Consider the following 57,671-nt stretch of genomic DNA (forward strand, 5'->3'; position numbering starts at 1 on the left):
TTTCCGCCGGAAAAAACGTTCTGGCGATATAGGTGGCGTAAAATCCGAACAAGAAAAAATCAAACTGTTCAAGAAAATTGCCGCTTGTCACGCGCAGTATTGCGCCGAACGTGCCGGCGCGCGATGTTGCAGGTGTGTGTTGTGCCATAGGGTTTGCTCTCCACTGTCTTTATTGTTTTATGGGTAAGATGTTGCGGGTCAGTTGCCTGTATTCCCCGCATGTTTTCCGCGTCGCTTCTCAACTGCCCATTTGAGTAAGGCCGCGCAGCGGAAAAATCCGTGGGCGAATTTTCCGTAGGGAAGGGTGAGAAAGAGCGCCATCACCACGCCTAAATGGAGCGCCAGCAGTATGCCCATTCCGCTGGTGTCTCTGCCTGCCAGCAGCGCCAGCCCGGTAAGGCTGGTTAAGAACAGCAGCAGAATAAAGCCGCGATCCATGGGTTTCTGGCGCGCATCGCCATGTAACGGCGACCGCCGCAGATTGAGCCACAGTAGCCCGGCCGGGCCGATAAGCAGGCCGATACCGCCCAGCGTGCCGAGCATGACCGGCAGGCTAAAGAACGGGTAGGGCGCTTCCCAACCGGCGACGTAGTGATAGCCCGTCGCCACGACCGTGGCGGCAAAACAGAGCATAAAACCGTAGAAGGTAAAGTGATGAAAGCGACGGCGCAGCAGCGTGAACGCATCGTCCGCTTCGTTACAGCCTTTGCCGTGACCGCCGTCGAGATATTTCAGCGTTAACGCATTGTGCGACGCTTCCGCAATCTCCGCCGAACGCGGTACCCCCGGCGAGATCTCACGCCAGAAGCGGATTACGCCCGCCATAAGCAAACCGATTGCCAGCACAAAAACTGAGCCAAACATCCATGCCAGCAGGCTATGCGGAAAAATTTGATAGAAGTCACCGGCCAGCGGCGGATGAATCAGCGACCCTTTCAGCGCCATCGCCAGTAATAAAAAGAGCGTCAGACCGACTATCAGCGCCAGCGCGACGGTAATCCCCGCCCGACGGTATAACGCGCCAAAAGCGGCGGGCTGGGCATACTGTTGATATGTCTCCAGGCGGGCTTGCGCCATCGCTTTCGGCACGTTAATGGCAAATTCATGGGGCGGCGCATACTGGCACGCGTGCAGGCAGGCGCCGCAGTTATGACATAAATTCGCCAGATAATGAATATCGGCTTTACCGAATTCGAGCCGCTGGGTCATCGCCGGAAATACCGCGCAAAAACCTTCGCAGTAGCGACACGCGTTACACACTTGCATGACGCGTTCGACCTCGGCTTCCGGTTCGGTAAGCACGGTGGCCTCAATGATTAATTTTTCAAGCTGTTTCATGCTGCGCCTCCTTGTGCGCCGCGCGAGCGGCTTCTATTCCCGCAATGCGGCCAAAGGTTGTGCCGATAGACATGCCTACGCCTGCGGTATACCCCTTGCCCAGAACATTTCCTGCCATCATCTCGCCAGCAACAAATAGGTTGCGGCTTGGATGACCGGCAAAATGCACCGCGGCACGTTCATTGACTTTCAGGCCCAGGTAGGTAAACGTGATGCCGGGTCGCAGCGCATAACCGTAGTAGGGCGGCGCATCAAGCGGGCGCGCCCAGTGGGTTTTCGCCGGCGTCAGGTTTTTAGTAGCGCAGTCATCAAGCAAGGTATGATCAAAATGACCGGGTTGGCAGGCCTGGTTATACTGCGTGACGGTATGGGTAAATTTTTCCGCGTCCAGCCCCAACTGGCAGGCCAGTTCAGCCAGCGTATTGGCCTGCGCGCCAGGAAAAACCGGCGGCATAAAGTGGCCGATGGCTTTGCTGTCAATAATCGAATAGCCAATTTGTCCTGGCTGTTGAGCCACCAGCCGCCCCCAAATGGCGTAACGCTTCGGCCAGAAATCTTCGCCTTCATCATAAAAACGTTCGGCGTCGCGATTCACGACAATACCCAGCGATACGCAATCCACGCGAGTACAAATACCGCCGTCGTACAGCGGCGCCCTGGCATCAATCGCTACGCAGTGCGACTGGGACGGATCGCCAATGATATCCGCGCCGGCATCCATCATAAATTTGAGTAATACGCCCTGGTTAAAACGCGTGCCGCGAATCAGGAAATTATCCGCGGGCCATTCGCCGCGGGCGTTTTCTCCCCAGGCCTCCCGCAGCCATTCACGGTTTGATTCGAAACCGCCAGCCGCTAATACGCAGGCTTTGGCGGTAATACGTTCGCTACCCGCCAGCGCTGCCACGAATTCGCCGTCATGAAGTTCAAGCGCGTGAACCGGCGTGTTATAGCGAATCTGTACGCCCAGCCGTTCGGCGCTACGGTAATAGGCATTGACGAGCGCTTTCCCGCCGCCCATAAAAAACGCATTGGTGCGCGCAACGTGGAGCGCCCCAGATAGTGGCGGTTGAAAGTTAACGCCATGTTTGCGCATCCAGTCGCGGCATTGCGAAGAGGTGCGAATGACCAGCCGCGCCAGCGCCTCGTTGGTGTTGCCGTCGGTGACTCGCCACAGATCCTGCCAGAATTCCTCTTCAGGATAGCTTTCTACCAGCACATCCTGCGGCGCATCATGCATACAGCGCAGGTTTCGTGTGTGCTGAGAATTTCCGCCGCGCCATTCCCGCGGGGCAGCCTCCAGCAGCAGAACCGATGCGCCCGCTTCCCGTGCGGTCAGGGCGGCGCATAATGCGGCATTGCCTCCGCCTATCACCAGTACATCAACCATCTTATACTCCCGTACCATTTAACTATTTGTTAAATTTGTAATTGAAATGTATACGGATAAATAAGCGGCGCGCTATCAGGTAGCGCTAAACAGGGGTTTAGTAAGCGTAAAGGGTTGCGCCTGGCCATTCACCGGCGTCGACTAACTGACGCATAACTTTGGTAAGGACTACTCTGGCGGCAAGGCCAGCGGGCGTCAGTTCATCATCCGACAGGCTGACTAAAAAATTGGGGCGGCTGAGTACCGGATTATGGACGCCGATCACGCGTAGCGCGTCGTTATCCAGATGAGAAATCGCCGCGCCGGGCTGCAACGTGGCGCCAAGACCGTCGCGCACGGCGCGCATCAACAACGCCAGGCCGTCAATTTCCGCGACGATTTCAACGTTAAGCGCATGTTCCTGGCAGACAGCGTCCAGCCTGCCGCGCAGCCCATGTCCCTGGCTTGGCATAATGAGCGGAATGCCTGCCAGTTGTTCAGGTGTGATCGGGTTATCAGGAAGCGCCGCCAGCAGGGCATGGGAGCCAATCAGAAAAAGCTGTTCTTCAAGGATCGGTCTGGCGCTCCAGCGCAGGATTTTATCTTTTTGAAAGACAACGGCTAAATCAATCTGGCGGGTATTGATCATTCTTTCCAGATTACCGGACAAGCTTTCCACCACATGCAGTCGGACATCGGCATAGTTTTCCTGCATGGCATGGATAAACGGTATACCCAGTATGGAGGCGGTACTGGGAGCCATTCCTACGCTCACATGACCGGAAAGGCGCGCTTCTCTGGCGGCGAGAATTGCGTCGTCGGCATGACGCAGGGCGAGTTGCGCCTGTGAATAAAAGGCCAGCCCGGCGTTGGTTGGCGTTACGCCGCGCGAAGTGCGCTGCAGCAGACGGATGGCAAGCTCGTTTTCCAGACGGGACATCTGTTGACTTAATGCTGAAACGCCAATATCAAGATCCTGTGCGGCGCTGCCCATACTGCCGGTTTCAATAATACGCACGAAATAGCGTAACTGGCGAAGCTCCATTCCTGCTCTCCTGAGATGCGATAGCGTTTTTTACATTAAATCAACATCAAGCGGCAGGAAAGAGGAGGATATAAAAAAGCCAACCGGGCGGTTGGCTCTTCGAAAGATTTACACTTATTTAGTCGCGTCATCGTGCGCGTGCTCGTCTTCGCGGCAGTCGCCTTCAGCGCAGTGGCCGTAAAGATAGAGGCTGTGATTAGTTAAACGAATACCGTGTTTCGCCGCAATTTCACGCTGGCGCGCTTCAATAGAGTCATCACTAAATTCAATCACTTTTCCGCAGTCAAGGCAGATAAGATGGTCGTGATGATGCTGTTGCGTCAGTTCAAAAACGGATTTACCGCCTTCAAAATTATGGCGGGTCACGATACCGGCATCGTCAAACTGGTTCAGCACACGGTATACGGTTGCCAGACCGATTTCTTCACCCATGTCGATCAGGCGTTTGTATAAATCTTCCGCACTGACGTGATGGTTATCTGGTTCCTGAAGAACTTCCAGAATTTTTAAACGAGGAAGCGTTACTTTCAGGCCAGCCTTCTTTAATGCGGTATTGTTGTCAGTCATGCGGAATCTGTCCTGTTGCTAAACGATTCACTTCATTAGAGAAGTGACAGAAATTGCACTCAAGATAATGCGTATCATTATAGGACTGCCATGCCGAAATGAAAACCGCAAGTCTCTCGCAGATATTAATAAAACTGTGGTTTTGCCTGCAAATTTTGGCGCCACCTGATTACACCCGGACATTGTACAGGGATGGGTGCGAAAGTTACAAATTTGTAGCAATTATTTTGATTGGTCTTGTCTATTGATGCGGCGCAGATATAACGCTGCGCCGCATAAGATTAGGCGTTGAGGATGTCGTCGAGGTGCAATTCAGCCGAAACTTGCTTAACCCATTTTTCAACACGCTCGGCGGTCAGTTCAGGCTGACGGTCTTCGTCAATCGCCAGACCGACAAAATGATCGTCGTCAGCCAGACCTTTAGAGGCTTCAAAATGATAGCCTGCGGTTGGCCAGTGACCCACAATTGTGGCGCCGCGCGGCTCAATAATGTCGCGAATCGTGCCCAGCGCATCACAGAAGTATTCCGCGTAGTCTTCCTGATCGCCACAGCCAAACAGCGCCACCAGCTTACCGTTAAAGTCAATCTCTTCGAGAGTCGGGAAGAAGTCATCCCAGTCACATTGCGCTTCGCCATAGTACCAGGTTGGGATGCCCAGCAGCAGAATGTCATACCCTTCCAGGTCTTCTTTACTGCTTTTTGCAATGTCATGCACATCGGCAACGTCTTTACCAAGCTGTTTTTGAATCATTTTTGCGATATTTTCGGTATTACCGGTGTCGCTGCCGAAAAAGATGCCAGTGATTGCCATGAGTAAAATAACCTCTTGAAACTTATTGAAATGGTGGTGGCGAATTGCCCACGGATAAGGGCAATCATAGCAGAACAGGCAGATATGCGGAAACAGCAATCACGCGGGACTGCACGCTCTGCTACACGAAATATGAAACAAAACTTATTTTCAGACTAAACCCTGGCCGCGCAGCGCCATAAGCTGCTTCATTAATATTTCTTCAATGAGCTCGCTGCGGCTAATGTTGCGCGCTTCGGCCAGCTCATTCAGCGCGTCAACCGCTTGTGCGTTGAGTTTTAATTCGACACGCTTGAGGCCACGAACTTTGTCGCGTTTTAACTGGTTGCGCTTGTTGATGCGTAACTGTTCATCGCGCGAAAGCGGATTCGTTTTAGGTCGTCCCGGGCGACGCTCGTGCGCGAACAGATCTAATGTCGTACGGTCCGTTTGTTCTTTGGCCATGATTTTGGTGACTTCGGGGGAAACAATCAGCCAGGCTTATGCCCGGATGGATAGCGCGCCATCATACATCAGCGAGGAAGCGACGCCAACGCCCGCGCGCGTAATCGCGCACAGGCGATGAGTTTTTAATCAGTTAGCGTTTATCGTGCAGATAACGGCGGATGGCGCGCAGAACCGCCTCTGGTTTTTCAGCATGTACCCAGTGGCCCGCGCCGGCGATCACATGCGCGCGCGCCAGAGGGAATTGCGCCAGCAGCGCGTCGCGGTACGCTTCGGTCACGTACGGCGAGTTACCGCCTGGAATAAACAGCGCCGGATGTTCCCAGGGCGGAATGGTTTCCCAGCCGACGATATGCGGATACTGCTCCCATAATACCGGAACATTAAAACGCCATTCGCCTTCAGCCCAGGATTTTAACAGAAACTGGATCACGCCTTCTTCGTTGAGGTGTTGGCGCATAATCCCTGCCGCCTGTTGGCGGGATGTCGCGTCGGATTCGCTGACGGCATTAATGGCCGCGAAAATGCGATCGTGGCGGCGAACGTGATAATCCACGGGGGCGATATCAATCGCGACCAGACGATCGATGCGATCGGGCGCCAGCGCCGTCAGCGCCATTACCGCTTTTCCGCCCATGGAATGACCAATAAACGTCGCTTTTTCAATCTGCTGCGCGTCAAGCGTATCCAGAAGATCCTGGGCCATTGCCGGATAATCCATGACCGGATCGCGCGGCGATAAACCATGATTGCGCATATCGACCTGAATAATGTCGTGATCGGTCACCAGATCCCGCGCCAGTACGCCGAGGTTGTCCAGGCTGCCAAACAGACCATGAACGAGAACGATGGGGGAATTATTGTGCAGGTTTTGTGCAGATTGCGCTCGGATGTTTAATTTCATGGCAAAGTTCTTTTTTTCGCTCTGTCGGGTTAGGGTATTATGTTGACCATTCTGCCACTGGGCTGCAACCTCTAAGGTTTACTCCGAGTTTTTTTGTCAGCCGGGCTTAACGCTATCCGCTGTTGGGATTTGTTCCTATAATCCCAATGACTTGTATTCAGCAAAGACATCGCACTGGATTAAGATGAAAACGATTGAAGTTGATGATGAACTCTATAGCTATATTGCCAGCCACACCAAGCATATCGGCGAGAGCGCATCCGACATTTTACGGCGTATGTTGAAGTTTTCCGCCACGACACAGCCAACGGCTTCAGCGGTGAAGGGGACGCCTGCGGCGCAACCCGTTGCCGAAGCGAAACCGGTTAACCCGGTAAAAGACAAAGTTCGCGCGATGCGTGAGCTGTTGTTGTCTGACGAATATGCCGAGCAGAAAAAAGCGGTCAACCGCTTTATGCTGATTCTGACTACACTCTATTCACTGGATCACCACGCGTTTGCGGAGGCGACGGAGTCGTTGCATGGCCGCACGCGCGTCTATTTTGCGGCGGATGAACAAACGCTGCTGAAAAATGGGAATCAAACTAAACCTAAGCACGTTCCCGGCACGCCGTACTGGGTGATCACCAACACCAACACCGGCCGTAAATGCAGCATGATCGAACACATCATGCAGTCAATGCAATTCCCGGCGGAATTGATTGAAAAGGTTTGCGGAACAATTTAATCCTTGCATTAGAAGGACCAGGCAATGGCAATCCACAACCGCGCAGGACAACCCGCGCAACAGAGTGATTTGATTAACGTCGCCCAACTGACGGCGCAGTATTATGTACTGAAACCGGAGGCAGGGAATGCAGAACATGCCGTGAAATTTGGCACTTCCGGCCATCGCGGCAGCGCAGGTCGTCACAGTTTCAACGAACCGCATATTCTGGCGATCGCCCAGGCGATTGCTGAAGAGCGGGCGAAAAATGGCATTACCGGCCCCTGCTATGTAGGGAAAGACACCCATGCGCTCTCGGAACCGGCCTTCATTTCCGTGCTGGAAGTGCTGGCGGCAAACGGCGTAGACGTTATCGTGCAGGAAAATAATGGCTTTACGCCAACGCCTGCCGTGTCAAATGCTATCCTGGTCCATAACAAAAAAGGCGGCCCGCTGGCTGATGGTATTGTCATTACGCCGTCGCACAACCCGCCGGAAGATGGCGGTATTAAATATAATCCGCCCAATGGCGGCCCGGCGGATACCAACGTCACTAAAGTGGTAGAAGATCGCGCCAATGCGCTGCTGGCGGGCGGCCTGCAAGGCGTTAAGCGCATCTCTCTGGATGCGGCAATGGCCTCGGGCCACGTTAAAGCGGTAGATCTGGTGCAGCCATTTGTCGAAGGGCTGGCGGATATCGTTGATATGGCGGCGATTCAGAAAGCCGGTCTGACGCTGGGTGTCGATCCGCTGGGCGGCTCCGGTATTGAATACTGGAAACGTATCGCTGAGCATTACAAACTTAACCTGACGTTAGTTAACGATCAGGTTGATCAAACCTTCCGCTTTATGCACCTTGATAAAGATGGCGCGATCCGTATGGATTGCTCCTCCGAATGCGCGATGGCGGGTTTGCTGGCGCTGCGTGACAAGTTTGACCTGGCCTTCGCCAACGACCCGGACTACGACCGTCATGGCATCGTGACGCCTGCAGGGCTGATGAACCCGAACCATTATCTGGCGGTCGCCATTAACTATCTGTTCCAGCATCGTCCTCTGTGGGGCAAAGACGTGGCTGTCGGTAAAACGCTGGTCTCTTCCGCGATGATTGACCGCGTGGTGAATGATTTGGGACGCAAGCTGGTAGAAGTGCCGGTTGGCTTCAAATGGTTTGTTGACGGTTTGTTCGACGGCAGCTTTGGTTTCGGCGGGGAAGAGAGCGCGGGCGCTTCGTTCCTGCGTTTCGACGGTACGCCGTGGTCTACCGATAAAGACGGTATCATCATGTGCCTGCTGGCGGCGGAAATCACCGCCGTTACCGGGAAAAACCCGCAAGAGCATTACAATGAACTGGCAGCGCGTTTTGGCGCGCCGAGCTATAACCGTCTGCAGGCGAGCGCGACCTCCGCGCAGAAAGCGGCATTGTCTAAACTGTCTCCGGAAATGGTCAGCGCCAGCACGCTGGCAGGCGACCCGATCACCGCGCGTCTTACCGCAGCGCCGGGTAATGGCGCATCGATTGGCGGCCTGAAGGTAATGACCGATAACGGCTGGTTCGCCGCGCGTCCATCCGGTACGGAAGACGCTTACAAGATCTATTGCGAAAGCTTCCTGGGGGAAGAACATCGCAAGCAGATTGAGAAAGAAGCCGTTGAAATCGTTAGCGAAGTATTGAAAAACGCCTGATGGGCGATATGGAAGAAAAAGGAGCCTTACGGCTCCTTTTTTGTATTAACGGCGCTGCGCTTATCAGGCCTGTAAATCGCCTCCAGGCCGGATAAGGCGCTTGTGATATCTGACTTATTCGCTCTGAGTCGCCAGATGTCGGCGGCAGGTGAGGGCGTCGCATTCAATACGCACCACGCAAACCGCTTTCATCATATCTTCCCGATAACTGAAGGTTTTTCCCGGATCGGTCTGACGCATAATGACGTCCAGGCCGTAGCGCATCTCCTCGCGTGTTTGCAATATCGATGCCAGTCCGGTGGCGAAAACGCTGGTGTAGGCGTAGCTATAATCACAGGGGTCATCGGCACGTAGTAATGCATGGTCGCCGTCCATTTCAATGCATACTGCCGGGTTCTTACGTAACAGACGCATCTTTTTCCCGGTGCGTGCGCCGTGAAAATAAAATATCCAGCGTCCGTTCTGATACTCGTAGCCAAAATTTACGGGGACAACATACGGACAGAGATTGTCGTTAAACCCTATCCGACACACTTCGTGTTTACTGAGAATAGCCAGTATTTCTGCTATATCAGTGACTTCCCGTTCTGGATTACTCATTTCTATTATCTTATTCAAAGAGTGAAAATGCCCGGACTAGCGTTACCGCAGCCCGGGCGCGCCATCAGCCGTGTTTATTTTTCAATTCAAAACGCGGTGAGACCAGGCCGTATAACGTCCAGCCGAGGAAGGTCACAATTGAGCCGTACAGCATGGCTTCTTCACCGGAGGAATATAGCGCGTAGAAGCTATACATGGCGCCAACGAAGGCCACGAAGTTAGCGACTTTCGCTTTTGATGACGGCACATTCGCCATTTTCTGAATGATAACCAGCGCGGCCATCGACAGAATATACGGAATAATGTTCGTCACCACCGCCAGGTTAACCAGGACGTTAAACTGACTATTCAGCGACGGGCTAATGGTCATCAGCGACAGGCCAGTCTGAATAATCACAATAATCAACATCCCCTGAACCGGCGCGTCGACTTTCGTTACACGAGAGAAGACTTTCGGGAAATAGCCTTCGTCAGCGGAGGATTTAAAGACTTGAGCGATAGTGAACTGCCAGCCCAGCAGCGAGCCGCAGCAGGACATTACCATCAGCGCCATGATCACTTTACCTACCGCAGGCGTGAACATCTGTGCAAACGCCAGACCAAACGGTGCCGTGGAGTTCGCCAGATCCATGTTCGGCACAATCCCGGCAATCACGTTAGTCGAAACGATATAGATGACCGCCGCGCCCAGCGTACCGCCCAGTACCGCAATGGGGACGTTCTTTTCCGGATTCTCGACCACGTCTGCGTTGGCGCAGGCGGATTCCAGTCCAAGAAATGCCCACAACGTCATGGCGATGGAAGAACCGACCGCGCTAAAGAACGGAACATGGTGCGGGTTCCATGACGCTACGTACATGCTGGGGCTAAACCAGAACCAGCCAATGATGCACAGGCCGACAACCGGAATGATGACGCCCCAGACGGTAACGCTACTGATCTGTCCGGTAATACGCGCGCCGCCAAAGTTTGCGATAGTACAAACCCACAATACGGCGATAGTCGCCAGGCCGATCTGGAGCGGCGTCAGCGCGGCGCCGAACAGTTCGGTGCCATAGCCGACAGCAGAGATGGCGATAGCCACGTTGGCGATCAGCAGCGAGACGCCGTAGGTATAGTTCGCCATAAAGTTGCCGGATTTACCGAAGGCATATTCGGCGTAACCGCCCATGCCGCCGGATTTACGGCTAAACATACCGCATTTCGCAAACGCCCAGGCCAGCGCCATCGAGCCGACGGCGGTGACCAGCCAGGAGATAATGGATATCGTGCCGACTTCAGACAGTTTGGTCGGTAGCATGATGATCCCGGAGCCCATCATGTTGACCATAGTCAGAATTGTGAGCTGCACGACACCCATTTTATTGGATTTAGGTTTACTCATAATTTTTCCTCCTTCAGCAGGGAGCGCTGCGCGTCACGAGGTTTAATGACGTAGCACCAGACCTGCTTACGGCCGTCGTGTTCTTCGATATAAACGCCCTGCAGTTCAGGCGCAAAGCCCGGCAGCAGGTTGATCCCTTCTTCCAGGGCGCTGAAGTAACGCAGGACAGAACCGCCCCAGATTTCACCCGGGACTACACACAGCACTCCCGGCGGGTAAGGCAGAGCGCCTTCAGCCGCGATACGACCTTCCGCTTCCGGCAGGCGAACCAGTTCGACCTCGCCGCGCAGATAGGCATAGTTGGCCTCTTGCGGCTTCATACTGACTTTCGGGAAATGCGATTTACGGAACATCTCTTTTTGCAGCTGTTTCACGTTGTGCCGCGCATAGAGATCGTGCATCTCCTGGCAAAGCTGACGCAGGGTATAGCCGGCATAACGCGCTTCATGCTGTTTGTAGATGGACGGTAATACTTCCGCTAACGGCGCATCAGCTTCCAGCAGTTTTTCGAAACGAGCCAGCAGGGCGACAAGCTGTTGTAACTTCGCCATGTCTTCTGCCGGCGTCAGCAGGAACAGAATGGAGTTGAGGTCGCATTTTTCCGGCACAACGCCGTTCTCGCGCAGGAAGTTGGCGAGGATCGTGGCAGGAACGCCAAAGTCTTCATATTCGCCGCTCGCTGCATTAATGCCCGGTGTAGTGAGCAGCAGTTTGCAAGGGTCGACAAAGTACTGATGTTCGGCATAGCCTTCAAACGCATGCCAGTGTTCTCCCGGAACGAAGTGGAAGAAGCGCAGATCGCTGGCGATCTCTGATGTCGGGTATGACTGCCACGGCTTACCATCAATCAGTTCCGGTACGAACGGACGGATGTGATGACAGTTTTCGAGGATCAATTTACGTGCATCGATGCCGTTAACCACGCAATCCATCCACATATTGCGACCGCTGACGCCTTCGTGCATTTTGGCGTTAACGTCCAGCGCGGCGAACAGCGGATAGAACGGGCTAGTGGAGGCGTGCATCATAAAGGCGTTGTTCATGCGCTTATGCGGAACGTAGCGCGATTGCCCTTTGATATGGCTATCTTTTTTATGGATCTGCGAGGTCTGGGAGAAACCGGCTTGTTGTTTGTGAACGGACTGCGTCACCAGAATACCCGGATCGTTTTCGTTCAGTTCCAGCAGCAGCGGCGAACAATCGGCCATCATCGGAATAAATTGTTCATAGCCGACCCAGGCGGAGTCAAACAGGATGTAGTCGCACAGATGACCAATTTTATCGACGACCTGACGGGCGTTATAAATGGTACCGTCGTAGGTGCCTAACTGGATGACGGCCAGACGGAATGGACGTGCTTCGCGGGCACGCTGCGGCGCGACTTCGCTAATCAGCTCGCGCAGGTAATCTTCTTCGAAGCAGTGAGCGTCGATCCCGCCGATAAAACCATACGGGTTACGCGCGGTTTCCAGATAAACTGGCGTTGCGCCCGCCTGCAATAATGCGCCGTGGTGGTTAGATTTGTGGTTGTTACGGTCAAACAGTACCAGATCGCCCGGCGTTAACAGCGCGTTGAGTACGACTTTGTTAGAGGAGGAGGTCCCGTTCAGCACAAAGTAGGTCTTATCGGCGTTAAAGACTTTCGCCGCATGTTGCTGCGCAATGCAAGGCGCGCCTTCGTGAATCAGCAGATCGCCCATCGCCACGTCCGCGTTGCATAGGTCGGAGCGGAAGAGCGTTTCGCCAAAGTATTCCACGAACTGATTACCGGCAGGATGACGGCGGAAGAATTCGCCGCCCTGATGTCCCGGGCAGTCAAATGCGCTGTTGCCCTGGTTGACATAATCCACCAGCGCGCGGAAAAACGGCGGACGTAACTGCGTTTCGTAGTGGCTTGCTGCGGTTTCCAACTGGCGACCATAGAAGGCAGTACGGGATTCATTATATTCGAATACACCAGAGATACGCGGCAAATACTCAGGCGGTACGCGTCCTTCGTCATGAGTCGCGACAAACACGGGAATACCGTAACCCGTTGCGTCGATTTCATCGAGTTTTCCGTGTTCAATGTCGTCGATGGATAACACGATGGCAGCCACGTCGATGAAACGACTCTCATCAACATTTACAATATTACGGTGTGTAGAAAAACAATCCGGGCAATGACGGCTAACGGCAATTTTTAATTCTGACATTTTTCATCTCTTTATTTCAGGTAATAGCAGGCCCTCAATTTCTCGCATGAGAAACTGATTCTTCCGGAAAAAAATCAAAGCTATCCCGCTGATAAAAAAATCAGTAAATTAGCTTTATTTTAGATGTAATAAATCCCAACCCGTCCGGTTGCAGGAAATTCAGGATTTAAGGAGTTGAGTACTACGATATACAGGCAGAAACCGCGATAACTAAAATTGCGCTGAGTCGGAATTTCTTCTGTCAAACCACATAGTTAGCTGGCTGGGCGTAAAGGAATTACCGTACTGTCGCTTTTAACAATTCGAGTTATTTAGGCAATAGACCTGAATGACATAAGGGTCGGAAAGACCTGTATGCTGAAGTACCCGTAGCAGAAAAACTACCGGGCATTAAAGAAATGAAAGTCGAAACTATTACGGTGGGCAAACATCATAATATGCGTTGTCCGCCTTATATGGGGCATAAAACGATTATTATTTTCCATTTTGAGGTCCTTTCATTGATTTATTGAAAGCATGGATATTTTATCCAGGAAGCGCCAGCAATCTGTGAACCAGATCAACAAAAAACGATCATTTGAAAAATAATTAGTCGGCGATTATGCATATCGTGCTGTGAAATAACGGATTGTTTCTTAAATGTTAATTATATGTTTTTTATATTCTCCATAAAATATAATATCGCCGCGAAAATAATTATTCGCGACGCCGAAAATAAATGACATAAAAATTAGAAGTTATTTAAAAATAATGAATAGCTATTCACGGCATAAAGCGATAGCCAATTCCGGTTTCGGTAATAAAATGGCGTGGGCGGGTGGGATCTTGTTCCAGTTTCTGGCGTAAATGTCCCATATAGATGCGCAAATAGTGGCTATGCTCCACGGCGTTAGGGCCCCAGACCTGGTTTAATAACTGCCGTTGGGTTAATACCTTGCCGGCATTATTGAGTAATACCGCCAGCAGGCGGAACTCAATCGGCGTCAGATGGATTTCTTCGTCGCCACGGTGGATTAACCGTGCGGCGAGATCGACCGTCACGCCGGAAAAGCGGACGATCGGATCGGCGCAAGGGCTGGCGGCGTGCCGTCGCAGCGCGACACGCAAACGAGCCTGCAGCTCGCCAATGCCGAATGGCTTGCTCAGGTAATCATCAGCTCCGGCGTCAAGCGCGGCAATCTTATCGCTTTCTTCGCTGCGGGCGGAAAGGACAATCACCGGTATTGCGCTCCACTGACGCAGGTCGCGAATAAAATCGATTCCGTCGCCGTCCGGCAGGCCGAGATCGAGAATAATCAGATCGGGCTTTCGCGTGGCGGCTTCCAGTAAACCACGTTGTAATGTTTCAGCTTCATACACGCGCAGGCCGTCGCCTTCCAGCGCGGCGCGCAGAAAGCGGCGGATGGCCTGTTCATCTTCAACAATCAGAACGTTTGTCACATATCCTCATGAAAATCATCAAGTTCAGGTGGCTTTCCTTGCGGCAGCGTCACACGGAAACAGGCGCCACCCTGCGGTCGATTATAGGCGGTAAGCGTGCCGCCGTGTACCTCTACGATAGCATGGCAAATCGCCAGCCCCAGCCCCACGCCAGGGACGGCGGACTCTTTGTTGCCGCGGGCGAACTTATCGAAAATCTTCTGTTCTTGCCCCGCAGGAATACCCGGCCCGTTATCCCAGACATCCAGTTGTAAACGATCATCCTTAACCGCAGCATCAATGCCGATACTGGCCTGCGGCCCGGCGTACTTAACGGCGTTTTCCAGCAAGTTGATCAGGACGCGCTCAAATAAGGGGCCATCGACATGGATAAGCGTTAACTGTTGCGGCAGCGACAATGTAATCGGATGCAATAAACCCGGCTCTAACATCTGTAACGCGCTACCGACGACCTCTTCCAGCGTCAGCCACTCTTTTTTAAGATTAAACCCGCCGGACTGAATACGCGCCATATCCAGCAAATTATTCACCAGCCGGGTGGTGTTGAGAATATGCTGGCGGATTTCACTGGCCTGACGCGCGTGGGGCGATCCTGCGCTGGCTAAATCCAGCGTCAAAATTTCCGCCTGGCCGAACAATACCGTCAGCGGCGTGCGTAAATCATGCGACAGCGCCGCCAGCAGAGCGTTGCGAATACTTTCGCGCTCGCTGGCGAGACGCGCCTGTTCTTCGCTGGCGGTCAGCGTCAGTCGTTCCAGCGCGTTGGCGACAAGCAGAGTAAATGTTTCCAGCAGGCGTTGCTGCTCCGGCACCATTAACTGACGCAAATTACCCGGTTCGACGATAGCCAGACCGTATGTTTTATCGGCGCTTTTCAGCGGCAGGATTTGATAAGGCACGCCAGGGAGGGTATCGGTGCCTGCGCCGGCAGGCTGGCCTTTATCAAAACTCCAGCGCGCAATTGCGTCGTCCCACGGCGTCATGCCTTGCTGGTGGGTGAGAGGCAGCAACTTACCGTTAGTATCAGGTAATAAAATTTGGCTGCGCGCCTGAAACGTCGAGGCGATAAACCGCTCGCTGGTCGCGGCGATATCATGTTCGCTACGCCCGACGGCCAGCGCTTTAGACATTTCATATAAATGGCGGGTACGCTGTTCCCGATAACGGGCGACGCGCGCCTGATAGCGCACCCCGGCAGTAAGATTGCCAATCACCAGACCTACCGTCAGCATCACGGCAAAGGTCAGCAAATACTGCACGTCCGAAACGGCGAGCGTACCGCGTGGCGCGATAAAAAAGAGATCGAAACTCGCCACGTTAATCACCGTCGCCACCACCGACGGCCAGCGTCCGTAAAGCAGCGCAATCACCACTACGCCCAGCAAATAGAGCATCACCAGATTGGCGGCGTCGAAGGTGACAAGCCACTGCATAGCGATAAGCGTGGTGATGGCGCAAAGCGCCACGGCGACCAGACAGCCCTGAATCTGCCCACGCCATTTCTCTTTAAAAGGTCGGTTATCAGGCGTTTGCGCCAACGCGCGGGCAGGCGGCTCTTCCAGCGCGACGATCACCTGATCGAGATCCGGCGCGCGCCTGGCAAGACGGTCGGCGAAAGCGTCACGTCGCCACCAACGTCGCGACGCCGGGCGGCCCATGACGATTTTCCCCAGATTATGTTCGCGGGCATAGCGCACGACCGCTTTCTCTTCGGCGGGATCGGACAGGGTGGCGGTTTCCGCGCCAAGCTCCTGCGCCAGGCGCAGCGCGCTTAAAATGGCCCGCCGTTGTTTTTCCGGTAAGCGGTGTAACGTTGGCGTTTCGACATAGACGGCGTGCCAGACGCTGCCGAGCCGGGAGGCCAGACGCGCCGCGGTACGCACCAGTTTTTCGCTGCCGGTGTTATGCCCGATACACAGTAAAATCGCATCGCGGGTATGCCATACTTTTTCTTCGCCCGGATGCGCGCGCCAGGCGCGCATCTGATCGTCCACGCGATCGGCTGTCCGGCGTAGCGCCAGCTCGCGGAGGGCGATCAGATTGCCCTTGCGGAAAAAATGTTCAATAGCGCGTTCCGCCTGGCCGGCGATATACACTTTACCTTCGTTGAGCCGTTGGCGCAGATCGTCGGGCGGCAGATCGACCAGTACGACTTCATCAGCGGCATCAAAAAAGGGATCGGGGACGGTTTCGCGCACCTGAATCCCCGTGACGCCGCTCACCACATCGTTCAGACTTTCCAGATGTTGTACGTTCACGGTGGTGAAAACGTCGATTCCCGCTTCCAGCAGCTCTTCAATATCCTGCCAGCGTTTGGGATGGCGTGAGCCAGGCGCGTTACTGTGCGCCAGCTCATCCATTAAAATCAGCGCCGGACGCCGGGCGAGGGCGGCATCCAGGTCAAATTCGCGGATTTGCCGCCCCCGGTGCGAGTGACGTTTTGGCGGCAGAATGGTCAGCCCGTCAAGTAGCGCGGCGGTCTCTTTACGGCCATGCGTTTCTACCACGCCGATCACCACATCCAGCCCCTGCGCTCGCAGCCGCTGCGCTTGCGCCAGCATCGCCCAGGTTTTTCCGACGCCTGCGCAGGCGCCGAAGAAAATTTTCAACTTCCCCCGGTGGGGCGGGGGCGTTTGTTCCAACAAGCGATCCGGATCAGGACGCAAGGGTTCGTCGTTCATTTCGCTCTGTGTCCCTGTAGCGCATCCAGCGCCAGATTAAGCTCAACAATATTCACCACCGGTTGCCCAAGAAAGCGCGCCAGCGGCCTGTGCGTATATTCTGCAACCAGTTGCGCGACCTGTTCAACGGGAAGCTGGCGAGCCGCCGCCACGCGGGGGATTTGCCATGCCGCGGCGCCGGGTGTCAGATTATTATCCAGCCCGCTTGCCGACGCCGTCGCCAGCTCAACCGGAACCGCGGAACTCGCCTGGGGGTTAGCGGCGCGTAGCGCGGCGACGCGGGCCTGTATTTGCGCATCCAGTTCGGGATTGCTGGCGGCCAGGTTGCTTCCGCCCGACGCCAGTGGATTATAAGGCGTATCGGCGGTGGCGGAGGGCCGGCCATGAAAATAACCCGCGGCGGTAAACGATTGTCCGATAAGCGCTGAGCCGCGTATCACATTGTCTTTATGAATCAGCGAGCCATTAGCCTGCCAGGGAAACCACCACTGCCCCAACGCCGTGGTCAGAAGCGGATACACGCCGCCGGTCAATAACAGCAGAAATAACATTGTCGAAAAAGCAGGACGTAAACCGATCATCATACACCTCATGCCAGACCCAGCAGGGTCAGCAGCACATCAATCACTTTGATGCCAATAAACGGCACCACCAGACCACCCAGACCATAGATCCATAAATTACGGCGCAGCATGGCCGATGCGGAAAGCGGCTTATAACTCACGCCTTTTAATGCCAGCGGGATCAGAAAAATAATAATCAGGGCGTTAAAGATCACCGCGCTCAGAATGGCGGAGTTCGGCGAATGTAGCCCCATCACGTTGAGCGCGTTTAGCTGCGGATAGGTAGCGGCAAACGCGGCGGGAATAATGGCGAAATATTTCGCTACATCATTCGCGATACTGAAGGTGGTGAGCGAGCCGCGCGTCATCAGCATCTGCTTACCGATATGCACCACTTCAATCAACTTGGTCGGGTTAGAGTCCAGATCCACCATATTACCGGCTTCTTTTGCCGCCTGGGTGCCGGAGTTCATCGCCACCGCGACGTCAGCCTGCGCCAGCGCCGGGGCATCGTTAGTGCCGTCGCCGGTCATGGCGACCAGCCGTCCTTCCGCCTGATATTGACGGATCAGCGCCAGCTTGGCTTCCGGCGTGGCTTCGGCAAGAAAATCGTCCACACCGGCTTCGGCGGCAATCGCTGCCGCCGTCAGGCGGTTATCGCCAGTGATCATCACCGTTTTAATGCCCATCTTTCGTAGCTGGGCGAAACGTTCTTTAATGCCGCCTTTAACGATATCCTTGAGGGCGATAACACCCAGTACGCGCGCGCCTTCCACGACCACCAGCGGCGTCGCGCCCAGACGCGCCACGTTCTCGACGTTTTGCTCGACATCGGCGGGAAAATGGCCGCCATTGCTCTCGACATGACGCCGAATCGCGTCCACCGAGCCTTTACGGATCATCCGGTTATCGATATTAATTCCGCTCATGCGGCTTTGCGCGGTAAACGGAACAAAGGTGGCATGAAGCGACTGCACGTCGCGTTCACGCAGGTTAAAGCGCTGTTTGGCGAGGATCACAATGCTGCGGCCTTCCGGCGTTTCGTCGGCCAGCGAAGCGAGCTGCGCGGCGTCAGCCAGCGTGCGTTCGTCCACCCCTCGGGCGGGTATAAAATCGGACGCCTGGCGGTTGCCGAGCGTGATAGTGCCGGTTTTATCCAACAGTAACACGTCGACATCGCCCGCGGCTTCTACGGCGCGGCCGCTGGTGGCGATGACGTTCGCGCCCAACATTCGGCTCATTCCGGCTACGCCAATGGCGGAGAGTAGCCCGCCGATGGTAGTGGGGATCAGGCACACCAGCAACGCCACCAACACGGTGACGCTGACCGCGTTACCGCCCCAGGCGGAGAAGGGCCACAGGGTGGCGGTCGCCAGTAAAAAGACAATGGTCAGGGCAATGAGCAAAATCGTCAGGGCAATCTCGTTAGGCGTTTTCCGCCGCTGTGCGCCTTCCACCATCGCGATCATCCGGTCAAGAAAGGTTTCGCCAGGATTGACGCTACAGGCAATCACCAGCCAGTCGGAAAGAATTCGCGTGCCGCCGGTGACAGAGGCGAAATCGCCGCCGGACTCACGGATCACGGGCGCGGATTCGCCGGTAATCGCACTTTCATCCACCGAGGCGCCGCCTTCGATGACCTCGCCGTCGCAGGGAATAATATCGCCCGCTTTGACCAGGACAATGTCGCCTTTCCGCAGTTCAGCGGCGGGCACGTTATCGGCCTGCGCATCATGGCTAGGGGCGCGCAGGCGGCGAGCGAACGCGGTCTTTTTCACACCTTTCAGACTGTTTGCCTGGGCTTTGCTGCGGCCTTCCGCCAGCGCTTCGGCAAAATTGGCGAACAGTACGGTGAACCATAACCACAGACTGATCACCCCTGTAAACAAGGCGCTTCCCGCTATTTGTCCTGTTACCATAGCGAGCGTTAACAGAGTGGTTAGCACGCTGCCGGCCCAGACCACAAACATCACCGGGTTACGCCACTGGGCGCGTGGGCTTAATTTTTTTACGGCATCCGTTAGCGCCTGTACGAGTAAAACAGGTTCAAACAGCGCCAGTTGCTTGCGACTCATATCAATGTACTCCACATCGCTCAAGGTAAAGAGAAATGTTCCGCTACCGGGCCAAGCGCCAGGGCAGGAATAAACGTCAGCGCGCCGACCAGCAGTACCGTGCCGATGAGCAGTCCAATAAATAGCGCGCCGTGGGTCGCCAGCGTTCCCTGACTGGCCGGCTGTACTTTTTTACTGACCAGCGATCCGGCGATGGCCATGACAGGAATAATCACGCCGAAACGTCCGACGAACATGCAGAACGCCAGCAAACAGTTCCAGAAAGGCGAGTTAGCGCTCAGACCCGCAAAGGCGCTACCGTTATTGTTGGCGGCAGAGGAGACGGCATATAGCACTTCGCTAAAACCGTGCGGGCCAGGGTTCAGCATTGCGCTGCGTCCGGCATCCGTCATCATCGCCAGCGCCGAACCCAACAAGACCAGCATCGGCGTGACCAGAATCGCCAGCGCGGTCATTTTCATTTCGCGCACGTCGATTTTTTTCCCCAGATACTCCGGCGTGCGACCGATCATCAGCCCCGCGATAAACACCGCCAGCAGGACAAACAGCAACATGCCGTACAGGCCTGAACCGACGCCGCCAAAGACCACTTCGCCAATTTGCATCAGCCACATCGGCACCATACCGCCCAGAGCGGTAAACGAGTCGTGCATGGCATTTACCGCCCCGCAGGACGCCGCGGTCGTGACGACGGCAAACAGGCTGCTGGCCAGCACGCCAAAGCGTGTTTCTTTACCCTCCATGTTGACGCTACTGTCCGCGCCTGCCGCCAACAGATGTGGATTTCCCTGAACTTCCGCCCACATCACTACCGCTACGCAGACCACAAAAATGAATGACATTGCCCACAGTAGCGCGCGTCCCTGACGGCGATCGCCCGCCGCTTCGCCAAAGGCGAAACAGAGCGCGGCTGGAATCAAAAATATCGCCAGCATCTGCGCCAGATTAGTGAGCGCGGTGGGGTTTTCGAACGGATGCGAAGAGTTAGCGTTAAAGAAACCGCCTCCGTTGGTGCCAAGCATTTTGATCGCCTCCTGCGAAGCAACCGGCCCCATCGGCAAGAGTTGTTTAGCGCCTTCAAGAGTGGTGATGGGCTGATAAGCCGACAGGTTTTGCGGTACGCCCTGTTGGATAAAAAACAGCGCGATAATTAACGCGACAGGAAATAATATCCATAGCGTAATGCGTACCAGATCCTGCCAGGCATTACCCAGCGTGTGCACATTCTGGCGCGTAAAGGCGCGGATAAGCGCAAAAACCACCGCAATCCCGGTCGCCGCCGACAGGAAATTTTGCACCGTCAGCCCGGCCATCTGGCTAAAGTAGCTCAGCGTGCTTTCGCCGCTGTAAGCTTGCCAGTTGGTATTGGTGACGAAGCTGACGGCGGTATTCAACGCCAGATCCCAGGACAGCCCCGGTAGCCGCTGCGGATTTAAGGGCAACCACTCCTGCCAGAATAGCAGGCAAAACAGGATGCCCAGTCCCAGCAGATTGAGCGTCAGTAGCGCCAGTAAATACTGACGCCAGTTCATTTCGTGGTCGGTAATGCCAAGAGTCCGCCAGAGGATACGTTCAACGCCAGCCACGCCCGGCAACGGAACGGCGGCGATGAGCCTTGCCAGGCCCGAACCCAACGGTTTCGCCAGTACCAATAAAATCAGTAAAAAACTGGCGATCAGTAAAAATCCTTGCGCGGCCATCAGAACGCCTCCGCATTAATCAGGGCATAGACCAGATAACCTAAAAGTAAGAAAACCAGCACGATGCCGGTTATCACGCCTGCACTCACAGAGCACCTCCAGTGGCATTGTTTTACTCCTGAGAAAGGTAATTTTTTGGCTGCAAAGATTTCGCAAAAATTGGCGGGCGGAGTGTAAAAAAAGTATAAAAATGGCAAAGACCATTATTTAACTAATGATTAGTATTAATTTAACCTTTTCGTAACTAATTTACACTTTGAATGTAAATCTGCTGGAAAAGCGTGAAAATAGGTGGTCGGATGAGTAGTAAAATTACACCGAAAACGGTACTATTTTAATCAGGTAACGAGGTTCAATTTTTCGGTGCTATTCACCGATTCAATCTATACCGGGGCGGATAGCGTCGGTATAAAGGGGGGAAACGTATGGAACACTATAAAGACTATCCGGCGCATGTCATTTTTGCCCGTCGTGCTTTCGCGGTGACCGCAGGCGTGCTGGCGTTGCCGGTGATGCTCTTCTGGAAAGACCGCGCGCGTTTTTATAGTTATCTGCACCGTGTCTGGTCGAAAACCAGTGATAAACCGGTATGGATGGCGCAGGCTGAAAAAGCCACCTGCGACTTTTATTAATCGCGACCAGCCTGAAAAAACCGTCAGCCGCCACGCTGGCGGTTTTTTTATGCGCCAGGGTCTACACTGTTTAACGCTATTCGCCGTGACGTTTTATCTTTCAGGAGTTGTATGCCCACCCATTTAGTCTGGTTCAGGCGCGATCTGCGTTTACAGGATAACCTTGCGCTGGCCGCCGCCTGCCGCGATGCATCCGCGCGGGTGCTGGCGCTTTATATTTCCACCCCCGCGCAGTGGCAGGCCCATGATATGGCGCCGCGGCAGGCGGCATTCATCAGCGCGCAGCTCAATGCGCTACAGGCGGCCCTTGCAGAGAAAGGCATTCCGCTGCTGTTTCATGAAGTGGCGGATTTTAACGCCAGTATTGAAACGGTCAAAAACGTTTGCCGACAGCATGACGTCAGCCATCTGTTTTATAACTATCAGTATGAGTTTAACGAGCGTCAGCGTGATGCGGCGGTGGAAAAAACGCTGCCCTCTGTCATCTGCGAAGGCTTTGACGATAGCGTGATTCTGGCGCCCGGCGCGGTGATGACCGGCAATCATGAAATGTATAAAGTTTTTACGCCGTTTAAAAACGCCTGGTTGAAACGGCTAAAAGAGGATATTCCGCCATGCGTTCCGGCCCCGAAGATCCGGGTGAGCGGCGCGCTTTCTACACCCTTAACGCCAGTCTCGCTTAACTACCCGCAACAGGCGTTTGACGCCGCGCTTTTCCCGGTGGAAGAAAACGCGGTCATCGCGCAGCTACGTCAGTTTTGCGCGCAGGGCGCAGACGGGTATGAGTCACGGCGGGATTTCCCTGCGGTCGACGGCACCAGTCGGCTTTCCGCCAGCCTGGCGACGGGTGGCCTGTCGCCGCGACAGTGCCTGCACCGATTACTGGCGGAGCAGCCGCAGGCGCTGGACGGCGGACCGGGAAGCGTCTGGTTGAATGAGCTCATCTGGCGGGAATTTTACCGTCATTTAATGACCTGGTATCCGGCATTATGCAAACACCAGCCGTTTATCCGCTGGACAAAACGCGTCGCGTGGCAGGAGAACTCACACTATTTTCAGGCATGGCAGAAAGGCGAAACCGGTTATCCCATTGTCGATGCGGCGATGCGCCAGCTTAACGCGACGGGCTGGATGCATAACCGTTTACGCATGATTACCGCCAGCTTTCTGGTAAAAGATCTGCTGATTGACTGGCGGTTGGGGGAGCGCTATTTCATGTCGCAGCTTATTGACGGCGATCTTGCCGCCAATAATGGCGGCTGGCAGTGGGCCGCTTCAACCGGTACCGATGCCGCGCCTTATTTTCGTATTTTTAATCCCACGACTCAGGGAGAGAGGTTCGATCGCGACGGCGAATTTATCCGCCAGTGGCTACCGGCATTACGCGATATCCCTGGAAAAGCGATTCACGAGCCGTGGTGGTGGGCGGAAAAAGCGGGAGTCGTACTTGATTATCCTCGGCCCATTGTGGAACACAAACAGGCGAGAATCGCGACGCTTTCCGCCTATGAGGCGGCGAGAAAAGGGGCGTGATACAGGCCCGGTAGCGCAAACTACCGGGCCTTCTGCTATCAGGATTCGACGGCCAGCGCGCGGCTTTTGAATTTGAAGGACTGATACAGCCAAATCAGCAGGACAACCCCTACGCAGGCTAACGCGCCCCAGGTGATCTGTTCAAAAACATCCACATAGGCGTTGATGGCGTAATTAACCGCGCCGCTGGCGTCGAAGGCGCTTTGCGAGGTCTGGTCAGCGATGACGCCTGCCAGATAGTTAGCTATCGCGCCGGACAGCAGCATATAAATTCCGGTTAATACGCCGGTGACGCCGGGGATGTCAATGCGCGTAATTTGCGACATGGCGACCGGGTCGATAAACAGCTCGGCAAAGCCCATCACCGCCAGTCCCAGCACCATTAGCGGCATTGAAGAGTGTCCGTAAGCGGCGGACCAGCGTGCGCTCAGGGTCAGAATACAGAATCCGGCGCTCATCAGACCGAGACCCAGCGCGAATTTGCCCCAGATACGCACGGTGCGATTACCGCTTACGCTCTCTTTAACCAGCCAGGCCAGGACGACCCCACACAGCATCACGGCAAAGGCGTTCACCGACTGGAACATGGCGGTAGGAACGGAATAGCCCAGAATATTGCGGTTCACAAAGCGGTCGATATACAGGCTGATAGAGCTACCGCCCTGCTGGGCAAACGCCCAGAACAGCATACTGAACAGGGTCAGGGTGACAATCAGCCCCAGTTCTTTGCGTTGTTTTGTCGTTTGCGCCTGACGATAAATTTTTGCCAGCACGACCAGGCCGATCGCGGTCGCCACGATTAAGGCATAGACTGACCATTCTTTCCAGAACAGAACGGTAATCAGCAACGGCGCCGCTACCAGCAGAATTAACAGCCAGCCCCAGTTCGGCAGCAGGTAGTTTCTGGCGCACAACACGGCTTTATTCACGCCGGTAGTGTGGGTGAAATGACGATTTCCACACAGGAAGATCACTAACCCTGCCAGCATACCAATGGCGGCGAGCGCAAAGCCCATCGCCCAACTGTACTCCTCTTGCACATAGCCGCAGGCGATAGGCGCCACGATCGAACCAATATTACCCGCTGCGTAAAGCAGCGAGAACCCGCCGTCGCGGCGCGGATCTTCCGGCTGGTACAGTTCGCCCAGCAGGCAGCTAATATTCGATTTAAACAGGCCGTAGCCGCAGACAATGATCGCCAGCGACAGATAAAGGAATGTCGGCGCGATCTCACTGGCGCCCAGCACTAAATGACCTATAGCCATTAAAAATGCGCCCAGCATGACTGCCATTCGGTTGCCAAGCACCTTATCCGCCAGATAGCCGCCAAGAATTGGCGTTACGTAGACCAGCGAACAATAAGCGCTGAATAACTCATAGGCGTGGTTATCGTCGTATTTTAGCTGATTGGTGAGATAAAGAATCAGTAGGGCGCGCATACCATAAAAGCTGAAGTACTCCCAAATTTGCAGGGCGACAACGTAGTAAATAGCGCGGGGTTGAGATGCTTGTTTATTCATCGTATTTCCGGGATAGAGACGCTGCGGCAAGAACGCGGCATTCTCAGATAATGCCTTTCTTTGTGGGCTTATTAAGCCTGCCGTATCGCCGTGTTTCCTTAAAGTTACCAACATGATACAGAACTGATTTTTTCTGCAATATGCGTTCTGATTGCATAAATATACATGAAACCGATCGTGTTTTGCTAAGTAATTTGCGCCAAACCCGGGGGTGATTGTTTCTTGATGTGTCAAACAAATGTTTATCGACGAACGGCTAACGGGAGGCTATGTTAACGGAGACTGAACCCGTAACGGGAAAGTAGAACGTGGGTTAAAGGGAGCGATGATGAAAAACACCGAGCTGGAACAACTGATTAACGACAAGCTGAACAGTGCGGCAATAAGCGATTATGCGCCGAATGGTTTACAGGTCGAAGGAAAAGAGACGGTACAGAAAATCGTTACCGGCGTGACCGCAAGTCAGGCGCTGCTCGATGAGGCGGTGCGTTTGCAGGCCGATGCGGTCATTGTTCATCATGGTTACTTCTGGAAAGGCGAGTCTCCGGTTATTCGCGGCATGAAACGCCGTCGCTTAAAAACGTTACTGGCAAATGATATTAACCTTTACGGTTGGCATCTGCCGCTGGATGCGCACCCTGAGCTGGGCAACAATGCGCAGTTGGCGGCGCTATTGGGCATTACCGTGAAAGGAGAAATTGAGCCGCTGGTGCCGTGGGGAGAGCTCTCAATGCCGGTGCCAGGGCTGGAACTGGCCTCATGGATTGAAGCGCGTCTGGGGCGTAAACCGCTATGGTGCGGCGATACCGGGCCAGAGAATGTGCAGCGTGTCGCCTGGTGTACCGGCGGCGGGCAAAGTTTTATTGATAGCGCCGCCCGCTTCGGCGTGGATGCTTTTATTACCGGCGAGGTGTCCGAACAGACCATTCATTCCGCGCGCGAACAGGGGCTGCATTTTTATGCCGCCGGGCACCATGCCACTGAACGCGGCGGTATTCGCGCCCTGAGCGAATGGTTGAACGAAAACACGGCGTTGGATGTGACGTTTATTGATATCCCTAACCCGGCATAACTGAGAGGTAATAAAGTGCAGCGAGCGCGTTGTTATCTGTTAGGCGAAACGGCGGTCGTCCTGGAACTTGAACCGCCGATTACGCTGGCGAGCCAGAAACGCATCTGGCGTCTGACGCAGCGTCTGGTCGATATGCCGAACGTGGTGGAAGCCATTCCCGGGATGAACAATATCACCGTGATCTTGCGGGAACCGCAAACCCTGGCGCTGGATGCGATTGAGCGTCTGCAGCGCTGGTGGGAAGAGAGCGAGGCGCTGGAGCCGGACTCGCGTTCGGTTGAGATCCCGGTGATCTATGGCGGCGCAGGCGGGCCGGATCTGGCGGCGGTGGCACGGCACAGCGGTTTGAGTGAAAAGCAGGTCGTGGAGCTACATGCCTCCGTTGAGTATGTCGTCTGGTTTTTAGGCTTTCAGCCTGGCTTTCCCTATCTTGGGAATTTACCAGAACCGCTCCATATGCCCAGACGTGCGGAGCCGCGCCTGCAGGTTCCGGCCGGTTCTGTCGGCATCGGCGGCGCGCAGACGGGTATTTATCCATTATCCACGCCGGGCGGCTGGCAGCTGATCGGCCTCACGCCGTTGAAGTTATTCGATCCGATGCGGGAGCCTCCGGTTCTGCTACGCCCTGGCGATAGCGTACGCTTTGTGCCGCAAAAGGAGGGAATATGCTGAATATTATTCGCGCGGGGATTTATACCTCCGTGCAGGATAGCGGGCGTCACGGCTTTCGTCAGTCGGGGCTGAGTCACTGCGGTGCGCTGGATAAACCCGCCTTTCAGACCGCTAATCTCCTGGTCGGGAACGATGCGAATGCCCCAGCGCTGGAAATCACTCTCGGTCAACTGGTTGTCGAATTTGAAAATGAGACCTGGTTCGCTCTTACCGGCGCAGGCTGCGAAGCGCAGTTGGATGATCAACCGGTCTGGACAGGCTGGCGATTGCCGGTAAAAGCGGGTCAACGTCTTACGCTGCATCGACCGCTTCACGGGATGCGTAGCTATCTGGCGGTGGCTGGCGGTATTGCTGTGCCGGAGGTGATGGGATCGTGTAGTACCGATCTGAAGTCCGGTATCGGTGGGCTGGAAGGACGGCTGCTAAAAGATGGCGATCGGTTGGCGACGGGTAAACCATCGCGACAGTTTAGCGGGCCGCAGGGCGTGAAGCAGTTACTGTGGGGGAATCGCATCCGTGCGCTGCCGGGGCCGGAATACCGTGAATTCGATCGCGCCTCGCAAGAAGCGTTCTGGCGTTCGCCATGGCAGCTCAGTCCGCAAAGTAATCGCATGGGCTATCGTTTGCAGGGACAATCGTTAACGCGGACAACGGATCGCGAACTGCTGTCGCACGGTTTGCTGCCCGGTGTCGTGCAGGTGCCTTACAACGGCCAACCTATTGTGCTAATGAATGATGCCCAGACAACTGGCGGCTATCCGCGCATTGCCTGCATCATCGAGGCAGATATGTACCATCTGGCGCAGATCCCGCTAGGGCAACCGATCCATTTTGTGCAATGTTCGCTGGAAGAGGCGCTCAACGCGCGCCGCGAGCGTCAGCGCTATCTGGAACAGCTTACCTGGCGACTTCAGCATGAACATTGATTTAAATGCGGATTTGGGCGAAGGTTGCGCCAGCGACAGCGAATTATTAACGCTGGTCTCCTCCGCCAATATCGCCTGTGGTTTTCACGCCGGTGATGCGCAAACCATGCTGACCTGTGTGCGCGAGGCGCTGAAAAACGGCGTGGCGATCGGCGCGCATCCCAGCTTTCCGGATCGGGATAATTTTGGGCGGACGGCGATGGTTTTGCCGCCGGAAACGGTATACGCCCAGACGCTGTACCAAATCGGCGCGCTGGGGGCGATTGTCCAGGCGCAAGGCGGCGTGATGCGCCATGTCAAACCGCACGGTATGCTCTATAACCAGGCGGCGAAAGATCCTCATCTGGCACAGGCGATTGCGAAAGCGGTACACGACTATGATCCGTCACTGATACTGGTTGGACTGGCGGGAAGTGAGCTGATCCGGGCCGGTGAGCGCCATCGCCTGGTGACGCGGCAGGAGGTGTTTGCCGATCGCGGCTATCAGGCCGACGGTAGCCTGGTGCCGCGCATGCAACCTGGCGCGCTGATTCACGACGAAGAGCAGGCGCTGGCGCAAACGCTGGATATGGTACAAGCCGGGAGAGTGAAAAGCGTTACTGGCGTGTGGACGACTGTCACGGCGCAAACGGTGTGCATTCATGGCGACGGCGAGTATGCGCTTGCATTCGCACGCAGGCTACGCGCCGCGTTCAATGCGCGTAATATACACGTTATAGCCTGAGAGCCAGACGATTGAAGCTATTATATTACGGCTGCTAAAAATTATCGTGTTCTGTTCTCTTAATGTCAGGAAGAGGGATTTATTCAATACTATATAAATCCCCTTATAATATATTATTTTAAAAATAACCAAGTGATGCTGTAATAGCCAGTATGATGAGCTTATTGCTGTTAGCAGCAGAGTTTTTGAAAATCATTATGATATTGTTAGCTATCGCCATCTAATCAAACCTCCGGGGCGGGTAAACTACCTGACTCTTTATTACCCCTTTCTGATTGATTTACCTCACGATAGCCTCATTTTTAGCATTTATATTCCTCATCATGACGACTTATCAGGAGATTGAAGCCAGATTGATTCGCTGTTTCACTATCACGTCATGGATAGCGTGCCAGATTGCCAGCTATATGGATTTTAAGCTGTTTACGCATAGCAACTTTTTTAGCGAAAATTAAACTCATCTGATCAGTGATTTTTTAGTATATTACTCATTTTGTTATGATGGATTTGTTTTGTGAAAAGAAAATATCTTACGCAAGAAGAGATTGAAAAACTGCTGTCAGCGACCGACAGAATGCCCTTCCCGGAAAGAAACCGCTGCTTAATCCTGATGGCGTTTATTCACGGCTTCCGGGCCAGTGAGCTGCTGGGGCTGCGCTTGTCGGATATTGATCTTGCAGGAAGACAGCTTTATATCCGGCGCCTCAAAAATGGCTTTTCAACGTGTCACCCCCTCCTTCCCGATGAGTATAACGTACTGAAAAGCTGGCTCAGGGCCAGGAAGTATCTTGAGAAAGGGGCTGACGGAGACTGGCTGTTCCTGTCGCTACGACGGCATCCGCTCAGCAGGCAACAATTTTTTTACATACTTCGTGAGGCAGGGCGGTTGGCCGAATTAACGATAGCGCCACATCCTCATATGCTGCGACATGCCTGCGGCTACGCCCTTGCTGATAAAGGGATTGATACACGACTCATACAGGACTATCTGGGGCACAGGAATATCCAGCACACCGTAAGATACACCGCAAGTAACGCCGGGCGTTTTCATGGAATATGGCGAAAAAAACGTCGAGTATAACCGTACGTTCTGATTCAAAAAGTTAAGTCCGCTTCGCGCTTTCATCATCCTCTCAGATTTACCCCTTCCACACAAGAGTCATGCAATCGTAATCTCTTGCTTATTAAGGAGTTATCCATATAACAATAAAAAAACTAAGGGAAAATTCACCTGGTCCAACCAGCACTATGCTGTATCCATTTTTGTCCTGCCTGCACAAAATGTTAATTTTAAGTGTTAAAAAAACGTATTAAATAATATTTAATGCTGATTAATTATCATATCAAAGAATTAAATCCTTTATTTTACTTTTTGAATCATATTGTTAAATCACAGAGAAATCTGTTCAGGGAAAGCTGATTTACATAATCAACATATAAATCAATAGATTACTGTGTTTTCTATTTGTCATTTTGTACTCCGCACAGGGCAGAATTACCCTGCGGCAGGAGCATTTACTACCAGGGGGACTGACGGCCTGTGCAGCCGAAAAGCAGAACCGGACAGGGTGTCAGAGTGCTGTGTTTAGATAGGGCCAGACGTCATTTTTCATACAGACATGGAATGGCTCCCGGTCCACGAAAGGGTGCGGACATGTTGTTTCCACAACACGAAGCTGCCGTTGCTGGCGCAGTGCCGGGTCGGCAATGGCCAGAGGAGAACAATCTGATGACGCAAGAATATGCGGAAATATCCACCGGAAGGGGGGGCACCAGTAAGTACCGGTACAGTATGGGGGCGAAAATATTTTTGCTCCTGCTGGCGGTCTCCACCGTCGCAGCGTTGTTCAGCCTGTATCAGGTTCTGACGTACTGATATGCAGACGTTAACCAGAGTACTGCCGCCTCTCCGGCTGATTATGTTTTGTCAGTCAGGCGAAAATCCTGCGCAGTTTCCGGATACCGGTGGCCTTTGCGTGGAGGACTGCGTTCGTCTCAGGACACCAGAAGGGCTGCTGGATCGGTTGCGTCGGTGGCCCGGCGCGATGGTGATATCCGCCGGACGGCCATCAACCCAGCTTCTGCTGTGGCAACAGGTTTTTCAGCGTTATCCGCGGACAGTGGTTTTTTGCAGCAGTAACGCGTTTTTACCGGTTGACGTCAGCGTGGAAGGTTACTTCCGCCATCTGAGGCTGATTAAACGCGCCATGTCGGTAAGGGTTCTGGCCAGAATGGCTGAGCTTGCCATATGGTCATCACTACAGACATCGCCTTACGAGGAGGAGATGAAAAGCGCGTTGAGCGTGCCGGAGCTGGTGATGGAGATAAACAGCCGCACGCTGGTCAGGTTACTGTCAGAGCGTCTGCCAAAACAGGGACGGCGGGTGCTGGGATTACTGTTGTCAGGCTGTAGCCCGGAAATGACGGCCCGTATGCTGGGAACCGGCGTGAGGCAGGTCTGGCTCGCGGAGCAGACGCTGAAACAACGCTGGGATATCCCGACAGGAGTACCGCTATCTGATGCGGTAAGAATAAGGATACCGGACGTCGGCCCGGACATCAGTCAACAGAGTGGGTTGGTAAAAACTGGGGCCGGTAACGCACCGGATTTATGCTGACAGCATATTTACATCATGCCGCGCGGTATTCAGACCCATAATGTTGCGTTCTGAATGAGTTATCTTCACAAAATAAATATGGCAATCATCGTTGTCCGGAAATACCGCATAACGTGTGACATTAATGAATCTGTAATCAGTGCGAGGGTTTACGCGCTGTGGCGGTAGCGTGGAATTATCTGGATGCGTTGAGTAAATTTCACTTTACCCTTCTGATATAAATGAAAATGGTTCTGGATAAACTATCTAATATTATCTGTGTCTGCGAACAGAGTGACGAAAATAATGCAACGTAAAAAGATACTAATTGTAGGTGCGGGCCTTTCAGGCGCAGTAATAGCACGCCAGTTAGCCGAGCAGGGACATGTAGTCAATATTATTGATCAACGTTCGCATATCGGTGGTAACGCTTATGATGCCCGAGATGAGCACACGGGTATTATGGTGCACGTTTATGGTCCTCATATTTTTCATACTGATAATGAAACTGTATGGAATTATGTAAATAAATACGCTGAGATGATGCCTTATATCAATAAGGTTAAGGCCACAGTAAATGGTCAGGTATTTTCTCTACCTATCAATCTTCATACCATCAATCAATTTTTTGGTGTCGCCTGCTCACCTGATGACGCCAGGAAATTACTGCTTCAAAAATGTGATAGCACCATTCTGGAACCACAAAATTTTGAGCAACAGGCCTTGCGTTTCATTGGCGAAGATTTATATGAAGCCTTTTTTAAAGGTTATACCATTAAACAATGGGGGCTTCATCCTTCCGCGTTACCCGCTTCTGTATTGAAACGTATCCCTGTTCGCTTTAATTATGATGATAACTATTTCAATCATAAGTTTCAGGGAATACCAAAATTTGGTTATACACAAATGGTCAAGTCCATTGTCGAACACGAACATATCGCTGTTGAACTATGTCGCTCCTTCACTCAGGAAATGCGGACAGATTATGATCATGTTTTTTTCAGTGGCGCGCTGGATGCCTTTTACTCCTGTCAATATGGCCGACTGGAATATCGTACATTAGACTTTAAAAAAATAATTTGCCAGAGTGATTATCAAGGATGCGCAGTAATGAATTATTGTTCAATAGATACTCCTTATACTCGGATTACTGAGCACAAATATTTTTCTCCGTGGGAGAGACATGAAGCTTCAATATGTTATCAAGAATATAGTCGGGAATGTGAAGCTGGTGATATACCCTACTATCCTGTTCGCAGGGCAGATAAAATGGATTTACTGAATAAATATCTGTCGCGGGCTAAAAAAGAAAAAAATATTACTTTCATTGGTCGTCTTGGCACTTATCGTTATCTCGATATGGACATCACGATAGCTGAAGCATTACAGACGGCGGACGTGTACTTAACGTCGCTATATGAACAAAAAGAAATGCCAGCTTTTACAGTTACCGTTTGATGAAGTGTACAGCGCTAATCGTAACTTTTAACCGTCTTGAGAAATTAAAAAAAAGTGTGCGAGAGACTGTTAAGGCGGGTTTTTCCTCTATTGTTATCGTTAATAATGGCTCAAGCGACGGTACCAGGGAATGGCTTTCTTCATTAAGTGAACCTGGCATCACGATACTTAATCTTAAAGATAATCTTGGTGGTGCTGGCGGATTTAAAGTAGGTAGTCAATATATATGCTCATATAGTAATGCCGATTGGGTATTTTTCTATGATGATGATGCTTACCCGGAAATTAATATTTTAAAGCATTTCTCGTTATTAGATACCTCAAGATACCGTATATTTGCGTCGCGAGTTCAGGACACCTATGGACGGTCTTGTCGGATGAATTTGCCTTTCATCAGGGTTCCATCTACGGTGTTTGAGACTATTTATTATGTCATACGCCCAGAGAGGTTTTCTCCAGTAAGAACTCAGGTTACTGATGTTCAAACTGTGTCATTCGTTGGTATGATTATTGATCGAAAGGTATTGAATAACCATCTTAACGATATCCATGATGAACTTTTCCTTTATTATGATGATTTTTTCTTTGGTTATAAGCTAGTATTGTCCGGGCAGAAAATTCGTTACTCCCCAGAAATTAAATTTATTCATGATATCTCTATTCATGGAAGGTGTATCTGCCCCGAATGGAAAGTATATTATCTTTGTAGAAATTTGTTGCTGCTGAGAAAACTTTTACCCGTTCCCAGGATATTCAGTGTTCTTTCTATAGTATTACGCCTCTCTAAATATCTCGCCATATTACCATGGCAGCGTAAGAAATTTCGTTATCTATATTTTATCTGGCAGGGAATACTTCATGGACTTAAAGGTATTAGTGGGAAATATCATTAGCAGGACGAAGAGATGAAAAGGTTATGTTATTTTGTAAATTCAGACTGGTACTTTGATTTACATTGGACAGAACGTGCGATAGCGGCAAGGGATGCGGGTTATGAAATTCATATCATAAGTCATTTTATTGGTGAAGAGATTATAAAAAAATTCAAAACGCTTGGTTTTATTTGTCACAATGTGTCTCTTGTTGCTCAGTCATTTAATATGTTTGTTTTTTTTAGAGCATTCCTTAACGCTCGGAAAATTATTAAAGAGATTAATCCTGACTTATTGCATTGTATTACGCTCAAACCTTGCCTGATTGGTGGGGTTAGCGCCAGGAGAAGTAATAGTCCAGTTGTTATCAGCTTTGTCGGACTTGGTCGAATCTTTTTATATAATACCGTGCCAATGAGAATATTGCGTGCGTTAACCGTTTTGGTTTACAAATATATTGCCGGTAATAAGCGTGGTGTTTTTATTTTTGAACATGATAAAGATCGACGAAAAATATCGCGTTTAGTAGGTGTTGATTATCATAAAACTATCGTTATCGAAGGTGCTGGAATTAACCCGGATATTTATAAATTCTCTATAGAGAAAAAACATGAGATACCGATAGTCCTTTTTGCAAGCCGAATGTTATGGAGTAAAGGTCTTGGCGATCTCATTGAAGCAAAAAAGATCCTCAGACAAAAAAATATTCATTTTGTTTTAAATGTTGCAGGTATATTGGCCGAGGACGATAAAGATGCTATCCCTTTGGAGCTCATTCATCACTGGCATAATGAAGGGCTAATTAACTGGCTGGGACGCTCTTCGAATGTATATGAGCTTATTCAGAAATCGAATATCGTTGCATTACCATCTATTTATCCGGAAGGAGTACCACGGCTTTTATTAGAGGCATCATCTGTAGGACGTGCATGTATTGCTTATGATACCGGCGGATGTGATAGCTTAATTATTCATAACTATAATGGGTTGATCGTGAAAAGTAATTCAGCTCAGGAGTTAGCGGTAGAATTAGAGTATTTGTTAAAAAATCCACAGATTCGCTTAGAGATGGGGGCGAATGGAAGAAAACGTGTAAAGGAATTGTTTTCCAGCATATTAGTCATTAATAAGACATTGCAAATTTATAAAGACACTATTGGTTGCTAACACCATAAAGTGCTTATGAAGTAGGTCAGTGTTTAGATAAATAGTATATAAATATTATAGAAAATAAATAAGTTATATTTTCATATCGTTAAAGAATAAGTTCTTCAGGTAAAGGTGACACGGAAACAATGAATGATTTGAAAGAAGCTCTGGCCAGGCACCAACTTTGGATTTCGCTAGGTTGGAATGATGTCCTGGGACGATACCGGCGATCGGTGTTAGGGCCTTTTTGGATAACGATTTCGATGGGGGTCACCATATCAGCGATGGGACCTCTTTACGGTTCGCTGTTCAGTTCTGGTTCCGAAAATTTTATCATGCATCTTACTTTAGGTATGATCTTTTGGGCCTTTCTATCAGCAACTATTAATGAGTCATGCGGAATATTTAATGAGTCCGCATCAATTATTAAACAATCTGACCTTCCGCTATATTTATATATATTACGTGTTTTCTATCGGCAGTTTATGATTATGTTGCATAATTTTATCATTATACCTTTCGTGATTTTTTTTACCAATACATCGGTAAATCTTGATATTCTCCTTTTTATACCTGCAATTGTAATAACATCCATCTCATTAATTTCTACAGGTATGATTCTCGCCATTTTTTGCACAAGATATCGTGATATGGGACCGGTTGTTCAAAGTGTGGTAACGTTGTGTTTTTTTATAACTCCCATCATTTGGACATCGGAACAATTACCAAAGGGAAGAAAGGAATTTGTTGATTATAATATTTTTTATTACTTTATGGAGATGCTCAGGAAACCATTAATGGGAACTGTACCAGATGTAACTATATGGTTTTACACAATAATAACCTCTATTATTATGTTGATGGTCTCAACCTTAGTGTTGACTAAATATCGCTCAAGAATCGTATACTGGTTATAATTAATGAAAATCTCTTGCAAAAACGTTGGCGTAATACTCCCTATATTTAACTCCAGCCACCGTTCATTTAAAAAAACATTTCTACAGGCTGCTTCAGGTGGACGAATTGGCTCATCGAATACCGGGATTATTGAAGTAGAGGCATTAAAAAAAATTGATTTTACGCTTACCGAAGGTAACCGTCTTGCGCTTATCGGACACAATGGTTCGGGCAAAACCACTCTTCTGAGAGTACTTGCAGGGGCCTATAAACCAACTTCAGGGAAGTATGAATGTATCGGTCGAGTCACCAGCCTCATTGATCCCATGATGGGAATGGATGGTGAGCTTACAGGCCTGGAAAATATAAAACTGAGGGGACTATTTCTCGGTCTGTCAAAAAATGAAATAAAAAATATTACAGAAGATGTCATCGAGTTCAGCGAGTTAGGTGATTTTATTAAAATCCCCGTTAGAACGTATTCTAGTGGTATGGTTCTGAGGCTTGGTTTTTCTATTTCTACTGCAATTAATCCTGAAATTTTACTGATGGATGAATGGATGAGCGTGGGTGATAGTGATTTTAAAAGAAAAGCAGAGATGAGATTAAATAGCTTTATCTCTAAAGCGGGCATTATGGTAATGGCCACTCACGATGATGAACTGGCTAAATCTGTATGTAATAAGTTCATCAGGCTTGAGCACGGTGAGATAGTTAGCAAAGGCGGATTTTAATATTCTTATTGCAGTATTTATATCACTACGCGGTGAGTAATTTACTATTTTATAATAGCGTTACCCCAGATAATATAAATTTATAGGTTCGTTATGTATTTTTTACTTCAAAAAGTAATTTTACCAAACATTGATCTATGCACGGAAGAGCAGCTTTATTTCAGAACTCAGGGCGGGAAGTATAACTATACCTCACGTAACTTACTTGTTCCGCGTCATAAGGTTGCATATTTTGATACTTTTTTTAATGCATTCTCAATTAAGAAATGGAAAAAATATACAACCTTAACATCACTTTTTTTGCGGGTTAATATAATTGGTCGCGGAACTATAACTGTAAGGCATAAAGAGAATGGTGTCATTAGAGTATTAAAGCAAATTGATTTTAACTCGTCATGTAATATTAGTGATGAGATTGAAATTGATATATCAAAAATAAATTTTGGATATATCTATGTGGAGTGGCAATCAGACGAAGACTCTGTTTTAAATGGATTTGAATTTCTGACTAAAGATCATGTTAGTAAATCATCTATGGCTTTAGTTATAACAACTTATAATAGAAAAGAAGCTGTTACTAAAACAATCAATAGAATTAATAAAACACTCTTAACCCAGAGCGAATTTAAAGATCGTTTTAAATTGATTGTCGTTAATAATGGTGAGGCGATTAATCACCCGTCAGGAAACGGCATTATGGTTATCAATAATGAAAACCTCGGTGGGTCAGGCGGGTTTATGAGAGGTTTGATAGAGGCAGGGAAAATCAACGATATCAAACATGTCATATTTATGGATGACGACGGCTCATGTGAAATTGAATCGATTTGTCGAACTCATGCTTTTTTACTGATGGCTAAAGACAAAAATACAGTTGTTACTGGCTGTATGCTTTTTGAAGATAACCCGGCAATCATACATGAATCTGGTGCCATATGGCATAGAGATTTTTTACATTACCCGGATAAACATTATCTGGATGCTCGGGAAATAGATTCTTTAGATACTTTTGATAATGAAAGAAAAATAGGCTACGGTGGATGGTGGTTTTTTGCCTTTAATATTAACGCTATTGAATATTACTCATTTCCTTTCTTTGTTCGTGGTGATGACCTGCTATTTGGATATATGCATAAAAAACATAATATTGTCACACTTAATGGTGTGGCTTCGTGGCAAATGGATTTTGAAAGAAAAATATCGGTTCTAAATAGCTATTTGAACTTCAGGACTGTTGCTGTACCTGCATTAATTAGTAAAAGAAAGTTTGCTGCACTACTGTTAAGTATTTTCTTTGTGCGGGAAGTCTTTCTTGCGAGTTTTTCATGCCGCTATGAACTTGCCAGAGCAATGATTATGTCATATAACGATTGTCTTTCTGGACGGGAGTTTTGGGAAGATAATGTAGATCTTCTGGAGATAAGAAAAAGAATTAATGCAATAACTCATAATGAAAAATTCAATGTAGAAGGTATTGATATTGTTAATGGTTGTGTTGATTACCCATGTTCTGGTAAAGAAAAAGCCATCTACAAATTTTTTAGATGCATAACCCTTAATGGACACTTAATTCCAGCTTTCTTTTTAATTAAAAAACCAATCGTGGTTGATTATCGTCATTATCACCCTACTAAGTTTTCATTCCGGAGAATTACTATCTATCATTTAAATATAGAAAATGGCAAATTATTAAAACTTACTCACTCAAAAATGGAGTTTTTTAAAGTTATTATTAATGGTTTGTTTACGGCAGTCAAAAATTTTTATCGGTTTAAATCTGCAAAAAAAGAGATGAAAAATAGTTTGCCCTATCTTACCTCAAAGCTCTTTTGGTATAAAAAATTCAATAAAAAATCTGAAGATAAATATTAAACATGATGTAAGTGGTGTTGATGAGAATTATACCGATTTTTTAATTATATGACTATGATAATCTTAGGTATGGTTCTGTTGCTACACCTTATCTGGTGTCAGTCTAATAAAACATTATAATCCTTACCCAATGTCAGCATTCATTCATAGGGTGTTAATTTTTATATATACCGTAAAACACGAAATCAGAATATGGAAAAGAGTCTTTTAGTTATTGTCCGACATAAACCTGGGCGTACTCGTCTATTAATGCGGGCCTTGCAATCCATTAATGACCAGACGTTCAAAAAAATAAATATCATCATTTTCTGCATGGAGGAAGAATTGAAATGTCACAATGTGGATGATTTTTATCTGAAAGAACTGTCAAATATATATAGTGTTATCTACGACGAAAACTGTATCTTTAATGCTATTAAGATGTCTGAATCTAATTATTTATGCTTTATGGATGATGACGATTCCTGGGCCCCTGAATATGTGTCAAGGCTACTCAGTGTTTTGGCGAATATACAGTCAACGTATTCATCTGTAAATGCAATAGCATGCCATACAAATAAAGTTGCTGAGATTGCGGAAAATAATAGAATAATTATAAATTCAACGCAACCATGGAACCACTATTTAAATGCTGGCCCTGTTAGTTTTGATGTTATTTATTACAGGAATTCTATTCCACTTTCCTCGTGTTTATTCGATAAAAATTCTGTTATCGATGTGATTGAAAGTCATAAATTATCCTCTCCTGCATTTTTCTGGCCTTTTTTTATTCATTACCTGGCAGAAAATGATGTTTGGATCTTACCTGAAGCACTGGCATTTTATCATTTCAGAGAAAATGATGACTTTGAATTTGGCAATTATACCGTAATTAACAATGAGTTATTTGATATAGAATGCAAAATTGCAGAAAATAAAATGATGAGAAGTATTGATGACTCATCATTGCTCAATGTGTTACTTTCAAATATTGCTAACAATAGTCTTTTTCATAAAATTTCTTATATTGAAAATAAGATTAAATAAAATATGGATATGAACTTTAAAAAATACAAGACCGTAAGCTTTGATATCTTTGATACATTGGTTAGCCGGAGGATTTACCGTCCCAGAGATTTGTTTTCATTAATGCAATCAACTTTAGCAACTGAGAACTTTTTTATATCAGCGTACGACATTGGTATTGTTGATAATTTCCCAGAGATAAGAGTTCAGGCGGAAGTAAGTGCCAGAGAGAATAGGGTCAGGCGTTTTGGCGGCGAGCCGGAAATACTCATATCTGAAATATACGATGAAATTTTAAAAAAGCATCCGCAGCTTTCACCAGCGACAGTAAAAAAGATAATCGATCTGGAAATACAAATGGAGAAGATTGTTTTATATAAAAATGCGCGTGGAAGCTGTTTGTTTGAAAAGGCTATTAGTGATGGTTGCAAAGTCATTTTAATTAGTGATATGTACCTTCCATCAGCAATATTAAAGGAGTTGTTAACATCATGTGGCTATGATATCAGTAACATTCCAGTTTATTCATCTGGCGAAGAGCGGTACTCTAAAAATAGTGGTAAATTATTTTCAATAGTCAAGAAAAATGAAAATGTAGATATTGCATCGTGGATACATGTTGGCGACAATGTTCATGCTGATATTCTGAATGCTAAAAAACTCGGCATAAATACTCTCCATGCTGATTGGTCAGAGTATAATCATGGGATATCTAATCATTGGAAAGCTAAAGATATTATTGGTGAATCTATTTGTAAGACTTTATTACTTAAACAAGTTTCTGCTTTCCATCAAAATGATCCTTTAAACGAGATAGGATTTAAAGTATTTGGTCCGTTATTATTAGGTTATGTATCCTGGTTAGCGAATCAGTTAAAGATTCATAAAATTGATAAAGCGCTTTTTTTAGCACGCGATGCTCACTTAATCTATAAAATTTATAATGAATACTTTTCAGAAGAACATGTAAAATGTGAATATTTATATATATCCCGCGCATCAGCTTATATGGTGGGGATGACTGATTGGCCGATGCACAGGATTTGGCATCTTTTTGGTGGTAAGAATAAGAAAAGTATTAAAAAGATACTTGCTATCGCGGGGTTAGATGCGAGTGAGCATATTTCAGATATACATCATGTTGGTTTTCCTGACGAGGAGTATATTCCTGTTTCAGGAGAGGAACATAAGGTTCACTGGCTTATAAATAAATTATTTCCATATATTTTATTAAAAAATACTCAGCACAGGGAAGTTTACGCTGATTACTTTAAAACGGCCTGTGAAGGTTATAAAAATATAGCACTTATCGATGTAGGATGGATGGGTAATATTCAATCAGTATTTGCTCGTTCTTTAGGTGCGCAATGGGCAGAAAAACAAATACATGGGTTTTATTTGGCAACTTTTGCTGGCGCCAATGATAACCGATCTATTTATAATAAGATGTTTGGTTGGCTAACCAACTATGGCCATCCCCACGATAAGTGTGATCTTTTCTTATCAGGAGGGGTGGAAATAATGGAGTTCGCTATGGCTGACAATACTGGGTCAACAATTGGCTATAAAAAAACGGATAATGGAATAATTCCTGTACGTGAAGATAGCAGTGGTTCTGAAATTGAGTATTTAAAAAAAGCAGCAAGTTTGCAATCAGGGATTATTTCTTTTTTTGAGTACGTCAAACCGCTCATACAAAAAGGAAATTATGCAGCACTTAGTAGTGTTGTATTGTCAGAACCTTTTTTTGAATTGATAGCCAGACCCTCAAGCGCTCAACTGGACGCCTTATCTTCCCTCACACATTCAGAGTCCGCGGGATCTAACGCAGAAAGAATCGTGCTAGCCAAGAAACTGCCTTTAAAGGATAAACTTTTTCCCGGAGAAAATTATATCAAAGAGTTGAATGCCAGTTATTGGAAAGAAGGCTTTAAAAGGATCAACAGAAAAAAATTTTGGGCAAAATATAACTAAGCGTCATTTAATTCCGGTAGGCAGACAATCATTATTGGGCGCTCGCCCGACAAGGGCTGAGTCGATTATGCCCTGGCGCGATCATGTTAACCCTGACGGGGAAGTGGTCTCGTGCTGCGATAATGTTATTATCACTGGATACCACCGCCTGTTTGTCCATCCGCTGTGGATGTTCATTATGGCGTTCGATGTGCATTCCAGATAGTCAGAGGCGGTGTAGTCCATTAATCAACTGTTAACAAAGGATATTATCATGCCTGAAGGCCCGGAAATTCGTCGTGCGGCGGATAATCTGGAGGCGGCAATCAAAGGCAAACCCTTAACCGATGTCTGGTTTGCCTTTGCACAGTTAAAACCGTATGAATCGCAGCTTACCGGTCAACTTGTTACCCGGATAGAGACGCGGGGAAAAGCGTTATTGACCCACTTTTCAAATGGCCTGACGCTCTACAGCCACAACCAACTCTATGGCGTATGGCGGGTGATCGATACTGGTGAAATACCGCAGACCACGCGTATATTGCGCGTCAGGCTACAAACGGCGGATAAAACTATTCTGCTTTATAGCGCGTCTGATATCGAAATGCTGACAGCAGAGCAGCTCACGACGCACCCCTTTTTACAGCGAGTCGGTCCGGATGTGCTGGACGCGCGTCTCACTCCGGAAGAGGTTAAAGCTCGATTGCTGTCGCCGCGTTTTCGCAACCGACAATTTTCTGGGCTGTTGCTGGATCAGGCCTTTCTGGCGGGATTGGGGAATTATCTGCGCGTTGAAATCCTCTGGCAGGTAGGGTTAACCGGACAGCATAAAGCGAAAGATCTCAACGAGGCGCAACTGAATGCGCTTTCTCACGCGCTGTTGGATATTCCGCGCCTGTCCTACACGACTCGCGGTCAGGCGGATGAAAACAAGCATCATGGCGCACTGTTTCGCTTTAAGGTTTTCCATCGTGACGGCGAAGCGTGCGAGCGGTGTGGCGGCATTATTGAAAAGACAACACTGTCCTCACGCCCGTTTTACTGGTGCCCGCATTGCCAGAAATAGCCGGAACCGCCATCGGCGAGCGGCTATTGCCTGATGGCGCGACGCTTATCAGTCCTACAAAGGTTGTCTGGGCGCATAGGTTGATATAAAACGGGCCACTGCTGGCCCAGTTAACAGAATGCTGAACAGCCGTAGGGTTTGCATTGCCATGATGAGCGCCATATCGGCACTGCTTCCTGCCGCGATCGCGGCAACCGTATCCAGACCACCGGGACTGGTGGCGAGGTAAGCCGTCATAAAATCAATCTGCATGTAGTAAGCCATTCCCCACGCCATCGCGGCGCAAATCGCCATCAGCGCGAAAATTGACAATAAGATTTGCGGCAATGGCCGCAGCGCCATAAAAAACACCTGTCTGTCAAAGCCCAGCCCAATACGCCAGCCTATCGCCATATACGCCACGGCCAGCAGCCATTCGGGTAATTCAATTTCAATGATGCCTTGCGAATGGAGAAGCGCGCCTGCCAACATGGGGAGCAGCATCGTGCCGGAAGGGATACGCAACAGGCGACCGGCAATGCCCGCCACGATCGCTAATAACAGCGTCGTCAATAAATTACCGCTAAGCGGCGGAAACCAGACCACCTGTTGGCTGACCGTTGCCGCGCTGTCGCCGAGTATCAGGCGTGTCACCAGCACCGCCGCGCCAGCCACAAACAGTACCCGCAGATACTGCATAAACGCCACCAGGCGGATATCCGCCCCGTAATCTTGCGCCATCGCTACCATTGCCGCCGCACCGCCCGGCGAAGACCCCCATGCGCCGGTATTGCCGGGCAGCGAGCTGTAACGTACCAGCAGCCAGCCGACTACCGCGCTGGAAAGCAGCGTCACCAGCAACACTAAAAGCACGACCGGCCAGTAGAGGGCGAGGGTGGTCAATATCGAACCGGTTAGATTTTGGGCGATCATACAGCCGAGAATTGCCTGCGCGGCGAGAAAAATACCGCGCGGAAGTTGTAGCGTACTACCTCGCAAACTCAACACGATACCCGCAATCATTGGACCGAGCAGCATTGCCGCCGGAAGGTGCAGATAGAGAAAAATAAGGGAAATGAGCAGCGATAACAGGAACAACAAAAACCACTGCAGAATCGGCATTCCATGCTCCCTGAATGATATTTAGCGAAACCTTAATTAATCATAGAGAGTAACGGGGTAAGAATAAAATAATGAGGATAAGAAAAAAGGGAAAATGTACCGGATGGCGAGGGTTGCATCGCCATCCGGTTGTCAATTAACGCTTCAGCGCCGATTTAAAGTCGCGTTTATCGTAGCCGGTATACAGCTGACGAGGACGGGCGATTTTCATGCCGTCAGTGTGCATTTCATTCCAGTGTGCAATCCAGCCAACGGTACGCGCCATGGCGAAGATCACGGTGAACATCGAAGATGGAATGCCCATCGCTTTCAGAATGATGCCGGAGTAGAAGTCTACGTTCGGGTACAGTTTCTTCTCGATGAAGTACGGATCGTTGAGCGCAATGTGCTCAAGCTCCATCGCCACTTCCAGCAGATCGTCTTTGGTGCCCAGCTCTTTCAGCACTTCATGGCAGGTTTCACGCATCACGGTGGCGCGCGGATCGTAGTTTTTGTAAACACGGTGACCGAAGCCCATCAGGCGGAAAGAATCATTCTTGTCTTTCGCACGGCGAACAAATTCCGGAATGTGTTTAACAGAGCTGATTTCTTCCAGCATTTTCAGCGCGGCTTCGTTGGCGCCGCCGTGCGCGGGTCCCCACAGGGAGGCGATCCCGGCGGCAATGCAGGCGAACGGGTTGGCACCGCTTGAACCTGCGGTACGTACCGTTGACGTAGAGGCGTTCTGCTCATGGTCAGCGTGCAGGATCAGAATACGGTCCATCGCGCGCTCCAGTACCGGATTCACTTCATAGGTTTCACACGGCGTGGAGAACATCATGTTCAGGAAGTTACCGGCGTAGGAAAGGTCGTTGCGCGGATAAACAAACGGCTGACCGATGGAATATTTGTAACACATCGCCGCCATGGTCGGCATTTTGGACAGCAGGCGGAACGCCGCGATTTCACGGTGGCGCGGATTGTTCACATCCAGCGAGTCGTGGTAGAACGCTGCCAGCGCGCCAGTGATCCCGCACATTACCGCCATCGGATGTGAGTCGCGACGGAAAGCATGGAACAGGCGAGTGATTTGCTCATGGATCATCGTATGGCGGGTGACTGTCGTTCTGAACTCGTCATACTCTTCCTGCGTCGGTTTTTCGCCGTACAGCAGGATGTAACAGACTTCCAGATAGTTGGAATCGGTAGCAAGCTGGTCAATCGGGAAACCGCGATGCAACAAAATGCCTTCGTCGCCGTCGATGAAGGTGATTTTAGATTCGCAGGATGCGGTAGAGGTGAAACCAGGGTCAAAAGTAAAAACTCCTTTTGAACCGAGACTACGAATATCAATAACATCTTGACCGAGTGTACCTTTTAGCACATCCAGTTCAATAGCAGTGTCACCAGTAAGGGTGATTTTTGCCTTTGTATCAGCCATTTACGGTCTCCTTAGCGCCTTATTGCTTAAGACTGCCGGAACTCAGACTTGCCTTCTCCACGTCATCTTCCTCGTCGTTAGTGCAGGGAAGATTCTGTGTATGCATCAATCAACCGTTACCAGTTTGTTATTTGGCTCGCCGCTCTGTGAAAGAGGGGATGACCTGGGTACAGAGCAATGGGCGCTTGCAGGTAACGGCTTGATTAATTTCGAATTAGCAGCAAATCAGGAACGTAGCAATCCGAGTAATGTAACCTGTCTATCACTAATAACTGTCCTGAAAGAATGGGTCAATATCATTGTACTGTTGCATAACTTATTAACAGGTGAAAGAGTGACCCCATAACTTTTACGCATTATATGCTTTTTCTGGTGTCGTTTGTAACAATTTTGTTTAATGTTTGTCAAATCAGATGATTGAAAATTAAAAAAATGTTGTTATCGTGACCTGTGTCACTGTTCAGGATAAAACCCGACAAACTATATGTAGGTTAATTGTAATGATTTTGTGAACGTCCTATACTGCCGCCAGGTCTCCGGAATACCCTGCAATCCCGAGCCACCCAGCGTTGTAACGTGTCGTTTTAGCTACTGGAAGCAGTGTTTTACATGACGCGCAGTTATAGAAAGGACGCTGTCTGACCCGCACGCAGACCGGAGGAAGGAAATCCCGTCGTCTTTCTGGCTACAGGTAGATTCACCTCTGTAACCGAAGTCTTAAGGGAATAATAAGAACAGCATGTGGGCGTTATTCATGATAAGAAATGTGAAAAAACAAAGACCTGTCAATCTGGATCTGCAAACGATTCGGTTCCCCATCACAGCGATAGCGTCCATTCTCCATCGCGTATCCGGTGTGATTACTTTCATCGCCGTCGGCATACTACTGTGGCTACTGGGCACCAGCCTCTCTTCTCCGGAAGGATTCCAGCAGGCCGCCGATATCATGGACGGCTTCATCGTTAAATTTATCATGTGGGGCATCCTTACCGCGCTGGCGTATCACGTCATCGTGGGAATTCGTCACATGTTAATGGATTTTGGCTATCTGGAAGAAACATTCGAAGCGGGTCAACGCTCTGCCAAAATCTCTTTTGTTATCACTGTCGTGCTTTCACTTCTCGCAGGAGTCCTCGTATGGTAAGCAACGCCTCCGCATTAGGACGCAATGGCGTACATGACTTCATCCTGGTCCGTGCTACCGCTATCGTTCTGACGTTATACATCATCTACATGGTGGGTTTTTTCGCCACGAGCGGCGAACTGACCTTTGAAGCCTGGACCGGTTTCTTCTCATCGGCCTTCACCAAAGTCTTCACCCTGCTGGCGCTTTTTTCCATCTTGATTCATGCCTGGATCGGCATGTGGCAGGTGTTAACCGACTACGTTAAACCACTGGCAGTGCGTCTGATACTGCAACTCGTTATTGTTGTTGCGCTGGTGGTTTACGTCATCTATGGATTTGTTGTGGTGTGGGGTGTGTAATGAAACTGCCAGTCAGAGAATTTGATGCTGTTGTGATTGGTGCCGGTGGCGCAGGTATGCGCGCGGCGCTGCAAATTTCCCAGAGCGGCCAAACCTGTGCGCTGCTCTCGAAAGTCTTCCCGACCCGTTCCCATACCGTTTCCGCGCAGGGCGGTATCACCGTGGCGCTCGGCAATACCCATGAAGATAACTGGGAATGGCACATGTACGACACCGTTAAGGGGTCGGACTACATTGGTGACCAGGATGCCATCGAATATATGTGTAAGACCGGACCGGAAGCGATTCTGGAACTGGAGCACATGGGGCTACCGTTCTCCCGTCTTGATGATGGACGTATCTATCAGCGCCCGTTCGGTGGCCAGTCGAAAAACTTTGGCGGCGAGCAGGCGGCACGTACCGCGGCGGCGGCTGACCGTACCGGTCACGCCTTGCTGCACACGCTGTATCAACAGAATTTGAAAAACCACACCACGATTTTCTCCGAATGGTATGCGCTGGATCTGGTGAAAAACCAGGATGGCGCGGTGGTGGGGTGTACCGCACTGTGCATCGAAACCGGTGAAGTGGTGTACTTCAAAGCCCGCGCGACGGTGCTGGCGACCGGCGGCGCAGGCCGTATCTACCAGTCCACCACCAACGCTCACATCAACACCGGTGATGGTGTCGGTATGGCGCTGCGTGCCGGTGTCCCGGTGCAGGACATGGAAATGTGGCAGTTCCACCCGACCGGCATCGCCGGGGCGGGCGTGCTGGTGACAGAAGGCTGCCGCGGCGAAGGTGGTTACCTGCTGAACAAACACGGCGAGCGCTTTATGGAGCGTTATGCGCCGAACGCCAAAGACCTGGCGGGTCGTGACGTGGTGGCGCGTTCCATCATGATCGAAATCCGTGAAGGCCGCGGCTGCGACGGTCCGTGGGGGCCGCACGCTAAACTGAAACTGGATCACCTGGGTAAAGAGGTGCTGGAATCTCGCCTGCCGGGTATCCTGGAGCTGTCCCGCACTTTCGCTCACGTCGATCCGGTGAAAGAGCCGATTCCGGTTATCCCGACCTGCCACTACATGATGGGCGGTATTCCGACTAAAGTGACCGGTCAGGCGCTGACCGTGAACGAGCAGGGCGAAGATGTGGTGATTCCGGGGCTGTTTGCGGTAGGCGAAATCGCCTGTGTATCGGTTCACGGCGCCAACCGTCTGGGCGGTAACTCACTGCTGGATCTGGTGGTCTTTGGCCGCGCGGCGGGGCTGCATTTACAGGAATCCATCGCCGAGCAGGGCGTGCTGCGCGACGCCAGCGAGTCTGACGTTGAAGGTTCTTTGGAGCGCCTGAATCGCTGGAACAATAACCGCAATGGCGAAGATCCGGTGGCTATCCGCAAAGCGTTGCAGGAGTGTATGCAGCATAACTTCTCCGTATTCCGTGAAGGCGACGCGATGGCGAAAGGGCTTGAGCAGTTGAAAGTGATCCGCGAGCGTCTGAAAAACGCCCGTCTGGATGACACATCCAGCGAGTTTAATACCCAGCGTGTTGAGTGTCTGGAGCTGGATAACCTGATGGAAACTGCCTACGCCACTGCCGTATCAGCCAACTTCCGGACGGAAAGCCGCGGCGCGCATAGCCGCTTCGATTTCCCGGAGCGTGATGATGCCAACTGGTTGTGTCATACCCTGTATCAGCCGCAAACGGAATCCATGACGCGCCGAAGCGTCAATATGGAACCGAAACTGCGTCCGGCGTTCCCGCCGAAGATTCGTACTTATTAATTGCGGAGACAGGATGATGAAACTCGAATTTTCGATTTATCGTTATAACCCGGATGTCGATAACGCTCCGCGTATGCAGGATTACACCCTGGAAGGCGAAGAAGGGCGCGACATGATGCTGCTGGATGCGTTAATCCAGCTTAAAGAAAAAGATCCCAGCCTTTCTTTCCGCCGTTCCTGCCGCGAAGGTGTGTGTGGTTCTGATGGTTTGAATATGAACGGTAAGAATGGTCTGGCCTGTATTACCCCTATTTCGGCGCTGAACCAGCCGGGTAAGAAGATTGTGATTCGCCCGCTACCCGGTTTGCCGGTGATCCGCGATTTGGTGGTAGACATGGGGCAATTCTACGCACAATATGAGAAGATTAAGCCTTACTTATTGAATAATGGGCAAAATCCACCGGCTCGTGAGCATCTGCAGATGCCAGAGCAGCGTGAAAAACTCGATGGGCTGTATGAATGTATTCTTTGCGCCTGTTGCTCAACATCCTGTCCGTCATTCTGGTGGAACCCGGATAAGTTTATCGGTCCGGCGGGGCTGCTCGCGGCGTATCGATTCCTGATCGATAGTCGTGATACCGAGACCGACAGTCGTCTGGAAGGGATGAGCGATGCATTCAGCGTATTCCGCTGTCACAGCATTATGAACTGCGTCAGTGTATGTCCTAAGGGACTGAACCCGACGCGCGCTATCGGCCATATTAAGTCGATGCTGTTGCAGCGTAGCGCGTAAGTAGTTGTAGTGGTTGCCGGATGGCAACGTACCGTCTTATCCGGCCTACAGGCGCAATCCCGTAGGCCTGATAAGCCAGGCGCCATCGGGCAATAGAAGTGCAGGAAACCTCTAAAAACTGCCATATGATTAGTAATAATCGAGATGTTCAGAGCGAGACAAGGCGCGGTCTGAACGAATCTTCGGGAGCATAGTTAACTATGTGACCGGAGTGAGCGAAGGCCGCAACGCAGTCGTAGCCTGAACAGCGAAGATTATTAGACAGTTTTTAAAGGTTCCTTAGCGGACGCAGATGACACGACAGTCCGCAACAAGTGAACCCCGGCACGCATACGGCGTATGCGTGGTTAGTATCCACGGCGAAATACTCGTCATAGTTCACGTTGCATGTGCGTTGGCTGCACTTGCTCACCCCGGTCACTTACTGGATGTAAGCTCCCAGGGATTCGCAAGCTTGCCGCCTTCCTGAAACGTGACCTATTTAGAGTATTAAATAAGCAGAAAAGATGCTTAAGGGATCACGATGCAGAACAGCGCTTTGAAAGCCTGGTTGGACTCTTCTTACCTCTCTGGTTCGAATCAGAGCTGGATAGAACAGCTCTATGAAGACTTCTTAACCGATCCTGACTCGGTAGACGCTAACTGGCGTTTGACGTTCCAGCAGTTACCTGGTACCGGAGTCAAACCGGATCAACTCCATTCAAAAACACGTGAATATTTCCGGCGGCAGGCGTTGGCTGGCTCACGTCACTCTTCTACGATTTCCGACCCTGACACCAATGTGAAGCAGGTTAAAGTCCTGCAGCTTATCAACGCTTATCGTTTCCGTGGCCATCAGCATGCAAACCTCGATCCGCTGGGACTGTGGAAGCAAGAACGCGTGGCGGATCTGGATCCTTCTTTCCATGATTTGACCGAGGCCGATTTCCAGGAAACCTTCAATGTCGGCTCCTTTGCCAGCGGCAAAGAGACGATGAAGCTGGGCGAGCTGCTCGACGCGCTCAAACAGACCTACTGCGGCCCGATTGGCGCTGAGTATATGCACATCACCAGCACCGAAGAGAAACGCTGGATCCAACAGCGCATCGAATCCGGTCGTGCGGCCTTTAGCGCTGACGAGAAAAAACGCTTCCTGAACGAACTGACCGCCGCTGAAGGGCTGGAACGTTATCTGGGCGCCAAATTCCCGGGTGCGAAACGTTTCTCGCTCGAGGGGGGAGATGCGCTGATACCCATGCTGAAAGAGATGGTTCGCCATGCGGGTAACAGCGGCACTCGCGAAGTGGTGCTGGGGATGGCGCACCGCGGTCGCCTGAACGTGCTGATCAACGTACTGGGTAAAAAACCGCAGGATCTGTTCGACGAATTTGCCGGTAAGCATAAAGAACATCTGGGTACCGGCGACGTGAAGTATCACATGGGCTTCTCGTCAGATATCGAAACCGAAGGCGGTCTGGTTCACCTGGCGCTGGCGTTTAACCCATCGCATCTGGAAATTGTGAGCCCGGTGGTGATGGGCTCCGTGCGCGCCCGTCTGGACAGACTGGACGAACCGAGCAGCAACAAAGTGTTGCCGATCACTATTCACGGCGACGCCGCGGTGACCGGCCAGGGCGTGGTTCAGGAAACCCTGAACATGTCGAAAGCGCGCGGTTACGAAGTGGGCGGTACGGTACGTATCGTTATCAACAACCAGGTGGGCTTCACCACCTCTAACCCACTGGATGCGCGTTCAACGCCTTACTGCACCGATATCGGTAAAATGGTCCAGGCACCGATTTTCCACGTCAATGCGGACGATCCGGAAGCCGTCGCTTTTGTGACCCGTCTGGCGCTGGACTTCCGTAATACCTTTAAACGCGATGTGTTCATCGATCTGGTGTGCTACCGCCGTCACGGCCACAACGAAGCCGACGAGCCAAGCGCAACTCAGCCGCTGATGTACCAGAAAATTAAAAAGCATCCGACGCCGCGTAAAATCTACGCCGACAAGCTGGAAGCTGATAAGGTCGCAACGCTGGAAGATGCCACTGAAATGGTCAACCTCTATCGCGATGCGCTGGATGCAGGCGAATGCGTGGTGAAAGAGTGGCGTCCGATGAATATGCACTCGTTCACCTGGTCGCCGTATCTAAACCACGAATGGGATGAAGCATACCCGAACAAGGTAGAAATGAAGCGTCTGCAGGAGCTGGCAAAACGTATCAGCACCGTGCCGGAAGCCATTGAAATGCAGTCTCGCGTGGCGAAAATTTATGGCGACCGTCAGGCAATGGCGGCAGGCGAGAAATTGTTTGACTGGGGCGGCGCGGAAAATCTGGCTTACGCCACGCTGGTCGATGAAGGCATTCCGGTGCGCCTGTCCGGGGAAGACTCCGGTCGCGGCACCTTCTTCCATCGTCATGCGGTGATCCACAACCAGACGAACGGCTCAACGTATACGCCGTTGCAGCATATTCACAGCGGTCAGGGACAGTTTAAAGTCTGGGACTCCGTGCTGTCTGAAGAAGCGGTGCTGGCTTTTGAATACGGTTATGCCACGGCGGAACCACGTACCCTGACTATCTGGGAAGCGCAGTTTGGCGATTTTGCCAACGGCGCGCAGGTAGTGATTGACCAGTTCATCTCCTCCGGCGAGCAGAAATGGGGCCGGATGTGCGGTCTGGTGATGCTGTTGCCGCACGGCTATGAAGGGCAGGGGCCGGAGCACTCCTCCGCGCGTCTGGAACGTTATCTGCAACTTTGCGCCGAGCAGAATATGCAGGTTTGCGTGCCGTCCACCCCGGCGCAGGTCTACCATATGCTGCGCCGTCAGGCGCTGCGCGGGATGCGTCGTCCGCTGGTGGTGATGTCGCCGAAATCGTTGCTGCGTCACCCGCTGGCGGTTTCCACGCTTGATGAACTGGCGAACGGTTCCTTCCAGCCGGCCATTGGCGAAATTGACGAGCTGGACCCTAAAGCCGTAAAACGCGTGGTAATGTGTTCTGGTAAGGTTTATTACGACCTGCTGGAACAACGTCGCAAAAACGACCAGAAAGATGTCGCTATCGTGCGCATCGAACAGCTCTATCCGTTCCCGCATAAAGCGGTGCAGGAAGCGCTGCAACCATACGCTCACGTCCATGATTTTGTCTGGTGCCAGGAAGAGCCGCTCAACCAGGGCGCATGGTACTGCAGTCAGCATCATTTCCGTGAAGTGATTCCGTTTGGGGCCGCTCTGCGTTATGCAGGTCGCCCGGCCTCCGCCTCTCCGGCGGTAGGGTATATGTCCGTTCACCAGAAACAGCAACAAGATCTGGTTAATGACGCGCTGAACGTCGATTAAATAAAGGATAAATAATGAGTAGCGTAGATATTCTTGTTCCCGACCTGCCTGAGTCCGTAGCGGACGCGACCGTCGCCACCTGGCATAAAAAACCGGGTGATGCGGTTGTTCGTGACGAAGTGCTGGTAGAAATCGAAACTGACAAAGTGGTACTGGAAGTACCGGCATCAGCGGACGGCATTCTGGATGCGGTTCTGGAAGAGGAGGGGACGACTGTCACCTCTCGCCAGCTCCTGGGTCGCCTGCGTGAAGGCAACAGCGCGGGTAAAGAGACCAGCGCCAAATCTGAAGAGAAAGCGTCTACGCCGGCACAGCGCCAGCAGGCGTCGCTGGAAGAACAAAACAACGATGCGCTCAGCCCGGCGATCCGTCGCCTGCTGGCTGAACACAACCTCGATGCCAGCGCCATTAAAGGCACTGGTGTGGGTGGGCGTCTGACCCGTGAAGATGTGGAAAAACATCTGGCGAAAGGCGAGTCTAAAGCACCCGCTGTTGAACCTGCAGCACAACCCGCTCTGGGCGCGCGCGGCGAAAAACGCGTGCCAATGACCCGCCTGCGTAAGCGCGTGGCCGAGCGTCTGCTGGAAGCGAAAAATTCCACCGCCATGCTGACGACCTTCAATGAAGTCAACATGAAGCCGATTATGGATTTGCGTAAGCAGTATGGCGAAGTGTTTGAAAAACGTCATGGTATCCGCCTGGGCTTTATGTCCTTCTACGTGAAAGCGGTAGTAGAAGCGCTGAAGCGTTATCCGGAAGTGAACGCCTCTATCGACGGCGATGACGTGGTGTACCACAACTACTTTGATGTGAGCATGGCGGTGTCTACGCCGCGCGGCCTGGTCACGCCGGTCCTGCGTGACGTGGATACGCTGGGCATGGCTGACATCGAGAAAAAAATTAAAGAACTGGCTGTCAAAGGCCGCGACGGCAAGCTGACCGTAGAAGACCTGACCGGCGGTAACTTTACCATTACCAACGGCGGCGTATTCGGTTCGCTGATGTCTACCCCGATCATCAACCCGCCGCAGAGCGCGATTCTGGGAATGCATGCTATTAAAGACAGGCCGATGGCGGTGGATGGCAAGGTGGAAATCCTGCCGATGATGTACCTGGCGCTCTCTTACGATCATCGCCTGATCGATGGTCGTGAATCCGTGGGCTTCCTGGTCACCATCAAAGAGTTGCTGGAAGATCCGACCCGTCTGCTGTTGGACGTGTAGTCAGCAAGAGCATCACCTGCTACCTGTAGGCCGGATAAGGCGTTCACGCCGCCATCCGGCGATGGTGTAATGCCTGATGGCGCGCAGCTTTCAGGCCTACAGGTCTAAAGATAACGATTACCTGAAGGATGGACAGAACACATGAACTTACATGAATATCAGGCAAAACAACTTTTTGCCCGCTATGGCTTACCGGCGCCGGTGGGTTATGCCTGTACTACTCCGCGTGAAGCCGAAGAAGCCGCGTCTAAAATCGGTGCCGGCCCGTGGGTAGTGAAATGTCAGGTTCACGCTGGCGGCCGCGGCAAAGCGGGCGGTGTGAAGGTAGTAAAAAGCAAAGAAGAGATTCGCGCCTTCGCGGAAAACTGGCTGGGCAAACGTCTGGTGACCTATCAAACAGACGCTAATGGCCAACCGGTAAACCAGATTCTGGTTGAAGCGGCGACCGACATCGGCAAAGAACTGTACCTCGGCGCGGTGGTTGACCGTAGTTCTCGTCGCGTGGTCTTTATGGCGTCTACCGAAGGTGGCGTAGAGATCGAAAAAGTTGCGGAGGAAACCCCGCATCTGATCCATAAAGTCGCGCTCGATCCGCTGACCGGCCCGATGCCGTATCAGGGACGGGAACTGGCGTTCAAATTGGGTCTGGAAGGTAAACTGGTGCAGCAGTTCACCAAAATCTTTATGGGCCTGGCAACCATTTTCCTTGAGCGCGACCTGGCGCTAATCGAAATTAATCCGCTGGTGATCACTAAGCAGGGCGATCTGATTTGCCTCGACGGCAAGCTGGGCGCTGACGGCAACGCGCTGTTCCGCCAGCCGGATCTGCGTGAAATGCGTGACCAGTCTCAGGAAGACCCGCGTGAAGCGCAGGCGGCGCAGTGGGAACTGAACTACGTCGCGCTGGACGGCAACATTGGTTGCATGGTGAACGGCGCGGGCCTGGCGATGGGCACCATGGACATCGTTAAGCTGCATGGCGGCGAACCGGCTAACTTCCTTGACGTAGGCGGCGGCGCAACCAAAGAGCGCGTCACCGAAGCGTTTAAAATTATCCTCTCGGATGACAACGTGAAAGCGGTTCTGGTTAACATCTTCGGCGGTATCGTCCGTTGTGACCTGATTGCCGACGGTATCATCGGCGCGGTGGAAGAAGTGGGCGTTAACGTTCCGGTGGTGGTGCGTCTGGAAGGCAACAACGCCGAACTCGGCGCGAAGAAACTGGCTGACAGTGGCCTGAATATTATTGCAGCGAAAAGTCTGACGGATGCAGCTCAGCAGGTTGTTGCCGCAGTGGAGGGGAAATAATGTCCGTTTTAATTAATAAAGATACCAAGGTTATCTGCCAGGGCTTCACCGGTAGCCAGGGGACTTTCCACTCCGAACAGGCGATTGCTTACGGTACGCAAATGGTCGGCGGCGTAACGCCGGGCAAAGGCGGCACCACGCATCTGGGTCTGCCGGTGTTCAACACCGTGCGCGAAGCGGTAGAAGCTACCGGTGCGACCGCATCCGTTATCTACGTCCCGGCGCCGTTCTGCAAAGACTCCATTCTGGAAGCGATCGACGCAGGCATCAAACTGATTATCACCATCACCGAAGGTATTCCGACGCTGGATATGCTGACCGTGAAAGTGAAGCTGGACGAAGCGGGCGTACGCATGATCGGCCCGAACTGCCCAGGTGTGATCACCCCGGGCGAATGCAAAATCGGCATCATGCCGGGTCACATTCATAAGCCGGGTAAAGTGGGTATCGTTTCCCGTTCCGGCACGCTGACCTATGAAGCGGTTAAGCAGACCACCGACTACGGTTTCGGCCAGTCCACCTGCGTGGGTATCGGCGGCGACCCGATTCCGGGCTCTAACTTCATCGACATTCTGAAATTGTTCCAGGAAGATCCGCAGACTGAAGCGATCGTGATGATCGGCGAGATCGGCGGTAGCGCAGAAGAAGAAGCGGCGGCTTATATTAAAGACCACGTGACCAAGCCGGTTGTTGGCTATATCGCGGGTGTTACCGCGCCGAAAGGCAAGCGTATGGGCCACGCGGGCGCCATCATTGCCGGTGGTAAAGGCACTGCGGATGAAAAATTCGCCGCGCTGGAAGCCGCGGGCGTGAAAACCGTTCGCAGCCTGGCCGATATCGGCGAAGCGCTGAAAGCAATTATAAAATAAAACTCGCTGTTCCTGCGGGAACAGATAAATGTCCGTTTTCGACATGGTTGGCCACCTTTACGGTGGCCTTTTTTATGGCTTTATTGTTTGTGGCAAAGTACGGGTGAAGCATCCGGGATATAAAATTATTGGCTTTGTAAATATTGAACTATAGGAAAATAATGCCTCATTAAAAAAACATGGTGGAGTCTAAAAATAATTGATAATAACCGTCTGGCAGCGGCAGTAAATTTACTCAGATTGCTGGTTAACTCTTTTTCAGCAAATACAGATGCTGTCTTAGTGAAAGACCTGCCGACCTCACTGGAGACGGATTATGCGCTTTCCGCCATGAAAAAAACGCATTGCAGCATTACACTATGTTGACGCTAACCTCTATAGTAAATTGATGCTTGACTCTGTGGCCGCGCATGTTTGCCTGAGCGCGAACTACACGTCTCCTCAGATGTATCGCGCTTACACAGACTGCTTGTTTAATGGCAGAATAAAACAGCTATTTTAATCATAAGGGTACCGGCATTATTTTCCTGAAGTATTAAAGATATCGTTTAATAAATTATGTGAACTTTTGCTGGTTAAAAGAGGTTAAGTTTAAAAATTATTAAGAACTTATTGACACTATTCGTTCGTGATTAATCATGTTTAAAGGGTATTTATAGCTGCGAATAAACAGAATTATCACTATGAGTGACGTAGATATTGAGGGTAAATCTGTGAAGGTGATAACAGAATCTTCACTATAATAATTATAGAGAGGCAAATACGGTGTTATTGAAATAAAGAAAAATTAGCGAATAAAATGTTTGTTTCTGGCTATCTGGAAAGCTTATTAGCGATAATTAAGGCGATAACCTGGCAAGATGATCCTGGCCGTTAGTCGTCGGGAAAGGGAAGTTGGGGCAGGGTAATCCCGGTGGGATGATGGCGCGTGTGCAATGAGATAGTTTCTTTGCGGTGTTAATTATAAGTAAAATAAAAATAGACTAAATGTATAAAATAATAAGTGTTGATAACCTACAGAAAAAATCTGTGAGCTATTTAGCAATAATTGAACATCAATGTGGAATGTTTTTTACGGGATGCGGGGCAGTAAAAAACGCACAAAATGTTTAGCCTTACCGAATAAGCCTCTTTTTACAGGGAGTTTGAAATTACTCTTTGCAAAAACAAAAAGTTAACAAAAAATTCACCATGCATTCAATGAATAAACATTATTAACATTAACTTCAAAAATTGATTTTAATCAATATTTAAATGTTGGAAAAGAGCATCAAAACTGGTTAAATTGTCCGTGATCAAATTCCCTGAAAAGCGATAGATTAGCCATAAATTGATCGCTGTCGAAAAAAGCAAATCTGACCCACTAAAAACCTGTTTATTGTAAGGGTTTTACGGCGTAATATATTTGCGGGATCAATTTGGGTTTTTTATTAACATGTTTGTAACTTTTCATCATTACTGTTTCCTTCCCGAGGGGATAGTACGATGGAAGGCCGCAAATAAATTTGTATTGGGGCATGCGTGTGACCCTTTCTAACGGGGTTCACTCTCGGAGTCTTCATGCGATGAGCAAGGAGTCATGATGTTAGATATAGTCGAACTGTCGCGCTTACAGTTTGCCTTGACCGCGATGTACCACTTCCTGTTTGTGCCGCTAACGCTCGGTATGGCGTTCCTGCTGGCCATTATGGAAACGGTATACGTCCTTTCCGGCAAACAGATTTATAAAGATATGACCAAGTTCTGGGGCAAGTTGTTTGGTATCAACTTTGCTCTGGGTGTGGCTACCGGTTTGACCATGGAGTTCCAGTTCGGGACAAACTGGTCGTACTACTCCCACTATGTTGGGGACATCTTCGGTGCGCCGCTGGCCATCGAAGGTTTGATGGCCTTCTTCCTCGAATCCACCTTTGTAGGTCTGTTCTTCTTCGGCTGGGATCGTCTGAGTAAAGTTCAGCATATGTGCGTCACCTGGCTGGTGGCTCTGGGGTCCAACCTCTCCGCGTTGTGGATTCTGGTAGCGAACGGCTGGATGCAAAACCCAATCGCTGCGGATTTCAATTTCGAAACCATGCGTATGGAAATGGTGAGCTTCTCTGAACTGGTACTGAACCCGGTAGCACAGGTGAAATTTGTTCACACTGTGGCGTCCGGCTATGTCACCGGCGCGATGTTCATCCTCGGTATCAGCGCTTACTACATGCTGAAAGGTCGTGACTTCGCCTTTGCTAAACGCTCCTTTGCTATTGC

General features: G+C 50.5%; 53 protein-coding genes and 1 pseudogene (2 of these 54 only partly in view). 31 read left to right on the forward strand and 23 right to left on the reverse strand.

Features of this window, described 5'->3' with window-relative positions; genetic code table 11:
- From tcuC to ybfF, 9 genes and pseudogenes are all read right to left on the reverse strand, one after another.
- Positions 1-148, reverse strand: the beginning of a protein-coding gene (gene tcuC / locus NA986_RS12525; RefSeq protein ID WP_000057014.1) for a tricarballylate/proton symporter TcuC. The gene continues 1,157 nt to the left of window position 1, outside the view; the window shows 148 of its 1,305 coding nt (coding positions 1-148); the start codon lies at positions 146-148; its stop codon lies off the left edge, out of view.
- A gap of 50 nt (positions 149-198) precedes the next feature.
- Positions 199-1,338, reverse strand: coding sequence for a tricarballylate utilization protein TcuB (gene tcuB, locus NA986_RS12530; protein WP_023216388.1), 1,140 nt, complete (start codon positions 1,336-1,338; stop codon positions 199-201).
- The gene (gene tcuA / locus NA986_RS12535; protein WP_000228705.1) at positions 1,325-2,728 is read right to left on the reverse strand and encodes an FAD-dependent tricarballylate dehydrogenase TcuA; all 1,404 of its coding nucleotides are present in this window, start codon (positions 2,726-2,728) and stop codon (positions 1,325-1,327) included. The genes tcuB and tcuA overlap by 14 nt, the downstream gene beginning before the upstream one ends.
- 97 nt (positions 2,729-2,825) lie before the next feature.
- Positions 2,826-3,752, reverse strand: a complete 927-nt coding sequence (gene tcuR / locus NA986_RS12540) for a tricarballylate utilization LysR family transcriptional regulator TcuR (protein WP_000423371.1) — start codon at positions 3,750-3,752, stop codon at positions 2,826-2,828.
- Between the two features lie 114 nt (positions 3,753-3,866).
- A complete protein-coding gene (fur, locus tag NA986_RS12545) occupies positions 3,867-4,319 on the reverse strand; it encodes a ferric iron uptake transcriptional regulator (RefSeq protein WP_000131699.1) in 453 nt (150 codons plus the stop codon).
- Positions 4,312-4,397 (reverse strand): annotated as a pseudogene (locus tag NA986_RS12550) (fur leader peptide). The gene fur and the pseudogene NA986_RS12550 overlap by 8 nt, the downstream one beginning before the upstream one ends.
- Positions 4,398-4,600: 203 nt before the next feature.
- Positions 4,601-5,131, reverse strand: coding sequence for a flavodoxin FldA (gene fldA / locus NA986_RS12555; RefSeq protein WP_001018621.1), 531 nt, complete (start codon positions 5,129-5,131; stop codon positions 4,601-4,603).
- Positions 5,132-5,281: 150 nt separating this feature from the next.
- On the reverse strand, positions 5,282-5,575 hold the full coding sequence (ybfE, locus tag NA986_RS12560; RefSeq protein ID WP_001040939.1) for a LexA regulated protein: 294 nt from the start codon (positions 5,573-5,575) through the stop codon (positions 5,282-5,284).
- 133 nt (positions 5,576-5,708) lie between these two features.
- Positions 5,709-6,479 (reverse strand): esterase, encoded by a 771-nt coding sequence (ybfF, locus tag NA986_RS12565; protein WP_000773245.1) that lies wholly within the window; start codon positions 6,477-6,479, stop codon positions 5,709-5,711.
- Positions 6,480-6,663: 184 nt separating this feature from the next.
- Between ybfF and seqA the strand changes: the two genes are divergently transcribed.
- Both seqA and pgm read left to right on the forward strand, forming a co-directional pair.
- A complete protein-coding gene (seqA, locus tag NA986_RS12570) occupies positions 6,664-7,206 on the forward strand; it encodes a replication initiation negative regulator SeqA (RefSeq protein WP_000848395.1) in 543 nt (180 codons plus the stop codon).
- A 24-nt stretch (positions 7,207-7,230) separates the two neighbouring features.
- Entirely contained in the window at positions 7,231-8,871 is a 1,641-nt protein-coding gene (gene pgm / locus NA986_RS12575) for a phosphoglucomutase (alpha-D-glucose-1,6-bisphosphate-dependent) (protein ID WP_000974387.1), read from the forward strand.
- 114 nt (positions 8,872-8,985) lie between these two features.
- Here pgm and NA986_RS12580 read toward each other — a convergent pair whose 3' ends face one another.
- From NA986_RS12580 to kdpF, 10 genes are all read right to left on the reverse strand, one after another.
- On the reverse strand, positions 8,986-9,471 hold the full coding sequence (locus NA986_RS12580) for a pyridoxamine 5'-phosphate oxidase family protein (RefSeq protein ID WP_000070056.1): 486 nt from the start codon (positions 9,469-9,471) through the stop codon (positions 8,986-8,988).
- 64 nt (positions 9,472-9,535) lie between these two features.
- The gene (potE, locus tag NA986_RS12585; RefSeq protein ID WP_000042658.1) at positions 9,536-10,855 is read right to left on the reverse strand and encodes a putrescine-ornithine antiporter; all 1,320 of its coding nucleotides are present in this window, start codon (positions 10,853-10,855) and stop codon (positions 9,536-9,538) included.
- Positions 10,852-13,050, reverse strand: a complete 2,199-nt coding sequence (gene speF / locus NA986_RS12590) for an ornithine decarboxylase SpeF (RefSeq protein WP_070793907.1) — start codon at positions 13,048-13,050, stop codon at positions 10,852-10,854. The genes potE and speF overlap by 4 nt, the downstream gene beginning before the upstream one ends.
- 380 nt (positions 13,051-13,430) lie before the next feature.
- Positions 13,431-13,535: a leader peptide SpeFL gene (gene speFL, locus NA986_RS12595; protein WP_015632840.1), complete on the reverse strand. Its 105-nt coding sequence runs from the start codon at positions 13,533-13,535 to the stop codon at positions 13,431-13,433.
- Between the two features lie 277 nt (positions 13,536-13,812).
- Positions 13,813-14,490, reverse strand: coding sequence for a two-component system response regulator KdpE (kdpE, locus tag NA986_RS12600; protein WP_000186053.1), 678 nt, complete (start codon positions 14,488-14,490; stop codon positions 13,813-13,815).
- A complete protein-coding gene (gene kdpD, locus NA986_RS12605; protein WP_000997489.1) occupies positions 14,487-17,171 on the reverse strand; it encodes a two-component system sensor histidine kinase KdpD in 2,685 nt (894 codons plus the stop codon). Before kdpD ends, kdpE begins: the two co-directional genes overlap by 4 nt.
- Positions 17,168-17,752: a potassium-transporting ATPase subunit KdpC gene (kdpC, locus tag NA986_RS12610; RefSeq protein WP_000579804.1), complete on the reverse strand. Its 585-nt coding sequence runs from the start codon at positions 17,750-17,752 to the stop codon at positions 17,168-17,170. Before kdpC ends, kdpD begins: the two co-directional genes overlap by 4 nt.
- Positions 17,753-17,760: 8 nt before the next feature.
- Positions 17,761-19,809, reverse strand: coding sequence for a potassium-transporting ATPase subunit KdpB (kdpB, locus tag NA986_RS12615; protein WP_070793909.1), 2,049 nt, complete (start codon positions 19,807-19,809; stop codon positions 17,761-17,763).
- A 20-nt stretch (positions 19,810-19,829) separates the two neighbouring features.
- Positions 19,830-21,509 (reverse strand): potassium-transporting ATPase subunit KdpA, encoded by a 1,680-nt coding sequence (gene kdpA / locus NA986_RS12620; RefSeq protein WP_000730078.1) that lies wholly within the window; start codon positions 21,507-21,509, stop codon positions 19,830-19,832.
- On the reverse strand, positions 21,509-21,598 hold the full coding sequence (gene kdpF / locus NA986_RS12625) for a K(+)-transporting ATPase subunit F (protein WP_001670793.1): 90 nt from the start codon (positions 21,596-21,598) through the stop codon (positions 21,509-21,511). The genes kdpA and kdpF overlap by 1 nt, the downstream gene beginning before the upstream one ends.
- Positions 21,599-21,934: 336 nt before the next feature.
- On the opposite strand from kdpF, the gene NA986_RS12630 reads away from it, so the two are divergent.
- Positions 21,935-22,141 (forward strand): YbfA family protein, encoded by a 207-nt coding sequence (locus tag NA986_RS12630; RefSeq protein WP_000401435.1) that lies wholly within the window; start codon positions 21,935-21,937, stop codon positions 22,139-22,141.
- Positions 22,142-22,252: 111 nt separating this feature from the next.
- Positions 22,253-23,674 (forward strand): deoxyribodipyrimidine photo-lyase, encoded by a 1,422-nt coding sequence (phrB, locus tag NA986_RS12635; RefSeq protein ID WP_023216685.1) that lies wholly within the window; start codon positions 22,253-22,255, stop codon positions 23,672-23,674.
- 38 nt (positions 23,675-23,712) lie between these two features.
- On the opposite strand, the gene NA986_RS12640 is transcribed toward phrB, so the two are convergent.
- Positions 23,713-25,194, reverse strand: coding sequence for an MFS transporter (locus NA986_RS12640; protein WP_070793910.1), 1,482 nt, complete (start codon positions 25,192-25,194; stop codon positions 23,713-23,715).
- A 328-nt stretch (positions 25,195-25,522) separates the two neighbouring features.
- On the opposite strand from NA986_RS12640, the gene ybgI reads away from it, so the two are divergent.
- The 18 genes from ybgI (at position 25,523) to nei (ending at position 42,191) form a co-directional block, all read left to right on the forward strand.
- Positions 25,523-26,266: a radiation resistance protein YbgI gene (ybgI, locus tag NA986_RS12645; protein WP_000798844.1), complete on the forward strand. Its 744-nt coding sequence runs from the start codon at positions 25,523-25,525 to the stop codon at positions 26,264-26,266.
- A gap of 15 nt (positions 26,267-26,281) precedes the next feature.
- On the forward strand, positions 26,282-26,938 hold the full coding sequence (gene pxpB, locus NA986_RS12650; RefSeq protein WP_001188371.1) for a 5-oxoprolinase subunit PxpB: 657 nt from the start codon (positions 26,282-26,284) through the stop codon (positions 26,936-26,938).
- Positions 26,932-27,864, forward strand: a complete 933-nt coding sequence (gene pxpC, locus NA986_RS12655; RefSeq protein WP_000932044.1) for a 5-oxoprolinase subunit PxpC — start codon at positions 26,932-26,934, stop codon at positions 27,862-27,864. The genes pxpB and pxpC overlap by 7 nt, the downstream gene beginning before the upstream one ends.
- Positions 27,854-28,588 carry a 5-oxoprolinase subunit PxpA gene (pxpA, locus tag NA986_RS12660; RefSeq protein WP_001017909.1) on the forward strand — a complete coding sequence of 245 codons (735 nt, stop codon included), beginning with the start codon at positions 27,854-27,856 and terminating at the stop codon, positions 28,586-28,588. Before pxpC ends, pxpA begins: the two co-directional genes overlap by 11 nt.
- 323 nt (positions 28,589-28,911) lie before the next feature.
- Complete coding sequence (locus tag NA986_RS12665) at positions 28,912-29,043, forward strand: hypothetical protein (protein WP_001521652.1); 132 nt, start codon at positions 28,912-28,914, stop codon at positions 29,041-29,043.
- A 59-nt stretch (positions 29,044-29,102) separates the two neighbouring features.
- Positions 29,103-29,669, forward strand: a complete 567-nt coding sequence (locus NA986_RS12670) for a tyrosine-type DNA invertase (RefSeq protein ID WP_000824704.1) — start codon at positions 29,103-29,105, stop codon at positions 29,667-29,669.
- 459 nt (positions 29,670-30,128) lie between these two features.
- Positions 30,129-30,464 carry a hypothetical protein gene (locus tag NA986_RS12675; RefSeq protein ID WP_077957181.1) on the forward strand — a complete coding sequence of 112 codons (336 nt, stop codon included), beginning with the start codon at positions 30,129-30,131 and terminating at the stop codon, positions 30,462-30,464.
- A gap of 1 nt (position 30,465) precedes the next feature.
- On the forward strand, positions 30,466-31,206 hold the full coding sequence (locus NA986_RS12680) for a hypothetical protein (RefSeq protein WP_001194237.1): 741 nt from the start codon (positions 30,466-30,468) through the stop codon (positions 31,204-31,206).
- Between the two features lie 285 nt (positions 31,207-31,491).
- A complete protein-coding gene (gene glf / locus NA986_RS12685; protein WP_198889124.1) occupies positions 31,492-32,643 on the forward strand; it encodes a UDP-galactopyranose mutase in 1,152 nt (383 codons plus the stop codon).
- Complete coding sequence (locus NA986_RS12690) at positions 32,640-33,536, forward strand: glycosyltransferase (RefSeq protein WP_000973919.1); 897 nt, start codon at positions 32,640-32,642, stop codon at positions 33,534-33,536. The genes glf and NA986_RS12690 overlap by 4 nt, the downstream gene beginning before the upstream one ends.
- 12 nt (positions 33,537-33,548) lie before the next feature.
- On the forward strand, positions 33,549-34,682 hold the full coding sequence (locus NA986_RS12695) for a glycosyltransferase family 4 protein (RefSeq protein WP_023216680.1): 1,134 nt from the start codon (positions 33,549-33,551) through the stop codon (positions 34,680-34,682).
- Positions 34,683-34,810: 128 nt separating this feature from the next.
- Entirely contained in the window at positions 34,811-35,581 is a 771-nt protein-coding gene (locus tag NA986_RS12700) for an ABC transporter permease (protein ID WP_000998823.1), read from the forward strand.
- A gap of 3 nt (positions 35,582-35,584) precedes the next feature.
- Positions 35,585-36,295, forward strand: a complete 711-nt coding sequence (locus NA986_RS12705) for an ABC transporter ATP-binding protein (RefSeq protein ID WP_000702849.1) — start codon at positions 35,585-35,587, stop codon at positions 36,293-36,295.
- Positions 36,296-36,388: 93 nt separating this feature from the next.
- A complete protein-coding gene (locus tag NA986_RS12710) occupies positions 36,389-38,167 on the forward strand; it encodes a glycosyltransferase (protein WP_023216726.1) in 1,779 nt (592 codons plus the stop codon).
- A gap of 192 nt (positions 38,168-38,359) precedes the next feature.
- Positions 38,360-39,193 carry a glycosyltransferase family A protein gene (locus NA986_RS12715; protein WP_001800477.1) on the forward strand — a complete coding sequence of 278 codons (834 nt, stop codon included), beginning with the start codon at positions 38,360-38,362 and terminating at the stop codon, positions 39,191-39,193.
- A gap of 57 nt (positions 39,194-39,250) precedes the next feature.
- The gene (locus tag NA986_RS12720; RefSeq protein WP_077957193.1) at positions 39,251-41,146 is read left to right on the forward strand and encodes an HAD family hydrolase; all 1,896 of its coding nucleotides are present in this window, start codon (positions 39,251-39,253) and stop codon (positions 41,144-41,146) included.
- 67 nt (positions 41,147-41,213) lie between these two features.
- Positions 41,214-41,351 (forward strand): hypothetical protein, encoded by a 138-nt coding sequence (locus NA986_RS12725; RefSeq protein ID WP_001145917.1) that lies wholly within the window; start codon positions 41,214-41,216, stop codon positions 41,349-41,351.
- 48 nt (positions 41,352-41,399) lie between these two features.
- Positions 41,400-42,191, forward strand: coding sequence for an endonuclease VIII (gene nei / locus NA986_RS12730; RefSeq protein WP_001113967.1), 792 nt, complete (start codon positions 41,400-41,402; stop codon positions 42,189-42,191).
- Between the two features lie 54 nt (positions 42,192-42,245).
- Here nei and NA986_RS12735 read toward each other — a convergent pair whose 3' ends face one another.
- The 3 genes from NA986_RS12735 to NA986_RS12745 all read right to left on the reverse strand — a co-directional run bounded on the left by NA986_RS12735 (position 42,246) and on the right by NA986_RS12745 (position 45,069).
- The gene (locus tag NA986_RS12735; protein ID WP_023194756.1) at positions 42,246-43,292 is read right to left on the reverse strand and encodes an AbrB family transcriptional regulator; all 1,047 of its coding nucleotides are present in this window, start codon (positions 43,290-43,292) and stop codon (positions 42,246-42,248) included.
- Positions 43,293-43,428: 136 nt separating this feature from the next.
- Complete coding sequence (locus tag NA986_RS12740; RefSeq protein ID WP_000785811.1) at positions 43,429-44,712, reverse strand: citrate synthase; 1,284 nt, start codon at positions 44,710-44,712, stop codon at positions 43,429-43,431.
- A 225-nt stretch (positions 44,713-44,937) separates the two neighbouring features.
- The gene (locus NA986_RS12745; protein ID WP_418142699.1) at positions 44,938-45,069 is read right to left on the reverse strand and encodes a hypothetical protein; all 132 of its coding nucleotides are present in this window, start codon (positions 45,067-45,069) and stop codon (positions 44,938-44,940) included.
- Between the two features lie 382 nt (positions 45,070-45,451).
- Between NA986_RS12745 and sdhC the strand changes: the two genes are divergently transcribed.
- The 9 genes from sdhC to cydA form a co-directional block, all read left to right on the forward strand.
- Positions 45,452-45,856: a succinate dehydrogenase cytochrome b556 subunit gene (sdhC, locus tag NA986_RS12750; RefSeq protein WP_000263340.1), complete on the forward strand. Its 405-nt coding sequence runs from the start codon at positions 45,452-45,454 to the stop codon at positions 45,854-45,856.
- Positions 45,850-46,197: a succinate dehydrogenase membrane anchor subunit gene (gene sdhD, locus NA986_RS12755; RefSeq protein ID WP_000254356.1), complete on the forward strand. Its 348-nt coding sequence runs from the start codon at positions 45,850-45,852 to the stop codon at positions 46,195-46,197. The genes sdhC and sdhD overlap by 7 nt, the downstream gene beginning before the upstream one ends.
- Positions 46,197-47,963: a succinate dehydrogenase flavoprotein subunit gene (gene sdhA / locus NA986_RS12760; RefSeq protein WP_000775561.1), complete on the forward strand. Its 1,767-nt coding sequence runs from the start codon at positions 46,197-46,199 to the stop codon at positions 47,961-47,963. Before sdhD ends, sdhA begins: the two co-directional genes overlap by 1 nt.
- A 16-nt stretch (positions 47,964-47,979) precedes the next feature.
- Positions 47,980-48,696, forward strand: a complete 717-nt coding sequence (sdhB, locus tag NA986_RS12765; RefSeq protein ID WP_001727709.1) for a succinate dehydrogenase iron-sulfur subunit SdhB — start codon at positions 47,980-47,982, stop codon at positions 48,694-48,696.
- A 523-nt stretch (positions 48,697-49,219) separates the two neighbouring features.
- The gene (gene sucA / locus NA986_RS12770; protein WP_001181500.1) at positions 49,220-52,021 is read left to right on the forward strand and encodes a 2-oxoglutarate dehydrogenase E1 component; all 2,802 of its coding nucleotides are present in this window, start codon (positions 49,220-49,222) and stop codon (positions 52,019-52,021) included.
- Between the two features lie 14 nt (positions 52,022-52,035).
- On the forward strand, positions 52,036-53,244 hold the full coding sequence (odhB, locus tag NA986_RS12775) for a 2-oxoglutarate dehydrogenase complex dihydrolipoyllysine-residue succinyltransferase (RefSeq protein ID WP_070793912.1): 1,209 nt from the start codon (positions 52,036-52,038) through the stop codon (positions 53,242-53,244).
- Between the two features lie 141 nt (positions 53,245-53,385).
- Positions 53,386-54,552 carry an ADP-forming succinate--CoA ligase subunit beta gene (gene sucC, locus NA986_RS12780; protein ID WP_001048590.1) on the forward strand — a complete coding sequence of 389 codons (1,167 nt, stop codon included), beginning with the start codon at positions 53,386-53,388 and terminating at the stop codon, positions 54,550-54,552.
- The gene (gene sucD / locus NA986_RS12785) at positions 54,552-55,421 is read left to right on the forward strand and encodes a succinate--CoA ligase subunit alpha (RefSeq protein ID WP_000114631.1); all 870 of its coding nucleotides are present in this window, start codon (positions 54,552-54,554) and stop codon (positions 55,419-55,421) included. Before sucC ends, sucD begins: the two co-directional genes overlap by 1 nt.
- Positions 55,422-57,003: 1,582 nt before the next feature.
- Positions 57,004-57,671 carry the beginning of a cytochrome ubiquinol oxidase subunit I gene (gene cydA / locus NA986_RS12790; protein ID WP_000884369.1) on the forward strand. Its footprint extends 901 nt past the window's final position, so only the first 668 of its 1,569 coding nucleotides appear in the window; it begins with the start codon at positions 57,004-57,006; its stop codon lies beyond the right edge, outside the window.

This window comes from Salmonella sp. NW177 (genome assembly GCF_051811585.1).
Lineage (GTDB): Bacteria > Pseudomonadota > Gammaproteobacteria > Enterobacterales > Enterobacteriaceae > Salmonella > Salmonella enterica.

What these genes read in the sequence shown, in the direction of transcription:
- kdpB (WP_070793909.1), bottom strand. Translation starts at nt 19,809, where the DNA reads ATGAGTCGCAAGCAACTGGCGCTGTTTGAACCTGTTTTACTCGTACAG.
- NA986_RS12695 (WP_023216680.1), top strand. Translation starts at nt 33,549, where the DNA reads ATGAAAAGGTTATGTTATTTTGTAAATTCAGACTGGTACTTTGATTTA.
- NA986_RS12715 (WP_001800477.1), top strand. Translation starts at nt 38,360, where the DNA reads ATGGAAAAGAGTCTTTTAGTTATTGTCCGACATAAACCTGGGCGTACT.
- speF (WP_070793907.1), bottom strand. Translation starts at nt 13,050, where the DNA reads ATGTCAGAATTAAAAATTGCCGTTAGCCGTCATTGCCCGGATTGTTTT.
- tcuB (WP_023216388.1), bottom strand. Translation starts at nt 1,338, where the DNA reads ATGAAACAGCTTGAAAAATTAATCATTGAGGCCACCGTGCTTACCGAA.
- NA986_RS12680 (WP_001194237.1), top strand. Translation starts at nt 30,466, where the DNA reads ATGCAGACGTTAACCAGAGTACTGCCGCCTCTCCGGCTGATTATGTTT.
- sdhD (WP_000254356.1), top strand. Translation starts at nt 45,850, where the DNA reads ATGGTAAGCAACGCCTCCGCATTAGGACGCAATGGCGTACATGACTTC.
- sucA (WP_001181500.1), top strand. Translation starts at nt 49,220, where the DNA reads ATGCAGAACAGCGCTTTGAAAGCCTGGTTGGACTCTTCTTACCTCTCT.
- tcuA (WP_000228705.1), bottom strand. Translation starts at nt 2,728, where the DNA reads ATGGTTGATGTACTGGTGATAGGCGGAGGCAATGCCGCATTATGCGCC.
- kdpD (WP_000997489.1), bottom strand. Translation starts at nt 17,171, where the DNA reads ATGAACGACGAACCCTTGCGTCCTGATCCGGATCGCTTGTTGGAACAA.
- NA986_RS12640 (WP_070793910.1), bottom strand. Translation starts at nt 25,194, where the DNA reads ATGAATAAACAAGCATCTCAACCCCGCGCTATTTACTACGTTGTCGCC.
- sucC (WP_001048590.1), top strand. Translation starts at nt 53,386, where the DNA reads ATGAACTTACATGAATATCAGGCAAAACAACTTTTTGCCCGCTATGGC.
- ybfE (WP_001040939.1), bottom strand. Translation starts at nt 5,575, where the DNA reads ATGGCCAAAGAACAAACGGACCGTACGACATTAGATCTGTTCGCGCAC.
- speFL (WP_015632840.1), bottom strand. Translation starts at nt 13,535, where the DNA reads ATGGAAAATAATAATCGTTTTATGCCCCATATAAGGCGGACAACGCAT.
- sucD (WP_000114631.1), top strand. Translation starts at nt 54,552, where the DNA reads ATGTCCGTTTTAATTAATAAAGATACCAAGGTTATCTGCCAGGGCTTC.
- fur (WP_000131699.1), bottom strand. Translation starts at nt 4,319, where the DNA reads ATGACTGACAACAATACCGCATTAAAGAAGGCTGGCCTGAAAGTAACG.
- NA986_RS12735 (WP_023194756.1), bottom strand. Translation starts at nt 43,292, where the DNA reads ATGCCGATTCTGCAGTGGTTTTTGTTGTTCCTGTTATCGCTGCTCATT.
- odhB (WP_070793912.1), top strand. Translation starts at nt 52,036, where the DNA reads ATGAGTAGCGTAGATATTCTTGTTCCCGACCTGCCTGAGTCCGTAGCG.
- sdhB (WP_001727709.1), top strand. Translation starts at nt 47,980, where the DNA reads ATGAAACTCGAATTTTCGATTTATCGTTATAACCCGGATGTCGATAAC.
- nei (WP_001113967.1), top strand. Translation starts at nt 41,400, where the DNA reads ATGCCTGAAGGCCCGGAAATTCGTCGTGCGGCGGATAATCTGGAGGCG.
- kdpA (WP_000730078.1), bottom strand. Translation starts at nt 21,509, where the DNA reads ATGGCCGCGCAAGGATTTTTACTGATCGCCAGTTTTTTACTGATTTTA.
- NA986_RS12580 (WP_000070056.1), bottom strand. Translation starts at nt 9,471, where the DNA reads ATGAGTAATCCAGAACGGGAAGTCACTGATATAGCAGAAATACTGGCT.
- pxpC (WP_000932044.1), top strand. Translation starts at nt 26,932, where the DNA reads ATGCTGAATATTATTCGCGCGGGGATTTATACCTCCGTGCAGGATAGC.
- NA986_RS12665 (WP_001521652.1), top strand. Translation starts at nt 28,912, where the DNA reads ATGACGACTTATCAGGAGATTGAAGCCAGATTGATTCGCTGTTTCACT.
- sdhC (WP_000263340.1), top strand. Translation starts at nt 45,452, where the DNA reads ATGTGGGCGTTATTCATGATAAGAAATGTGAAAAAACAAAGACCTGTC.
- ybfF (WP_000773245.1), bottom strand. Translation starts at nt 6,479, where the DNA reads ATGAAATTAAACATCCGAGCGCAATCTGCACAAAACCTGCACAATAAT.
- NA986_RS12705 (WP_000702849.1), top strand. Translation starts at nt 35,585, where the DNA reads ATGAAAATCTCTTGCAAAAACGTTGGCGTAATACTCCCTATATTTAAC.
- NA986_RS12710 (WP_023216726.1), top strand. Translation starts at nt 36,389, where the DNA reads ATGTATTTTTTACTTCAAAAAGTAATTTTACCAAACATTGATCTATGC.
- phrB (WP_023216685.1), top strand. Translation starts at nt 22,253, where the DNA reads ATGCCCACCCATTTAGTCTGGTTCAGGCGCGATCTGCGTTTACAGGAT.
- NA986_RS12745 (WP_418142699.1), bottom strand. Translation starts at nt 45,069, where the DNA reads ATGCGTAAAAGTTATGGGGTCACTCTTTCACCTGTTAATAAGTTATGC.
- NA986_RS12630 (WP_000401435.1), top strand. Translation starts at nt 21,935, where the DNA reads ATGGAACACTATAAAGACTATCCGGCGCATGTCATTTTTGCCCGTCGT.
- fldA (WP_001018621.1), bottom strand. Translation starts at nt 5,131, where the DNA reads ATGGCAATCACTGGCATCTTTTTCGGCAGCGACACCGGTAATACCGAA.
- glf (WP_198889124.1), top strand. Translation starts at nt 31,492, where the DNA reads ATGCAACGTAAAAAGATACTAATTGTAGGTGCGGGCCTTTCAGGCGCA.
- tcuR (WP_000423371.1), bottom strand. Translation starts at nt 3,752, where the DNA reads ATGGAGCTTCGCCAGTTACGCTATTTCGTGCGTATTATTGAAACCGGC.
- pgm (WP_000974387.1), top strand. Translation starts at nt 7,231, where the DNA reads ATGGCAATCCACAACCGCGCAGGACAACCCGCGCAACAGAGTGATTTG.
- NA986_RS12740 (WP_000785811.1), bottom strand. Translation starts at nt 44,712, where the DNA reads ATGGCTGATACAAAGGCAAAAATCACCCTTACTGGTGACACTGCTATT.
- pxpA (WP_001017909.1), top strand. Translation starts at nt 27,854, where the DNA reads ATGAACATTGATTTAAATGCGGATTTGGGCGAAGGTTGCGCCAGCGAC.
- potE (WP_000042658.1), bottom strand. Translation starts at nt 10,855, where the DNA reads ATGAGTAAACCTAAATCCAATAAAATGGGTGTCGTGCAGCTCACAATT.
- kdpC (WP_000579804.1), bottom strand. Translation starts at nt 17,752, where the DNA reads ATGATCGGTTTACGTCCTGCTTTTTCGACAATGTTATTTCTGCTGTTA.
- sdhA (WP_000775561.1), top strand. Translation starts at nt 46,197, where the DNA reads ATGAAACTGCCAGTCAGAGAATTTGATGCTGTTGTGATTGGTGCCGGT.
- ybgI (WP_000798844.1), top strand. Translation starts at nt 25,523, where the DNA reads ATGAAAAACACCGAGCTGGAACAACTGATTAACGACAAGCTGAACAGT.
- NA986_RS12700 (WP_000998823.1), top strand. Translation starts at nt 34,811, where the DNA reads ATGAATGATTTGAAAGAAGCTCTGGCCAGGCACCAACTTTGGATTTCG.
- NA986_RS12725 (WP_001145917.1), top strand. Translation starts at nt 41,214, where the DNA reads ATGCCCTGGCGCGATCATGTTAACCCTGACGGGGAAGTGGTCTCGTGC.
- seqA (WP_000848395.1), top strand. Translation starts at nt 6,664, where the DNA reads ATGAAAACGATTGAAGTTGATGATGAACTCTATAGCTATATTGCCAGC.